This window comes from Dyadobacter sp. CY323, assembly GCF_021390245.1.
Lineage (GTDB): Bacteria > Bacteroidota > Bacteroidia > Cytophagales > Spirosomataceae > Dyadobacter.
Window position 1 is genome coordinate 1 of the sequence record NZ_JAJUXH010000022.1, and the last position, 57,671, is coordinate 57,671.

Sequence of the window (57,671 nt, forward strand, 5' to 3'; positions counted from 1 at the left end):
GCCCAGTTTTTCATATAAAAAAAGCTCCGAACCCGGAATTCCTCCCGCTACTTCCTCAGCCATCCAAACCGGCGTAAAAATGTCCTCTTTACCTCCTATTACCAGCGTCGGAATATTGATTTTACCCAAATCCTGCAATGCATTGTGATTGATACAAGCCGCCGCCTGGCCTTCCAAACCATGTAAGGGTTGCGGATAAGGGTTTACAGCATCCTGATTTCTACCTAATGCAAGTTGCTCGTGCTGCTCGGCATCATCCCAGGATGATTTTGAAAAAATCAGTAATTGAATGTACAGGCTGAACTCTTCCGGCCGGAACCTGGCCTTACTGTTCATAATATGCTGAAACAATCCTTTTGCATAATTATCGCATCTTGCCCACGGGCACATTAAAACCAGCGACTTAACCTTCTCCGGGTGACGTATCGCCAATTGCTGCGCGATCGTACTTCCCATCGAGCACCCAACTACGCTCACGTTTTCAAGCCCCAGAAAATCCAGCAAACCGGCATAGTCGTCCGCCATTTGTTCGGATGAATACAGTCCGGCAGGTTTATCCGTCTGCCCCACCCCACGATTATCCCCAATAATGCACCGAAAATGATGCTTCCAATCCGCCACATGCACATTCCAAACCGAACCCGGCGCAGTGATACCCATAATCAAAAGAAGCGGCTCCCCAGAACCACGTTCTTCGTAATACATGTTTATTCCGTTGGTCTTTATTGTAGGCATGGGAAAATGGCTGTTAGCTGTTAGCTGTTAGCTGTTAGTTAGCGATAAGGTTTTTAGCCGTGGCTGAGTTTGTTATTTAGATATATTTTTTCGTATCAGATAAAAATAAAAAAAGGCTAAAAGCTAATAGCTAAAGGCTAACAGCCAATAGCTAACAGCCAAGAAAGCTATCTCAATCCCGGAATCAAATCATCCTGAATCCATTTCCCATCATGCAATGTCACAAAATCCGGATCTTCCAATGCTTCCTGGCCTTCGTCTTCACAAATGATCCACCCGCTGTAATTGATATCTTTCAGCCACTGCGTTACTCCCAAAAGATCCACCTTGCCTTTTCCCATCAATGTAAACTCGGGATTTCCGTCCCAGTCTTTGTAATGCACGTGGTTGATGAGTGATTGGTACTCTTTCATTTTTGAAAGCGGGTCCATGCCGCCGTTGATGATATGTCCCACATCGGGAGTCCAGCCGGTGACCGAAGAATCCAATGCTTCGAGTACGATCCTGTAATCTTCTTCGGTACGAATGATGGAAGTATGCGGTGAATTCGGGTGATAGCTGCACGGAACTCCCTTGTCGGCAGCCCGTTTGGAAACGGAATTTACAATGTTCACCAGTCGTTTCTGACGTTCAGCCAGATCGTGCCTGCCGGTGGGAATCTGGACGGTATTTAACACAGCTCCCGGAAAACGCTGCAATACTTTTATCGCATGATCCGCAACCTCGCGTTCTCGTTCCGTTTCTTCGGATTCATTCCAGTCGAGCGCCAATGCAAGTGCGGCGAGCTGGATACCTTGTTCATTCAGCTTTTCTTCCAGTTTATCCGGATCGATGAGATCGCCCATCCAGGTGAAAATCGGCTGAATTCCTGTGAAACCTGCTTTTGAAATAATCTCGATCATGTGACCCAGACGCCCCTGGTGGGTTTGTCCACTGTTACTCATGAACCAGGTATACACTTCTGACCCAAAACGAAAAGGAAGCTGTACTGACATCTAAGATTTATGATTACTAAATTTCAATGATTTATTTACCTTTCTTTTTCACAATTTCTCCCGGCATAATGAGCGAATCCCAGCCAGCAAGATCGGCCGGTTTGACATGTGCTTTATAGCCCGAAAAATTGAAAGTAGTCGGTTTGTAAGGTCCTACAAATGCGATATTATTGGTCGGCTTAATCTGATTTTCCATCTTCAAACCCCAGAACATCGCATTGATCACCATTCTCCGGAAACCTTCATTGAGGATATCTTCGGATGCGCCGTGCGTGGTGGTGAATGCGCGTCCCGTTTTTCCTGAGTCTACTTTGTAATCGCGGATCCAGGCCACGGGCAGTAATTCTTTCGTTTTATCAGGTTCCGATGTTGCCGTCATGCCATTCAAAACTTCTCCACGTGCCAGCACCGTACCTTTCGGCTCGGCGGTATATCCTCCCGATTGCACCCACATATCTTTCACACCGGTCATAATGGGATGCTTTGCTTGTGCAGGTTCAATGATGATTTTAGACGATTGCTTGTGATTGGTGCCATAATGCGAAACCCACGTTTCTCCAAGTACGTATTCCCCGAAACCATCCTTCCAAGCTGTTTCCGGGCCTTTATAGTTCCAGGAATAATGCTCCCATTTCGGGTCATTTTTTATTTCAAAAGCGTGGGTCGAAGTTCTGAAAGCGACAATGGGGCCGCCGCGTTTTACATAGTCATCGATGTGCTGCATTTCTTTGTCTGCGAAATGTGCAAACCGCATGAACATCACCAGCAAATCTGCCTCTTCCAAAACTTCCAATCCTTTTACATTAGAACCTCCCGGCAGAATGTCCCCGTTTTCATCCAGCGCATACACGACCGTGCAGGTAAAGCCATAGGTTTTGGCAAGAATACGCGCCAAAGCAGGCAACGATTCCTCGCCCCGGTATTCGTGATCGGTTGCGATGAAAACAATGTTTTTTCCAACCCCCGGCCCTTTTTCACCTTTATAAACAACCCGGTGTTTACTTACATCATCTTGTTTTGGCAGAATCGCCGCGGCATTGATCCAGGAAAAGAGAAGTAGGATGATGATAATGGCGTTTTTCATATTGGCTCCCGGCGGTCGGCCGAAGTTTTTAAAGTCCATGCTTCAAAGACATCTCCCTAATAAATGTGTACCCCTTTTCAGCAATGTCCCACGGATCGGAGAACTCACGCCACACACCGATGGCATTGGCGAAATCGGGATCGTTCCTTGAAAATGCCTCAATAGTTAGCCAGCCCTGATAGTTGATCGCAGCCAATGAAGAAAATGCATCATCCCAAAGTACTTGTCCGTCACCGGGAGTACCACGGTCGTTTTCACTGATGTGAACGTGTGCCAAAACGGGAGCGATCGTTTGAAGAGCAGTTGCGTATTTCTTTTCTTCGATATTGGAATGGTGCGTATCAAACATCGCACGGACATTTGGATGATCAGCTGCTTTCACCAATTTCAAAAGCTGCTCCATGGTATTGCATAAGTAGCATTCGAAACGGTTGAGTGCTTCCAGGGCAAATGTGATATTTGCTTGTGCCGCATATTCAGCGGCTGCATTGAGGACTTCACCAGCCAGGGCATATTCCCGGTCTTCGGCGGGACGGTTTACAAAAACGGTATGTGCCGAGTGAAATGGCCCGCAAATGATTTTCGAGTTGAGCTCATGCGCACGGTCAACCGCCCATTTTATTTTATCCAAAGCCTTCTGACGCACTTCCACAGATTCACTTACCGGGTTCTCATCTTTGCCGAGCGTCATTACAGCCGTGGTCTCCAGACCAAGGTCTTTGGTATAGTTACCCATTCGTTGATAGGCTACTGCATCCGGCGAACCCAGGTAGAACTCCACTCCATTAAATCCTATTCCTTTCAACCTGTCGATTACGGGGAACAAATCGTCGGAAACCGCCGCCGTCCAGGCAAGGACATTAAATCCAATTTTATTCATTTTTACTGGTTCTTAGCTTTTAGCTTTTAGCTTTTAGCTTTTAGCGATTAGCTTTTAGCGATTAGCTTTTAGCGATTAGCTTTTGGGAAATAGCTTTGATTCTATAAGTTTTTTATTCTCAAATCCTTGTATTCCACTTTCATCGGCGGGCCTACGTGGACCTGCACACCCAGGAGTCCTTTTTTGGACCCATTTACCGTATCGTTGTCGGTTACGTCGCTCATCAGTACGTCGTTGATGTAATGCTGCAGACGGTTTCCTTTTATTACCAGACGGAACGTATTCCAGTCTTCGCTTTTAATGAGTGTTTTGAGTGAATCCGATTTTCCCAGCGATCCTACCACTTCACAGCCTGTCCATGCATTTGCTTTTACATTTGCACGAATCGCTTCCGGTGTTTTTTCGCCGGAATATTCCTTAATTACCGTTTTCTGGCCACGATAAGCCAATGTCGTACGTTTACGTTCCTCGTAATTCTGACCGGTATAATTAATTTTCCCATCGATATCAGCCTGGTAACCTTTCAGTGCAAAAGGGATATCGGTAAGTTGCTCACTTCGGTAATTGATACCCGAATTTCCTGCCTGAGCTATTTTAAATGAACCTTTAAATTCAAAATCCCCGGGTTCGCCACCACGCCAGATAATGAAGGAATTTGTTTTCAGAAGTGTTTCAGGAGTGATCTCGCCAACCAGGTTCCCATTTTCGACTCTCCAGTATTTGGGATCTCCGTCCCAGCCTTTCAGCGTTTTACCATCGAAAATGGATGTAAACCCTTTTTCCTTCTTTTGAGCAAAACTGTTGCCCTGGCTTCCGATGGTCAGTATTGCTGCCAATAAAATGCCGGCCTTGATGAATCTGGAACTCATTTTAGTTGTCTTATGGGTTTAGTGACTAAAAAATATACATGATCCCTTACATCGAAGGGTTTTTCCGCTTCCTTTTTACTCTTAAAAAAGCAGAAATTAATATCCAAAAATTCCTAAAAATATCTAGCCGACTATCCTGTACTGACCTGCTCGATGAAGCTTTGGTAAGAGGTTACTGCGCAGGAAGCGGATCTCCCGGAGCTTTAACTTTCGGATCGTAAATGGCCACCGCTACCCTGGAATCGGCGCATCCGTAATATAGAAGCCATTTCTTTTTGAAATAAACCATTCCTTCGAGAAACACCGTTCCGGCAACATATTGCCCGCTTTTTTCAAAAGACTCCATGGGACGGAAAAACGGCACGTCCAACCTGGCCAGCAACTTAGTGGGATCATTTTTATCAAAAAGCACCTGACCGGCGCAGTAGCTGTTCGGCGTAAAACGTTTGTCCCCGTCCTCGCCTTTGTCATTTTTTCCATTATAAAGCAGCACAATGCCTTTTTCGGTAACAATGGCCGGAGGGCCGCATTCGGTAAGGTTACTGTCAAAATATCCTTTTCTCGGCGAAATCAGGTTGACCAGATTTTGATCTTTATCGACCACCGGCTCCCAGTTGATCAGATCTGTAGACGTAGCGACATTCACATTTGCCTCCCCAAAATACAACCAGTACTTCCCGTTGATTTTTGCAATGACCTGTTTATCACCCACCAGTTTGGTTACAATGGACCCTGACTTTGTCCAGATTTGATTGAACTTGCCATTGTATGCCTTTTTAAAAACCGGCCCATGCTTCTCCCATTTGATCAGGTCTCTCGACGTTGCGACTCCAATTCTGGCTTTATCCTGGTTCCATTGCGTGTAAAAAATCACATACAAACCATCCTCGGTAACCGCCACCCGCGGATCTTCGCAGCCACCGGGCCACTCCATTGCTTTCTGGCCGTCTTCGGCAGGATATAAAACCGGTTCTTTTCTTCTTTTAAATGTAATTCCATCCTCACTTTCGGCATATCCAAGTCGTGATGTACGTTTTCCGATCGCCTTCCCGGCTTTGTCTTCGGCGCGGTACAATACCACAATCTTACCATTTTTAATTGCCGCCGCCGGATTGAACGTATCATTGGATTCCCAGTCGATCTGCCTTTTGTTCATCGGGCAAAAGAACGTGGAAGTGGTATCCGGTGAAATAACGGGATTTACATTCTCCGGACGTTTAAAGCCGCCGAATGTCCAGTCTGGAAGCTTATTTTCTGTTTGCGAAAACGAATGCGTTGAAAATAGAAAAACAGATACCAGTCCGATAATAAAATTTTTCATGGTTTTTCTTTGATTTATCAAATACGATTTCAAATATATGTCTTTTCTCCTCGTATCATTTTCTACTGCTCTTTAAAACAATGCAGTTTGAAATAAAAAATCCGGTCTGAGTGATCAAACCGGATTTTTAATCGGGAACTATAAACTGTTACTTGTTCGCAACCAGATTTACATCCAGTGTAAAATCATTGTCGATTGCCTTGTCGCCAAGGTTTTCGAAGAAATTAGACGAACGGAATTTGATGTCGTATTTGGTACGGTCAACAGTTACTTTTGCAGTCGCAGTTACTTTTTTAGCGTCTGCTTTCACTGTTGCAGGGAATTTAACATCCTGAGTAATCCCTTTGATCGTCAGCTTACCTGTTACGTCATAGGCATCTCCACCTTTTGGAGTTACAGAAGAGATGACCAATTTAGCCTGCGGGTGTTTTTCCACTGAGAAGAAATCATCGCTTTTCAAGTGTCCGGTCAGTTTGCCATTCATTTCTTTGTCGGTAACATCTGTCACTACCAGGGATTTAATATCCGCTACAAATGTTCCGCCTTTCAGTTTGTTGCCATCTACGATCAGAGAACCGCTTTCTACCGGCACGGTACCGGCATGTGTTCCCGTTACTTTTTTGGCGCCCCAGGTAATGGTGCTACTTTTTGTATCAACAGCAAGCGTTTTGTCTGCTGCTTTGGTCTTTCCGGGCCCGGCAAAAGCAGTGGCCCCGAACATCAAACCTGCCATTGCAAATACAAAGATTTTTTTCATAGTCATTGTCATTCGTTTAAGTGTAGAATTGTTGTAAGATAAAAAGAATAAGTTTAATTGATCGGCACTTCGAAACGTTTGTACGAGATTTTTCAATGTCTCGTTGCTTCGTTTTGAAAAAGTTTAAAATCAGCGAGCGATTCCAGGATTTCTTTGCCTTCCGGCCAATCGCTTAATCCCGAAACGGCGTTGATATGGCCTTTTTTACCAAGATTAATAAAATCGCTGCCCCAGTTCCCAGCAAACATTTTTGAGCGGTTGATACTGGCATAAATGTCATTGGTACTGGCGACCACAATGCTTTTAAATGAAAAGGAACGAACCGGTATCGGCGTAAAACCAACCACGAAATTCAGCCTCTTTGACATCTCGGCATCCGCAGGCGCAACCAGTAACGCACCTTTTACGAGCTCCGATGTATGCTCCTGCGCCCAATGCGCTACGGTAATGCAACCCAGGCTATGAGCAACCAAAATCGTTGGCTGCGTTAGCTGGCTGATCTGTCTTTGCAGTTGTGCAACCCAATCTTCTTTCACCGGCCAATCCCAGTTTTCCTGGCGCACGCGGTCGAAAAGGTGCGGATACTGTTCCTCCCAGATGGTTTGCCAATGCTGCGGCCCGGAGCTCGCCAGACCAGGGACATTCAGAAACTGCATGTTATTAATCTTTACTTTAATTATTTTTTTGCCATCACACACCTGAAACCCAGGTTATTACTTCCGCTCGTAACCTCTCCTTTTCCGCGGCTTCCTGCTTTGTACCGAATACAATAATCGTCGCTGCAAAGAAAAGATCCGCCACGCTGCACCCGTTTCACAGCGCCAGGTTCGTCGGGATCGTAACTGTCTGACGGACCTTTTGGATTCGAGTTCGGGCTTTTCTGGTAGTAATCCGGGCGGTACAGGTCCTCGCACCATTCCCACACGTTCCCATCCATATCATATAGTCCGTACGGATTCGCAGGAAACGTTTTTACGGGTGCGGCAGTCAGGAATCCATCTTCTTTTGTGTTCTTGTCCGGAAAGCTCCCCTGATAAATATTGGCGACCCATTTGTTTCCCGGCTTCAATTCGTCGCCCCAGTAATAGGTATGATTTCCTTTACCACCCTGCGCCGCGAATTCCCATTCCGCCTCGGTCGGCAACCTTTTGCCCGCCCATTTGGCATATGCGGAAGCATCTTCGTAAGATATATGTGTTACGGGATAATTCTCGCGGCCCTTGATCGAGCTCGTCGGACCTTCGGGATGGGCCCAGCTCGCTCCCGGAACATACGTCCACCATTGCAATGGGTTTTCCAGTGAAACTCGGGTTGGAGTCGGGGTAAATACTGCGGAGCCCGGTACCAGCTTGTCGGCCGGGACACCCGGGTAATCGGCCGGGTTCAGCGGCCTCTCGGCAATCGTTTTGTACCCAGTTGCTGTCACAAATGCCTCATACTCCGCATTCGTAACTTCATGTTCATCCATATAAAATCCATCGACCGTCACTTCGTGCATTGGCCGCGAATCCGGAAATTCGTCTGCGCCCATGAGAAATTTACCGCCATTGATCCAGACCATACCTTTGGTATCTCCTTTTCCTTCCTCGATGTGGCTTGCATTCTTGATGGCAGCTGCCCGCGATGGAATGCCTTCGGCAATGCAATGAGCCAGGCTATCGGCTGTTTTTTCTTCTGCGGTTTGTTTTTTGTCACAGCTTGTTCCCGTCAAACCGATTAATGCTATTAAAAAACTCCCTAAAAAATTCGTGGCAAATAATTTCATAATCACGCAACCTTATTTCCTGAAATCAACAATCTAATTAAAATAAATCCTTTAAAACCTGCCTGGCTGCATGGTACCCGCACATTCCATGGACGCCGCCGCCCGGAGGTGTCGAGGACGAACACAGGTAAATGTCTTTCGCCGAGGTCCGGTAAGGCGATACACTCAGTACCGGACGGGAATACAATTGAAATACATCCTGAATGCCGCCATTGATGTCGCCGCCAATGTAATTCGGGTTATAGGCTTCCATTTCGGACGTATTCATGGTATGTTTTTCTCTGATCAAATCTTTGAAACCTGGCGCGTAACGTTCAACCTGGCCTTCAATCGCCGCAGTCATATCCTGTTGCGATCCGTGCGGAACGTGGCAATATGCCCACGCCGTGTGTTTTCCTTCCGGGGCGCGGCTATTGTCAAACAGACTTTGCTGGGCAACCAGGACAAATGGCTTATCCGAATGTTTCCCCACCGAAATGCCTTTCTCGTATCGGACAATTTCTTCCAGCGTATTTCCCAGGTGAACCGTCCCGGCACATTTACATTCCTTAGATGTGAATGGTATCGGACCGTCCAGCGCCCAATCCACTTTAAATACGCCCATCCCGTACCGGTAACTCTCCAACTGGCTGCGGTAGGCAGAAGTCAGTTTATTACCAGCGATCTTTACTAACTGCCGGGGCGTAACATCCATGAGTACCACTTTGGCCGGGGGTAACTTATCCAGGTTATCCACATAAAAATCCGTAGTTATCTGCCCACCGAGTGACCGGAAGTAATCCGTTAATGCATTCGCAATCATCTGGCTTCCACCTTTGGGAATGGGCCAGCCATTCACGTGCGCCGCAGCCATTAACATAATCCCAAATGCCGACGTAGCCACATTTTGCAAAGGCTGAATGGCATGTGCGGCCATACCTGCCCACAAACCTCTCGCTTCTTTTGTCTGAAATCTCCGTGCAGTCCAAACCGCCGAGGGTAATGCTTTTAACCCAAACTTAGATAACAAAAACGGATGCTCCGGGAATTTGAATGGCCCCAGTAAAAACGGAAGCAATGCGGGTATGTCGGCAACCAATGGTGCCATAAAATCACGATAGGCGGACGCATCTGCTCCCAACCCCACAGCCGTTTCTTCCACATTCTGTTGCAGAACAGCCACGGAACCATCGTCGAATGGATGTGCCGCCGCATAGGTTGGCTGCACAAATTCCAGCCCGAATTCCTTTAAAGGCATACTTTTGAAAAACGGAGAAAGTAATGCCATCGGGTGAACTGCCGAGCAAACATCATGCACGTACCCCGGAAGTGTCAGTTCCGCCGAACGCATTCCTCCGCCGATCGTCGACTTACCTTCCACGATCAATACGGAAAGTCCCGCCTGTTGCAGCGTAATGCCGGCAGCCAGCCCATTCGGCCCAGACCCTACTATAATCGCATCAAAATCGGTTTTTTGCACCTTATTTTATTTTTTAGCCGAGGCAAGAATTTTCAATGCTTCCTCATCTTTATATTCTGTCATCAACGTCTTCAGCTTTGCTTTCAGATCCACCGTGATTTTTTCGGCACCCTTTGAACCGTAAATATTTGAAACTTCGGTCGGGTCTTTTTCAAGATCAAACAATTCCCAGGAATCAGCCCCGCCGTAAAAATAAGCCAGTTTGTACCTTTTGGTACGGATCCCGAAATGCGGAAAAACGTGATGTGGCTCCGGAAATTCGTAATAATGGTAGTAGGCTTCCTTCCTCCACGGTACCTGCGCAGTTTGCGGTGTTTTTAACAGCGGCAAAAACGATTTCCCCTGCATATCAGCCGGTATTTTAGCTCCGGCAATGTTGAGTACCGTCGGCGCCCAATCGATATTCAGGATCAGGTCTTCTACTTTGGTACCAGGCTTTATCACACCCGGGTAACGGATCACAAATGGCGTTTTGAGCGATTCTTCGTAAATAAAACGCTTGTCGAACCAGCCGTGCTCACCCAGGTAAAATCCCTGATCAGAAGCATATATTACCACGGTATTTTTAGACAAACCACTTTTATCGAGATAGTCGAGCAACTTGCCGATGTTCCGGTCGAGCGAATTGGCAACAGAGAAATAATCGCGCATGTAACGCTGGTATTTCCACTCGGTCAATGCTTTGCCTGTAAGCTTCTTATCGTTGAAATCCTGGGTAACTTTATCATAATACGCCTTGAAAACTTTCTTTTGTTCCGGGTTAAAGCGTTTGTAAGCCCCGTCTTTTGCGTAGTCTACATTCACTTTCAGATCCTGCTTCAGACGCATCGTTTTTTCAATCGTCATATCCTGCTGCAATGCCGCAGACCTTCCTTTATAATCATCGTAAAAATTCGCAGGCAATGGAAATGTCACGTTATCGTATGCCCCCAGATCCTGCAGGTCTGGAAGCCATTCGCGGTGCGTGGCTTTATGTCCCACAATCAGGAAAAACGGTTTCGCATTATCCCGCTTTTCAAGCCATTCGGTAGAAAATCTGGTGATCAGGTCAGAAACATAGCCTGTGTAACGGGTTGTGTCATTGGGCTGACCGATAAAATCCGGGTTGTAGTAACTGCCCTGATCCGGCAATACTTTCCAGAAATCGAATCCGGCCGGGAGACTGTTTAAATGCATTTTCCCGATCCAGGCCGTTTGGTAGCCACTCTGTCTGAGCGTTTGGGACAACAAAGTCTGGTTTGTATCGAACCTTGTCCGGTCATTCCGTTTGTAGCCATTTAAATGACTATATTTTCCTGTCAGCAGCGTTGCCCGGCTCGGCCCGCAGATGGAATTGGTCACGATATTATTCTTCAAAAGCGCCCCTTCCCGGGCAATGCGATCAATGGAAGGTGTTTTAACGATTTTATTCCCATACGCGCCAATACCCTGATAGGCATGATCATCCGAAAATATGAAGATGATATTAGGCCTTTGCTCAGTTTGAGCTGCCGCAGTGGTAACTGACACAACTGAAAGCAGAATAGACCTCAGATAGAAACGGATCGACAGGTTAGTTGTAGAAAAACGAAGCATTTTTAATTACTCTATAAGATTAGTAGACAAATTAAACGAATGTATCCTGAAATAACAAGCTGATCATTTTCATTCGACACCGGCAATGTAAAAACAAAAGCCGGCACCTGCTAGGCAGGTCCGGCTTTGTCAAGTATTCAAACCAATTATTATTATTTTTTCGCGTCTTTAATCGACTCTGCCATTTGCAAATGGTGTTTCAGGACTGGCAGCTTACCTTGTGCCCAGGTTTTCACATCCGGATCCTTCGCTTCATTTACTGCCTCTTCAAACTCCTTGATGTCTTCTTTATGATCATCCACCATGAAGGTAATATAAGCCTTGTCAAAATCTGTCCCTTTTTTTCCAGCCAGATCGTCGTATTTTTTCTGCTTATCGTCACTCAGAGCAGTCGGCAAGGTAATGTTCTTTTGTTGTGCGAGGGCTTTTAATTCTTCTCCGGCTTTCCCGTGGTCGGTGGCCATCATCGTACCGAATTTTTTAACATCCGCACTGGCTGCATTGGTTTGCGCCAGTTCGCCAAGCTGCACCTCCATCATCCCACCGTCCGCGGCAGCTACTGCAAATTCCGAGTCATCTTCCAGTGCAGTGTCATCGAGCTTTGCTTCATTTTGCTCTTCTGCCACGTCTTTAGTGTCTTCGGTCTTAGTGCTGTTGCAAGCAGAAAATGCCATCATTGTTGACAATATCAGCGCACTTAATGTTATCTTTTTCATAACTTTTTTCATTATTTTGTGATTTACAGTATAATGAGATCAAAAAAGCATGCCAACGGTTTTAATGGGTGCGCCACTACCTGGTCTTTCCGATTCCTAGTTTCGAGAAAGAGTAGTAGTTTTGTATTTGCCAGTTACATGACATTCCTCAATATTGCCTATAATGAGTTACGTTAAGCCATTTCGGATTTTGCTTGCAGACGATGACGATGATGACACCTTTTTATTCAGAGAAGCCTTAGGCCAGCTTCCTGCCGAAAGTGAGCTTTTGATCGCAGGTAACGGAATGGAACTGATGCTTCTCCTTCACGCCGAAGAACTCAAACCGGATATCATTTTTCTCGACATGAATATGCCCGTAAAAAATGGCCTGGAATGTTTGACGGAAATCAGAGCAACCCCGGGGTTCGAACAAACTCCCATTGTCATCTTGTCCACCTCTATCGCCCGTTATCTGTGGGAGTCGGCCTATAATAGCGGCGCAAATCTGTATATTCAGAAACCAACCAGCTTCGCCGGTCTGGTAGAGGTACTTCAAAAATGTCTGTCTGAAAGAGTTAACTTAGCCTCGACTCCTGATGTGGAACAATTTTTGATCACCAATTAATTTACAAGTTGTTGAAGATCGGATGCTTATGAATGAAGCGGGTGTTTTAAAGGATCAGGATCTGTTTATCAAAAGTTTAAGGCAGGAAACAGCTGAAAATCATCAGAAATTAGAAGAAAACAGGCTTTCAAAAGCACTACTGGAACCCACTGTAACCCTATCCGATTATCAGGCCTACTTATCCGGACTATACGGTGTGACCGTTTCATGTGAGAACCAGGTTTTCCCTCTTCTGAATCACATTTTTCCTGATCTCAGTGAGAGATACAAATCCGGTTTCATCCTTAACGATCTGAAAACAACCGGGTATTCAGATACGCAAATTGATTCGCTGCCCGTTTATGAATTCGGTTTTTTATCGGTACCGGATGCGCTCGGGGTTATGTACGTGCTGGAAGGTACGACGCTTGGAGGCAGGATCCTTTACAAGCATATCCACGAAACACTGGGACTTACCGAGGACAATGGGGCTCGTTACTTCTGGGGCTATGGGCCGCAGACCGGCGTTTTATGGAAATCTTTCATTTCTGTTTTCGCCCGGTTCTCGGCAGAATCCAATGAAGGCCCGGCAATTATCAGCAATGCAAAAAAAACGTTCACCCTAATTGACAATTGGCTTACAGGAAGTATTTGACAAGCTAAAATGAACATTAAGAATATTGTAAACAGGGACATTGTTAACCTGACTAACTGCGAAAGTGAGCCTATTCACATTCCGGGGAGCATTCAGCCTCATGGTTTTTTGTTGGGCGTTGAAAACGATACTTATCGTGTCGAGTTTTGCAGTGAGAACACACAACCGTACATCGGGCTTTCTCCGGACTGGCTTCTTGGTAAATCCCTGAGCGAAATTTTTCCTGCCGAACAGGCTGATGATTTTGGCGTGTACGCATCAGCAAGTGTTATAGACGCTGCCAAACCGTTTGTTTTTACAATAGACGGAACCTCATTTAATACGACAGTCCACAAAAGCGGCCAGACCATTATCCTTGAACTGGAACCATTTCCGGACGGAACACTTAACCTTCCCAATCTGTATAACCAGACCAGGACCTTTGTTTCGATTATGGAGAAAGCCACTTTTCTCACCGGGTTATGTCAGGAAATTGCGCATGAAACGCGTATTATCACCGGGTATGACCGGGTGATGATCTATAAATTTGATGAAGATTACAACGGAGAGGTCATCGCTGAAAGCAAACGGGAAGATCTGGGATCATTCTCGGGCCAGAAATATCCGCATACCGATATTCCGGCCCAGGCGCGGGAGCTTTACATCCGCAATCCGTTGCGGATGATCGCGGACATCAACTACACGCCCGTACCGATCCTGACCATCGATAAATCGGAAGATAAGTCGAATAAATCCCTTGACCTGAGTCTGTCGATCCTGAGAAGCGTTTCGCCGATGCATATTGAATATTGCAAAAACATGGGGGTAGGCGCGACACTTACGATCTCATTACTGCAGAATGGAAAGTTGTGGGGACTGATCGCATGCCATCATTACTCCCCGAAAATCCTCCCGCATTATACCAGGCTCTCCGCATTACTTCAGGGACATTTTCTCACGTCGCAAATCGCAGTGCGCGAAGTTGCCGAAGAATTTGAATTGGGCCAGCAGGTTGAAAAATCACTTTCGGATTCGTTGTCGTTGCTCCATGAAAATGAGAATTTCATCGGGGCTCAGCACCAGTCGGAATCACTGCTGAACCTGGCAAATGCTACCGGGGTTGTGATTTTTTATAATGGGGTTTTGTATAAAAGCGGCCTCGTACCTCCGGATGACGAATTGATCAGGTTGCTCAAATTCCTTTCCGAAAAACATTTGGCTCACGGCATCCACACCAGCAGTCTGCCGGCCATTTATCCGGAGGGTAAATCCATGACCAATTATGGGGCCGGCATTATTTACTATTCCATGTCTTCCGGAAATCATGACGGGATTCTTTGGCTGAGGCAGGAACGCATTGAAATGGTTGGCTGGGCTGGAGACCCGAATAAAGCGATGCTCCCAAACAAGGACGGATTGCACCTGACTCCCCGAAAATCGTTTGAGTTGTGGATGGAAGAGGTTAAAGATAAGAGCAAACCGTGGAGAGAGTCGGAGCTGAATGCAGCTTCGCGTTTTTCCTATGCATTGCAGAAACACATCAATTTCCAACTCATCCGCGCACAAGAAGATAAAAACCGCATACTGAATGAGGAGCTCAAAACGGCCAATAAGGAGCTCGCAAACCTCAATTGGATCAGTACCCATGATTTGAAAGAGCCATTGAGGAAGATCCAGATCTTCGCGTCCAAAGTACTCGACCGGGAAGACCCGGATTTATCGTCACAGGTAAAGGATTCGGTGGAGCGGATGAGGTTTGCGGCGGAAAAAATGCAGCTGTTGATCGAGGATATCCTGGCTTATTCCAAAGCCGGAAGTATGGAAAAGGTTTTTGAGCAAGTAGATCTGAATCTGGTGGTAAAAGATATTTTGTCCGAACTCCAAGACGCGATTAATGAGAAAAATGCGGTTATTGAATCCGATCCGTTACCTGTGCTCGACGCGGTCCCTTTTCAGGTAAGGCAGCTGTTTATCAATCTGATTAGTAATGCGATTAAGTTTACAAATCCGGAATCTGCACCGGAAATCCATATTTCGGCTTGCTTGGTAAAAGGCATCGAGATCGCGGATGAGAAGGCTAGGATGAACCAGTCTTACCACCGGATTTCGTTTCGGGATAATGGGTCTGGGTTCGAACAAGAATATACCACCCGGATTTTTGACATTTTTCAAAGACTTCACCCGGCACATAAATACCCCGGAACGGGCATCGGACTGGCGATTTGTAAGAAGATCATGGAGAATCACAGAGGATTTATCATTGCCCGGTCCGAACCAGGAAATGGCTCTGTATTCCATGTTTATTTTCCAGTCGACTAGATGTAATCCGGTTTTCAGCACAAACTGAGTACATACTTCCTCAGCAACTTTCCGCAAGGAATCCGCTGGGGTTTTTTTATGCCTTTTTCAATGTGGTATCACTTTATTATCACTGCCCGTACACCGTTTAAAAGTAAGCCGCATGTCAGTAGCCGTAGCAGTAGGGACGTTAACAGCAGAACCTATCATTTCAGCCAAACAAATCAAAAAAATCCGTAAAGATCCTGCATTAACCGCCGCAGCCGCAGGGTTGAACTATATACAATCCAATAATGCACCCGGCTACCTGCGTAAAGGAAAAGCGCCCAAATTTTATTATGTGGACAGAGAGGGAAACAGGTGCAAGGACAAAGCAGCGATCAAACGGATCAAATCTCTGGTATTGCCTCCCGCATGGACAAACGTATGGATCAGTTCAGATGCGGATGCGCATTTACAGGCTACCGGAACGGACGTTGCCGGACGAAAACAATATCGTTACCATCCGCATTGGAACCTCATCCGGAACCAGACCAAATACTACCGGCTCCTAACTTTCTCAGAAGCACTGCCGAATTTGCGCGAGCAGGTGGAGCATGATCTGAGACGAAAGGATTTTGATCTGCCAAAGTCGATTGCATTGGTAATAAAGTTAATGGACAAAACCTGCATTCGCGTCGGTAACCAGCGGTATAAAGTAAAACACGGTTCTTCGGGTATAACCACCCTGGATTCCCGCTGTGCGACAGTGACGGGAACGAAGATCCGGTTTATGTTTACCGGTAAAAAAGGCATCAAACAGGATATCACACTTCGCGACACGCAGCTTGCCCGGCTTGTCAAACAATGCAAGGAAATGCCCGGGAAGCGCCTTTTTCAATATTCTACGGAAAACGGCAGGTGTTCCTTAAATGCCGGCCAGGTAAACGACTACATCCGGACGCATACCGGATCGAACTTTTCTGCGAAAGATTTCCGCACCTGGATGGGCACGGTCACTGCATTCGAATATCTGAGTACGCAGGAAAAACCGGAGTCTCAAAGACAAAATACAAGGATCGTGAATACCTGCCTGGATGTCGTGGCTGCGCACCTGGGCAACACCCGGACGGTTTGTAAGAAATATTACGTGCATCCCGCAGTTTTCAGGGCATTCGAGAATGGCAAGATTCAGCGGATCCTGAACAAGCCAATCGAGGAAGCGAAACTCTTTTCCTCGAACGAGCAGCGCGTTAAATCACTTTTAGCAAGTCAGGCCTGAAAGACGGGGGATTTCGGAATGTATCGGCTGGCATGTTGTAACCTCGGGTAAAAACGGCAACACATACCGGCCCGCCAGCTTAGGAAACGGTGTATTTAAGGTCTGTTCAGCATGGCACAGGATTTTTAAGTATCGAGTAAAAAAGACAATTTATCAACACTAAAAAATAAGTAGTTATGGAAACCAATGAAAGTCTTGTGGAGGTATTGAATGACCTCATCAGAATTAATAATGACCGGATTGACGGGTACGAAAAAGCGATCAGCGAAGTGGAAGATATCGACGTTGATCTGAGAGGAATATTTCAGAAAATGGCCAATGAAAGCCGTGAAAATATAAATGAACTTAGCAGCGAAATAAGAAACCTAGGAGGTGAAGTAGCAACCGGCACGACAAGCTCAGGTAAAATCTACCGCGTATGGATGGATATTAAAGCAACTTTCACAGGCCACGACAGAACCTCGGTACTGGAAAGCTGCGAATATGGAGAAGACGCTGCACAAGAAGCATACGACGATGCATTGGCAACAGACGCCGAACTTCCGGTAGGCATCAGGCAGATCATCGCAAACCAAAAAGCGGAATTGCTTGAATCCCACAATCTGATCAAAAAGTACCGCGACTTGCACGAAGCAGTTAAGTAATTTCGAATATAAATAAGTGCTAAAAGCAAAAAGGTGAAATCATCGCGATTTCACCTTTTTTATGCTTCATACTTTCACATTGCCATTATCGCAGATCGACTACTTCCACGCCGGGATACTGCTTCGAGTTGAATGCGAAATAACTGTCGGCGACTGTCACATCCGGCTGAAACTGCTCCACGGTATAAGTAACTTCCTGTCCGTTTTTCTGGAAAATCTTCCAGCTGTTAATCGATTTATCTGCCTTGTTTACTTCTATCTGGACTTTATCAACCTGACTGTTTTTATTGGTTGAAGTCAGCTCAACCACTTCCAACAATTTTGCACCTTCTTTCTTTTCTTTTAAGAAAGCATATTTGAAACCCTTTTTATAAGCAGAATAAATCCGGGTCGGATCCAGGTCCCCGCTTGATGTCGGATCGAAATCCTGCAGGTTGACCTCGTTTGTTTCTTTAATGTAAGTAGCCATCAGTTTGCCATCATTGAATATTTCCTGGCCGGCCATTTTCAACCTGAATTTCAACCCCTTAACAGTTGCTTCACCTTTCAGCGGCTTTTCACCTTTTGGGGTATATGTAAATGTAGCTTTAAAGGATTTGATCTTCTGATACCGGTTGCTCATCGCGTCCAGAATGGCCGAAGACTTCTTGTCACCCTGAGCATGAACAGCCGATGTACCAAGAACGACGAGCACTGCTACCGCGACTGAGAAGAGATTATTTTTGAAGATTTTCATATTAAACATTTTGGTTCCTAGTGAGTTATATTAAACGGGTTAAATAGAAGATAGGTATACTGCAAAATTTAGACCAACTTATTTCATGATGGTTTAATGCTTTCAATTCGCAAATGAAGATTAGATGACGCCCATCACACGAAGGTGTTCTTCGAGCATGTTCAAATCGTGAAACATGACGTCACGGGCTTTGCTTCCCGTAAATGGCCCCACGACACCCAGCATTTCGAGCTGGTCCATTATCCGGCCGGCACGGTTATAACCAAGTTTCATTTTACGCTGGATCAATGAAGTACTTCCCTGCTGGTGCGTGATAATGAGACGGGCTGCATCCGGCAACAATCCATCAAAGTCATCGGGATTCAATTCAGCTTTTCCTTCAGAGGCATCTTCTCCCTCGTATTCCGGCAACGCATAAGCCTCATCGTATCCGCGCTGATTTCCAATGTATTCGCAGACGTCTTCGATCTCCCGTGTATCTATAAACGGACATTGTAAACGGATCACTTCGGAGTTGATCGCCAGCAACATATCTCCTTGACCTACAAGTTGTTCGGCCCCACCCATATCTAAAATCGTCCGGGAATCGATGCTTGAAGTCACACGGAATGATAGCCTCGCCGGGAAGTTGGCTTTGATCAAACCGGTAATCACTTTTACCGACGGTCGTTGCGTGGCGACAACCAGGTGAATTCCAACCGCACGTGCCAGCTGCGCCAAACGGGCGATCGGTGTCTCAACTTCTTTGCCGGCCGTCATCATCAAATCCGCGAGCTCATCGATAACCAGAACGATGTATGGAAGGAAACGGTGGCCTTTTTCAGGATTGAGCCTTCTCTGGGCAAACTTCGCATTGTACTCTTTCAGGTTACGGACCGATGCTTCTTTGAGCAGATCGTAACGCGAGTCCATTTCAATACACAATGAATTTAAAGTAAAAATCACCTTTTTGGTATCGGTAATAATTGCTTCTTCTGCATTCGGGAGTTTCGCAAGAAAATGCCTTTCCAGCTTATTGAACAGGGTTAACTCCACTTTCTTAGGATCCACCAGCACGAATTTCAACTCTGCCGGATGTTTTTTATAGATCAGAGAAGCAAGGATCACATTCAGCCCGACCGACTTACCTTGTCCGGTTGCTCCCGCCATCAGTAAGTGAGGCATTTTGGCCAGATCTACAATGTGAATGTCGTTCGAAATGGTTTTTCCGAGGACAATGGGCAGGTCGTAATTCGATTTCTGAAAACGCTCATTGGCGAGAACGGAACGCACGAAAACCGTCTCTCTGTTCTTATTTGGCACCTCAATACCAATCGTTCCGCGACCCGGCATCGGCGCGATGATCCGTATCCCCAGCGCCGCAAGACTTAATGCAATATCACCTTCGAGGTTTTTGATCTTAGAAATCCTAACCCCGGCTTCCGGGATAATTTCATACAAGGTTACTGTCGGCCCGATCGTCGCCTTGATCTTGGATATGTTGATCCCGTAGCTTCCCAGGGTATCCACGATCTTGGTTTTATTGCTTTCCAACTCTTCCTGACTAACCTTTTCATGCTGGTTCTCGATCACTTCATTCAGCAGATCAATTCCAGGAAACTGGTAGGTGGGTAAGTCGAGCATCGGATCATACTGACCGAACTCCCGCAAAATGGAAGTGTTCAGGTCCTCATCCTCAAATTCTTCCGCGACAGGTTCAGGCTGTCTGGTATCTTCCACTTCCAATTCAAGCCGGGCATCGGAGTGTACGATTGGCGGTGTTACCGGAATAACGGGTGTTAAAGGCACCGAATGCCCATTAAGTTCTTCTTTATGCGGCTGCTGAACCTCCATTATCGGCTCCATGGTTTCAACAGCAGGCACAAGTTCGTCGTCATCGTCGTCATACGTATCATCGACAACCGATTCAAAATCACTTTTCTTACTCTCTTTAGGTACTTCGACTGGCTCGGCAGATTCCTTGGTTTCAAGCATTTCGTCGGCTCGCGCCTGCTGTTTGATTTGCCACGCTTCATATGCAGATCTGGCATCATAAAAGAAAACGGCGAATACGAACAATGCAAAAATAATGGGGATAACGCTACCCCATTTCAACCAATCGAACAAAACGACATTGACCAGATAGCCCACCCCGCCCGAAACGAAGCTAAGGTTGTTTTCCGTGCTGCTCATGAGGATGATATACCCCATCAGGATGCTGATCCACAAGGAAAAAAAGATAACTTCTTTGGTAGTTCTGTTTAATGGGAGAATTTCTTTGCCGAAAGCCATTTTCCAGCCGGCAACGATGGGCACTAACGGTAACAACAATGCGCCCACACCGAACCATCGATAGACAAAGAAGTGTGAAACCACCGCACCGAGCACACCGAAAAAGTTACGTGTCTGACGCCCGGCATCGCGGACCGATTCCTGTCCCAGCCCATCGATCACACTTTGATCGGAAAGACCTGTTACGATATAGGATATGAAGGAAATTTCGAGGACAACCCCGAGAAGAATAAAAAAGGTGCCCCAGGCCAAAGTGTTTTTGGGACTGGAGAAGAGTTGTTCCCAATCGAATGATAAACTAAAACGGGAACCTGTCGCTTCTTCTGCTTTCGGGCGCGTTGTGTTTCCTCTTGGCTTATTTACTGACATTTATTTCAACTCTGGGGATGCGTGAAATGCTATTTTCAAAATCACTTTTTAACCAATGCTTTACAGATCCTTTTCGCCAGGCCCGGGCCTTCATAAATAAATCCGGTGTACACCTGGACCAGCCCGGCACCTGCATTTCGTTTTTCCAAAGCTTGTTCCGGTGAAGAAATACCTCCAACACCAATTACTGGAAACGCATGATTCGATTTGTCGCAAAGGTAACGAATTACCTCCGTCGACCTGTGTGTGAGCGGTGCGCCACTGAGGCCACCTGCCCCGATTTTTTCAATTTCACTTTTACTGGTTCGCAGGTTATCGCGGCTGATCGTAGTATTGGTAGCGATAACGCCGGCAATGCCTGTTTCTTTTACGATTTCAATGATATCGTCCAGTTGGCTAAACGTCAGGTCCGGAGCAATCTTTAAAAATATGGGTTTTGGATTAAATTTTTCTTTATTCTTTTTCTGAAGTTCGCGGAGTAATGCAGTAAGTGGTTCTTTTTCCTGCAAATCTCTCAATCCCGGAGTATTTGGCGAGCTTACATTTACCACGAAGTAGTCGACGACATCGAATAACTCCCGAAAACAGATCAGGTAATCGTCGAGCGCACGCTCGTTTGGCGTGTCTTTATTTTTCCCAATATTCCCTCCCACCAATATTTTCGATTTTCGGCTGGCGAGTTTCGCAGCTGCAACCTGAGCTCCTTTGTTGTTGAAACCCATGCGGTTAATCAACGCTTTGTCACTTTTGAGACGAAACAACCTGGGTTTATCATTACCCGGTTGAGGACGTGGCGTGACCGTCCCGATCTCAATAAAGCCAAAGCCTAACGCTTCCAGCTGATCGACCATTTCAGCATTTTTATCAAACCCCGCCGCAAGCCCGACGGGATTCCGGAAACGTAAACCAGCTACTTCCTGAACAAGGCCCGGGTGCTCGAACGTATACATACTCCTCAGTAGCTGAGGAACAAACGGGATTTTGAAGGCAATGTGTAATACTTCGGCAACAAAGTAATGAATCCGCTCGGCGTCAAACAGAAAGAGTAAAGGGGAGATCAGAATCTTGTACATGCTGCAAAGGTATCACCTTTGGCAGGAAGCGGCAGAAGGGGAAGGGATTTTATTTTTTCGCAGCTTTTACGAAATTCAAAAACCCGTTATTCTCTAAATCCATGTTGGTTTATATAGTATAATCGTTTTTCGTTTGGCTGTCATCCAGGGATTCTGACGCTGGTGCTGGGAACACCTCCTCATGAAACTTCCTCAATTTCCAGAAGGCATTCCACCGCTCTTCAAGTGACATTTCGACGCCAGCCCTGATCTGATCCAATTCCAGTTCTTGAAAAGATTGATATATTTTCAATTCTTTTTTTTTCATTTTAACTCAATTAGTCTAATACAAAAATACAAAACCAAAGGCGCTGGTTAAGATAGTGTACTAACTAATGAAAAATCATATCCAACCAAAAGATACGCAATCTTATTTTTTTAATACTTTTATGTAATGGTTTCGTTAACGTACACGTTAGCAATATTCAGGTAATGCAATTCCTATGAGGTCTTGCGAATGGATTAAGGTCCATTTTTGGTTGCGCCTGATTTCGGAATCTCAACTTAACTCCTAATAAAAATCAAAAATTTATACTCGTGAAAAACATTCGTTTCCTGAACGTTACCGCACTCATTCTACTGGTTTACACTTTTCCTACGCTCTCAACAATTTCGATTGCCTCTGCAACTAGCGCCAAAACGCCCCATGCCGATGGTGGCAAACTGGTGGGAAAAATAGTGGAATCACCAACGCATGCTGCTGTCAGCTTTGCGACGATTGCCTTGCTAATGTCCAAAGACTCGGCACTGGTCAATGGCGTGGTATCGGACGAGAACGGGATTTTCACCTTGGCCAACGTAACGCCGGGCAAGTACATATTAAGGGTTACGAACATGGGTTATCAGACTCTTTTTGTGCCAAATGTAAGTGTTGCTACCGAAGCGAACCTGGTGGACCTCGGAACAATCACCATTACTCCCGAAGCTCAAAAACTGAATGAGGTTATCGTACGGGGCGAAAAAAGTATGATCGTCGACGACATTGACAAGAAGATCGTCAACATTGGAAAGGATATGCTTGCGACCAGCAACAATGTGAGCGACCTGCTCGAAAAAGTCCCTGCTGTGTCCCTCGACGAAAATGGAAATCCTCAGGTGCGAGGAAAAGGCAATGTGGTGGTACTTATCGACGGAAAGCCATCCAACTTGTACGGCAGCGATTTGCCTACCATTTTACAATCCTTCCCCGCCAACCTCATCGAGCGCATCGACGTGATGACTACTCCATCCGCAAAGTACGAAGGCGAAGGCGCGTCGGGTGTGATTGATATCATTACTAAAAAGTCGAAGATACGGGGTACGAATGGCGGAATGCGACTGAGTCTTGGAAATAAAAACAACCACAATGCTTCCGGAAATGTCAGTTACCGCGCAGGCAAATTTGGAGTAAATGCATCGCTCAGTGGAAATACCCGCGGCATGACCTGGAAAAGAACGCTCAGCCGCGACAACTTCATTTCTGAAAGTACATCGCATCTGGAACAATCAGGTGAGGGGGCGAACAAAGGAAAAAATGCATTTGGGCGCGTGGGGATGAATTACGATTTGAACGAAAAGAATTCAATCGAGGCAGGGGTGAATTATTCGATGGATAATAACCGCACGAATAGTAATCTGCTCAACGAAACCAGCCTTACTCCGGGCGTTGTTTCGGAACGCTTTCGCCGGCTCAACAACGGCTCCGGAAATGGCCACAACCTCAACTTCAATTTTGATTATCGAAAGAAATTTGATGACAAAGATCATCAGCTCACCTTCACCAGCAGCTACTCTCTGGGCGGCTCCGACGGAGAATCATATTATGTGCAGGAAAGCGTAATTGACAGCCTGATGAGAAATCAGCAAAATCTGCGTGACAACAATCGCAAATCGCTTTTTCTGAATACGGATTATACCTGGCCCATCACCCCGAAAGCTACTCTGGAAGTTGGTCTTCGGTCAAGAATGAGCTCGAATGACAATACCAATTCGTTTTACAACAAAAACAGAGAAACTGGCGGCTACGAATTTGACCAGAATATCAGTAATGTGTTCGGATACAATGATGCGACTTACACGGGTTTCATGACTTTTTCTCAAAAAACAGATCTGTGGGGAATGCGCGCCGGATTGAGAGTTACGGATTACAATCAGAGCATCGATCAGATCAGCATTAACCGCGAGTTCAAAGTTCATTTCCTTACGCTGGTACCCTCACTGGCAGTTACCCGTAAACTAGGTGAATCGTCGCAATTGAAATTGAATTACAGCCGCCGGGTACAACGTCCCGAGGCCGACTGGCTCAATCCTTTCACCGATGTTTCCGATCCGCGAAACGTGCGGGCAGGGAATCCCAACCTCCGTCCCGAATTCACTCACAAGGCTGAAATGGGTTATTCAAACTATGAAGCATCGGGTGGCTGGGGACCTTCCCTGTTTATGGATTACTCCAACAATGCAATCACACAGATCAGAACGATCGATGCAAGTGGCATTTCATTATCACGATATGACAATGTGGGCAGAGAATTCTCTTATGGATTTGAAACTGATTTTTCACAAAAGATCGGCGACATCCTGAAACTGAATGGTAGCGGCAGGGTTTTCCGCAGCGAGGTGGTTTCCACAGTTGCGCAGATTGATAACCGCACGTGGAGCTACTCAGGTAACCTGAATGCATTCATTACTCTTCCGGCAGACTTCCGGGCTTCGGCTTATGTCAATTATGAAGGGCCCAGGGCCATTGCACAAGGAACGAGAGAGGGTGTTTTTATCGCCAATATGGGTATCCGGAAAGATCTGCTGGAAAAAAAAGCAACAATTTCATTTAATGTCCAGGACATTTTCCTGTCGAGATCTTACAAAAGCCAGCTGAATACCGCTACTTATGCACAGAATTCATATTGGCAGCAGACAAACAGACTGGTAAACCTCACATTTCAATACCGTTTCGGTAAAATATCGGCGAGCGGAGATGACGCATAGTAGATGCCGTTAACAAATATTAAGAAAAAGGAAAGGTCGGTCATTCGCCTTTCCTTTTTCAATTTTATGCCCCAAATTCCACAAATACGGGCAATATTGAGTATTTGTTGACGACAGGAATGGTTTTTGCAACTAATCTGAAAGCAGTAGTCGCCATTTTACTTACATTAAACCACGATGAGATATAATGCTCTAAGATATGGGATAGAATTATTCCTCTCAGATAGTAAACAAAGGTTTTCGGGCCATAACAATCAATTAAAATGAAAAAATCATTGAATTTATGGGCATTACTGCTGCTCATTTCCAGTTCATCATTCGGTCAGAAATTATCTCCGGATTCGATTTTCGCCAACTACTACAATGCTACCGGAGGAAAAACCCTGTGGAGCGGCGTCAAAACTTATAATGTAAAAAGAAGCTACACCGCGGCTGCGGCGACGCCATACGATGCCGTTATCACTGCGTCGCTTCCGGACCAGTCCATTTACAAATCCAAAACCATCATGAAACGTAGTTTTGTGTATACCGTAAAAGGAAATCAGGGATGGATTAAGGTGCTTATCGGCCAAAAACTGGACGTGAAAGATCTGAGCCAGGCTGAACAGACAAACATGCGTTTTGAAATGTATGAAAACCTGGCGCCTTTTATCGATTACAAAACGAGGGGTTTGATAGCTACAACCGTAGGAACCGAAACGTTGAATGGCGTGCAGGTCAACAATGTGGAGCTTCAGGGAAACGGGATCCGGTATAATCTCTATTTTGATGCAAAAACCGGATTGCTGGTCCGGCAGAAAGATACGTTGGCCGGAGTTGAAACCACGACCGATATGTCTGATTACGCCAAGTCTGCCTATGGAATTTCGTATCCGACCAAATTGGTTGAGGTGAATTCGGTAGACAAAAAGCCGGTTACGATCAAGTCTTCGGTGACGGTCAATGACCAGGTGAATGTTGAGTTGTTTAAACGATAGGCGACTTAAAACCAAACAGATACCCAATAATCAAGAACTGGATAGTTAGTTTCAAAACTCAGCTATCCAGATTTTTTATCAGGCACACAAATTAAAAATCACCTGTTTTCGGACGAAACGGGACTAACAGTTAGGAATGAAGAAAGCACTAAAAGTATTGGCAATTGTAATACTGACCTTATTGATTTTGGTAGGCGTATTGATTTGGGGAATACAGACACCTTTCGGACAGAATTTTTTAACAACACAGGCTAATTCATTTCTACGCAAGAAACTTAAAACCAATGTAAACATCGAGAAGGTAAGGTTCGATATTCCGGACTGGATCCTGCTCGAAGGCGTTTATTTTGAGGATACACACGGCGACACGCTCGTTGCCGGAAAGAGATTGTATGTTGATCTTGACATGTACAGCCTTATTAAAGGAAATATTGGCATTAACAAGATCGAGCTCGAAGGGATTAATGCGAATATTAACCGCGTGCTCCCGGACACCGTTTTCAACTTCCAGTTTATCATCGATGCATTTGCTGGTTCGGACACCGCAGCTGTTGAAACCGATACAAGTTCAGCGCCGATGGAAATGCGCCTGGATCAGATCGCATTGAAAAATGTCCGGCTTTCTTACCGCGACGCCGTAACCGGGATGGACGCACTTGCGAATATTGATTCGGCAACGGTGAAGTTCGATAAGTTCAATCCATCCTTATCCCAATATCACCCGACAGCCGTAGCGCTGATGAACAGCCAGGCAAAGTTGCGGATGTATCCTGCATTAAAAACAGCTTCTGCCAGTCCCCCGCCCGACCCGGCCGATTCGCTGGATCTGAAACTCGGGGATATTGATATTACCCAATTTAAATGGCAGTTTGACGACGAGGTTTCCGGTTTGAAAAACGGTGTGACGGTTGGAAAATTCTCGGGTCATGTGAACAAGATCTTCATGGGAAGCCAGCAGGTAGATGTGAGGAATGTCTCACTGGAAAACATGTCAGTATTTGCTGAATTCGCGAAAAAAGCAAAAGCAGAAGCCATAAAAGATACGATTGCCACCGCAGCCAATGCTCCCGCCGCCGAATCGCCAGGCTGGAATGTTAAAGTGGGTGACATTAAGCTGGTTAATAACGACATCCGTTACGACGACAACAATACTCCTGCCCAGCCGAAAGGTTTGGATTTCGCGCATTTAAACATCAAAGATCTGAATATCGATCTGCAGAACTTTATTTTCTCCCCCGAAGTCATTTCCGGCGCATTGAAATCAGGTTCTTTTAATGAGAAAAGCGGATTTAAATTACAGGAATTCCATACCGATTTTGCTTACGGAGCGCAGGAAACCTATTTAAGAAACATGCTCGTTCGAACACCGAACACCACATTGCGGGACGAACTTACGCTTCGCTACCAAAACCTGGATCAGCTGACAAAAGACATTGCCAAAGTAAAGTTGAAGCTAAGCCTAAAAGACAGCCGTATTGCATTCGCTGACATTCTGTTACTGGTTCCTGATTTGGCAAAAACACCTCCATTCGACTCAGAACCAAATGGCGTGGTAAAAGGCTCCGGCCAAATCACAGGTTCTGTGGACGATATGCTGATTTCGGAAGCAAAATTCAGCATGTTAAATGGAACAGTTTTGAATGCGACGGGACGTATCCAAGGTTTGCCAAATGCAGATAAGCTGGCGATGGATTTGAATATCAATGAGATTTCTTCTACAAAACAGGATCTGCTCAAAATGCTGCCGGATAGCGCAGTTCCAGCTTCGATCGAACTTCCTGAGAATATCAAAATCTCCGGAAAAGTAAAAGGATCAATGGAAAACCTCACATTGACCACTACCATTAATACTTCATTTGGTACCGGTACATTTTCGGGAACACTGGTAAACATTACGGACAGCATTCGCGCCCGGTATAACGGTACGCTTGCATTTAATGAATTTGACCTGGGCAAGCTCATGAAACAGCCGCCGCAGGAAATGGGCAAACTTACATTGCGCACCGATCTGGAAGGTGTGGGTTACGCTCCGAAAACGATGGTTGCACGGTTGGATGGTAACATTCAGAGTGCGGACATTAAAGGATATGTGTATACCAATCTGAGTTTGCGTGGCGATGTCGATCACGGTATGGCGAATATTTCAGCCGATATGGAAGACCGCAACATTGATGTAAACCTCACTGCCCAGGCCGATTTGTCGAAAGAATTTCCTTCTGTCAAAGCCGATGTTCATATAGATCACGTGGATCTGACTGCGTTAAACCTATATGCCGATTCGATGCAGGTAAAAGGCAATATCAAAGTGGATATGCCTTCGACAAACCCTGAAAATCCACTCGGAACGGTCAATATCGATGACCTTGTGCTGACGCATCACCGCCGGCCCATCGCCATGGACAGTATCAGCTTGGCACTGACTGATTCGAGCGGTGAAAGGCAGGCTACTGTGGATTCGCCTTTCCTAAAAGTGAAAATGGCGGGCAATTATGTTTATACCGAGTTGGCCGATGTGCTTTTGACCGAAGTAGGTAAGCATTTCAAAGCTCCGAGCATTACCTATAAAGAAGTTACCAGGCCGGTCAATTTTACAGTGGATGCGACTGTCATTAACCACCCGGTTATCAAAACATTTGTCCCGCAATTGAGGGAAATGAACCCGGTTCAGTTTCACGCGCAGGTGGACAATCAGAAAGACTCTTCTATTGTCGCCAGGCTAAGCATTCCAATGGTGGATTACGACAGCATCCGGACGGAACGCGTTACAGTTGACGTGATAGCCCTGGAACAAAATGCGGCTTTGAATGCGGATGTCGGCATTGTGAATGCAGGTAGTTTCAGAATCCAGAATGCATCGCTACGCAGCGACATTGAGGATAACGATGTGAAATTTGACTTTGTCGTTAAAGATTCCCTGGCAGCCGAAAGGCATATTGTGAAAGGTAATCTGGCAATTGCGAACAACCAGTACCGGTTGAATCTTCGAGATAATTTGATGCTGAATTACGCTAACTGGGCGACAGACACATCCGGTTACATCCAGTATGCGACAGATAGTTTGTATGTTAAAGACTTCGTGATCAGCAATCAGGGTCAGTCTTTAAAAATCAACAGTACGTCGGCGGAGCCAAATAGTCCGCTGGACATTGCGATGACCAACATTTCAATCGGCCCGCTCATTGAAATCGCGACCCGCGATTCGACCATGGCAAGTGGGATTTTGAATGGACAGATTTTGCTGCGTGATTATATGAAAGCCCCGGTTTATACCGGAAAGCTAACGATTGACAGTCTTGCAGTAACAAAAATTCCCGTAGGAAATCTTTCCATTGAATCAACCAACGAAACGGAGAACCTGATCAGAGTGGCGATGACTTTGATTAATGGGGAAAATGATCTGGGATTGACTGGCAGCTATAATCTGAAGTCCGACAGTCCGATGGATTTCAACCTCAACCTTAAAAAACTGACCGCAAAAACCATCGAGGCATTCAGCTTTGGTCAACTGAAACGGGCCGAGGGTAATATGACCGGCGACATTAAGATCACCGGATCTACGGATAGCCCGAAATTAAATGGTGCAGTAAATTTCAATGAGTTTGCATTTACACCTACCCAACTAGGTTCACGGTATTCACTGGCAAACCAAAAAATCTCATTCAACAACCAGAACGTCAATTTCAACAATTTCATCATTGCCGATTCCTTGAACCAGCAAATGAAGATCGATGGAAATGTGAGTCTGGCGAATATTCCGGATGTAGGGTACAATCTGACCATTTCAGGCAAGAACTTCAATGTTCTTAATTCAACCCAAAAGGAAAACGAGCTGTTTTTTGGGAAAGCGAATATTGACGCGAACCTGAGTGTGAAAGGTCAGGGTTCAAAATCGGTTATCGACGGTAGTATTAAGGTTGATCCTGGAAGCAATGTGACCTTCGTCATGCCAAATGACGCGACTGAGGCCGGCGACGCTTCAAAAGGAATTATTGAATTCGTAGATATGAGCGATTCTACGCAAGTCGCTAAACTTGATTCGGTACCAACGAATATAATGGTTGATTTTGCTTCCCAGATCGACTTGGAAATCTCGGTAGATGACAAGTCCGAATTTAAGGTAGTGATCGACGAGCTGAATGGAGATAATATCCGCCTGAAAGGAAATGCCCAGCTGAATACGGGAATCGCCCCGAATGGTCAGCTGTTTCTTCTGGGATCCTATGACGTAACCGAGGGTTCATACGATTTGACATTGCAAATCCTGAAAAGGCAATTTGAAATACAAAAAGGCAGTACGTTGCTCTGGACAGGTGATGTAATGAAAGCGGACCTGAACATTACCGCTTCATATCCGGTCATGGTCGATCCAGGTTCCATTGCGGAGAAATTTCAGGGTGCCAGCAAAATACCGGTGGAAGTGCAGATCGTGATCACGGGTAACCTTACTACACCTAACATTACTTTCAACGTTGTATTGCCTGAAACCCAGATCGACGAACAGGTGCGCAGTGACATTTCTAACCAGACTTTCTGGAGCGATATGCAGAACAATCCGTCGGAAATGAACAAACAGGCGTTTGCGCTGTTGATCACCAATAAATTTATCACTGATCAATCCTCACCTGGTTTCAATCTTGGTTCAAGCGCGGAAGCTGTCGCCCGCCAGAGTGTGAGCCAGTTGCTCAGCGATCAATTGAACAACCTTGCCTCCGACCTGATCAAAGGCGTAGACCTGGACATTGGCCTCAATTCAACCGCTGATCAAACAACCGGTGCAAGAACGGACTTGAATCTTGGTTTGAGTAAAGCATTCTTAAACAACCGATTGAAAGTTTCGGTGGGTAAGAACTTTGAACTGGAAAGTCAAAGCAACTCGGCCAGTTCAACGGAAGTGTTTGACAACATCGCGCTCGATTACTCCATTACCAAAGACGGCCGGTATCTTTTCCGGGGTTATCGTAAAAATCAATATCAATCCATTTTGGAAGGTTTCATCATTGAAACCGGGGTAAGTTTTATTATAACGGCAGACTACGATCTGTTCCGTGAAATCTTTCAAAAGCAGAGAAATGAAGAATAGTTTATTAGTAATACTGATTTCATGCATTGTATTGTCGGGCTGCTCCGTCAATAAATATATCCCCGCCGGGCAAAGTCTCTATGTAGGCAGCTCAGTGAAAGCTACCGCCGACACGATCACAAAACCGAATATTTCGGGTCTGGAAAGTCAGCTGGAAAGCATTATCAAGCCACCGCCGAATAAGACACTTTTCGGCTTTCCATACAAAGTGTGGTTTTACTATTGGATTGGAGAACCTAAAAACGAAGGTGGCTTAAAAAGCTGGTTTCGCAATAAATTGGGTGAAGCCCCACGCTTTGCTACGCAGCGCATTGTGGATATTAATGCAAAGAATATGGTTTCCTTTCTGGACAATGAAGGGTACTACCGTTCTTCGGCATCTGGCAAACTTGTACCGAGCAAAAAAGAAAAGCGAAGGACCGCTACCGCTGAGTATGAGGCTTACATAATGCCGAGATATGTGATCAATGAAATCAGCTACGTGGTACCCGACAGCTCATTGTTCAACCGAGACCTCGTTTTATCCAAAAAGGACACGTATCTGAAAAAAGGGGACCCTGTGAGACTAGACGTGATTTCGTCCGAGCGTAATCGCATTGATCTTGAATTAAAGGGAAAAGGATATTACTATTTCAACCCCGACTATCTGATCATTAAAGTTGATTCCACCATTGGAAGGGCCGATTCTACGCTGGCCCCTCAGCAGGTCAACCTCTTTCTGGAAGTCAAAAAAGAGACAGCGCAAAATTATCTGAAACAGTATTTCATCAACCGGATCTTTGTAAATACCGGCACGGACGCAAATAAGGCAACGGCGGATTCGGTTGTAAACCAGGGACCTGTACGTCGGGGGCTTACGATCAATGACCCGGGCAAACTCTACAAAAGGCGGATCTTCTATGATGCCATCGGTTTCAGAAGGGGAAATATGTACACCAATACCATGCACGACGTATCGCTGCAACGACTGGTTAACCTTCAAAATTTTAAGTTTGTAAGAAACCGTTTTGATCTGGTACCGAGATCTGACTCAGCTTTACTGGACGTACATTATGATCTCTCGCCTTTAAAGAAAAAGTCCATTCAGACTACGATTGCTGCCAGTACCAAGTCCAATAACCTGGGTGGTTCGCAGCTCAATCTGACGTGGCGCAACAAGAATACATTTAAAGGCGCCGAAATGCTTTCAATAAGTCCCTATTTTGGATTTGATGTGCAGTTGGGAGGTAACCGGGCGCAATCCACCACGAATCGTGCAGGAAATGAATATATCCGTTATGGAGTTACCGCAGATCTTTCATTTCCAAGGTTTGTGATTCCCTTTGCACGGATCCGTCCTGAGAAGAGTCAGGTATTGCCTAAAACGATTCTTTCTTTGGCTTTCGAAAACAGAATTCAACGTAATTTCTACACCACGAGATCGATCCGCGGGGATTGGTCATACGTATGGAGGAGAAACAAAGAAGTTGAGCACACTTTGACACCTATTTCAATCAACTATGTTGAACCCAGGAAGGTTAATACCGAACTTTTAGGAGACATCGGTGATGATCCAAACGTGAATCCATTAGATATTTTAAGACTTTTCCGATTAGTTGACCAGAAGTACTTTATCGCTGGATCAAACTATTCTGTTTCATACCGCCCGACACCGAAACCATTCAGCAGAAACCAGTTCGCATTGTCAGGCGGAATTGATTATGGCGGAAATCTTCTGAGTCTGTTTGCAAAACGGCCACCGGCCCCGAACGATACTTTACCAAAAGAGTTTTTGCGCGTTCCGGTATTTCAATACATTAAACTGGACGGGGATGTAAGGTATTACAGAACCATTACCCCGTCGATCAAATGGGCAAACCGTCTTATTTTGGGAGCGATTCGGCCGTACGGGAACTCCAAAACCATGCAGACTCCGCTATTCAAGCAGTACTTTGGCGGTGGCAGTACCGGAATTCGGGCCTTTAGAGCCAGATCGCTCGGCCCGGGATCTTACCCCCCTGATACGCAACAGATTAACTTGTTTGGTTATCAGTCGTTTGCGGATATCCGAATGGAATTCAATAGCGAGGTCCGGATGGCATTTACAAAAATTATAAATGGTGCAGTCTTTGTTGACACCGGAAACATCTGGGCATTCGGGGACAGTCTGCGGGCAAACTACGATTCGCGGGGGCTAATCAGCAAAGGATTTCTTCGACAGTTGGCAGTCGGCGGCGGTATAGGTCTGCGACTCGACTTCTCATTCCTGATTTTCCGGCTCGATCTTGCAACTCCATTCCGCAAGCCGTGGTACAAAGGACTGGCTGACCCTGACAACCCCGACGATCCGACCAAAAACAAAAATCCCTGGGTGTTCAACGAAGTCAATTTTGGAAGCAAGGCTTGGCGGAAGGAGAATCTGATCTTAAATATTGCTGTTGGGCTGCCGTTCTAAAATGTTAATGCACCCTGTTCCAATTATTTCTGACAACAGAGAAGGTTTTACCTATTACAGTAACCGTAGCTTTTAAGGTGATTTTTCCCTGCTCATTTACTGACAGCTGGGATCGAAAGTAAATCCCATCCAAAGCCCTCGCGCGCTTAGAGCGATGATTAACGGTCGGTCAACCCAGGCTCCGCTGTGGTAAACCCAATCAGGTCAGCATCTGAACTGTTAGATTGAGATATTGAAGTGACTTCTGCCTCGGCAACTGCTAAAAGTCCACTTATTGGAAGGCTAAAACAACCTTACTTAATCTCCTGGCACAACTCGATCAACATCCCATTCGTACTTTTGGGATGCAGGAAACAGACCAGTTTATTGTCGGCACCTTTCTTCGGAGCTTTATTTAGCAGTATAAAACCTTCGGATTGCAACCGTGCCATTTCGGCAACGATGTCATCCACTTCAAAGGCGATATGGTGAAAACCTTCGCCTTTTTTATCTAAAAATCCGGCGATAACACTATCGGGAGAAGTGGCTTCCAGGAGCTCGATTTTGGTTTGATTAATTTTAAAAAAGGAAGTAGCAACCTGTTCGGAATCAACAACTTCCCGCTTATATGGCGAAACCTGAAACAGAGCGGAGAAAAGCTTCTCAGCACTTTCAAGCTGTTTGACAGCAATACCGATATGTTCTACATTAAGCATAGATCCTGATCTTTTTTAACGGCGATTATCCTGGTCGCCAACCATACTCAGGTAGCTTTCGTAACGACTCAATGCGATCTCTCCCTGCTCCACCCCACTTTTTACAGCACACCCGGGCTCATTGATATGCTGACAGTTATTGAAGCGGCATTGATTTAAAAGATCGCGCATTTCCGGAAAATAGTGACTGATCTCCTCCGCTTTCGTATCAGCCAGACCAAGCTCTTTTATCCCCGGCGAATCGATGATGTAAGTATCCGGTTCCAGTTCAAACATTTCCGCAAAAGTCGTTGTATGAACGCCTTTGTTGGCAAATGTGGAAACTTCCTGCGTTTTGATATCCAGGTCCGGCGCAATCGCATTGACCAATGTAGATTTACCCACACCCGAGTGCCCGGAAAGTAAGGTTACCTTTCCTTTGAGCAAGGATGCGAATTCGCCCAGGCCATCCTCCTCCAAGGCTGTTACGGCCATGCACGTATAACCAAGACTGGTATAAAGGTCCATCAGCTCGGACTGAAATTCCTTCATGTCGTCGTTCAGCAGATCCTGTTTGTTGAACACCAACACCCCGGGAATGCGGAAAGACTCGATCGCGACGAGAAACCGGTCGATAAAGCCAAGAGAAGTTCTTGGAAAAACAAGCGTTGCAATCAAAACCGCCTGGTCGACGTTTGCAGCGATAAGGTGTGCGTGGGCTGTTTTGTGTACCGATTTCCGGATTACATAATTTTCACGCGGTTGTATTTCATGGATGATCCCAAAGTTCTGCACCTCGTCTTCCACCTCGAAATGGACGTAGTCACCGACCGCAATCGGGTTCGTGACTTTCAGTCCTAATGCCTTAAATTTTCCTTTCAGTCTGCATTGCCAGATGTGACCGTCGCGACTGTCCCGCACCTCATACCACGAACCGGTAGAACGAAGTACCAATCCTTTAATCAAGCTCATTCTTCCTATTTTTCCTGCAAGTAGCGAATTTTAAGGGAGTTTCGAAGAAACAAGCAAAATTAAACCACTAAAGGTTAAAATATGATCAATATGCTAAGTAGTTTTTTGGTCAGTTGTGTTTTTACCCCTGGCGCTTTATTCCAGAATACCTGGCCAGGCGCATCTTAATGAGGATAATTGATTTGGGGAACCACACTTTTAATCACGTTTATCAGTCAAAAATAAAATAGTAATATTTTTTAATATAGCAAGTAAATTAAAGGCTTTATTCATACATTAGTGCGTTTAGATCATAAGGAATCTTAAAAACAAACACCACAGAATACTCACTCCCCACAATGGACCTAGTTGCAGAAGAACCCAATTCCGTCATTGATATTCGCAAAAACCGCATTCGAAGTAACCTTTTACTACATTTATATCAGTCAGGCGACACGTCGATCAATAAGATGGCGAGGCTGTTTCATGCGAGTATTCCGTCTGCAACAGGTATTGTAAATGACCTCATGCGTGAAGGCTGGATTACGGAAACGGGCACTGGCCCTGCGCGAGCCGGGAGACCGCCGGTTTTGTACGGTCTTAGTGCAAAAAAGTACCTGACCCTGATCATGGATATCAACCGCCATGACACGCAGCTGGTAATATTTGATTTACACAACCAACTGATCGTCAAGCGAAAAGTAGATATCCGACTCGATGATTCCATTACTTTTCTTGAGGAGCTTTTTGCAGCTACCGACGACTTTCTGGAATCTAACAACATTAGTTTCAGCAAACTTTGGGGCATCGGCGTATCCATGCCAGGACTGATCAATACATCAAAAGGCATTAACCTTACCTACCCCAACCTTACACCTTCGGGCGTACCCCTGGTGGCCCATTTGAAGAAACATTTCAAGCTGCCGGTCTGCCTTTTCAACGATACCAAAGCAACTACGATCGGTGAGCACCGGTTTGGTTTTGCGGTCGAGAAATCGCAGGTTTTAACGATCAATATTGACTGGGGCGTCGGTTTGGGGATTGTTATTAATGGCGAAGTTTTCAACGGAGCTTCCGGTTTCGCCGGAGAACTTGGCCACATTCAGGTTAAGCCAGATGGAATGCTCTGCCATTGCGGAAAAGTTGGCTGCCTGGACACCATTACTTCTGCCATTGCGCTGATCCGTCAGGCGAAAGAAGGCATTCAGAAGGGGAGAGCTACGATACTGACGCAAATCGTTAATAATGATCTGGATCTTCTGGAAACTTCACATATCATCGAAGCCGTTCACGCAGGTGACGAATTTTCGATTGATCTTTTGAGCAAGGTAGGAACGGAACTTGGTAAAGGACTGGCAACGGCCGTGCATTTGTTCAATCCCGAAGTGATTATTGTAGGAGGTCTTTTAGCTGAGGCGGGACCATTTATTTCCAACCCTATCGAGCAGGCGATCAACAAATACTGTTTATCCGATTTCAAAAATCCTTTATCGATCCACATTTCCAAACTTGGCGCCAAAGCTCGTTTGCTTGGCACGCAGGCTCATTTATTTGAGCATTTAATCGCAAAAGAATTTCCTTGATACGTATGGGTTGATGCGGACGCCGCATCAACCCATTAATTCCTCTACTTTTCTCATAATCCTTTCGGTAGCACCGATTTTGCTCAGAACATAATTACGGCTGATCTTTCCTGCTTCCAGCCTTTTCTCCGAATCCTGTATCCATGAGCTGACAATCTGTTTCACCTCATTACTATCCCGAACCACAAAAGCACCACCTTCCTGAATCAGGTCGGCAGCTTCCTGAAAACGATGGTAACTTTTGTTTCCGAAAACAACCGGTAAACCAAACGTCGCCGCTTCCAGCACGTTATGCAACCCCGCACCGAATGAGCCGCCTATAAATGCCGCATCGCCGTAGCGGTACAAAGAAGAAAGCATTCCGATGTTGTCAATAATCAGATAATCAAAGCTTTCAGGCTGCCCGTCTGTCATTTCGGAATACAAAATGGACGTTCCTCCCAGCTTGGCACGCCACCCTTCAATCTCTTCCCTTTTTATTTCATGTGGCGCGATAATTGCTTTAAACTTTCCTTTCAATGCATTTAGTGCCGGAATCAAAACCTGCATATCTGCATCCCAGACGGAGCCTGCAACGATACAAAATGCCTGGTTTCTGAAGCTGGCAATCTCAGGTAATTCCCTCGCTTGCGATGCAATGGTCTTAACACGGTCGAAACGGGTGTCGCCGGCCATACTGATTTCTGAAATCCCGATCTCGGTTAAAAGCCTGACCGACTCCTGGTTCTGAACGAAAATGTGACTGTACCTTCGCAGCATTTTTTGAAAAAATCCGCCAAATGGGCCAAAGAAAGATTGATTCTTTGAAAAAATAGCCGAGAAAGAAACGATGGATGTTCCTGTTTTTTCCAGCTCCCGCAGATAATTGAACCAGAATTCATACTTGATAAAGAACGCGATCCGGGGTTGGACAATGCGGATAAAACGTCGCGCATTTGCCCGGGTATCTACCGGCAAATAACAAATGTAATCCGCTACTTTGTAGTCTTTTCGGATCTCATAACCAGACGGAGAAAAAAAGGTGATCAGGATAAAATGATCCGGATAACGGTTCCGATAAGCTTCGATGACGGGCCTGCCCTGCTCAAATTCCCCTAGAGAAGCTGCGTGAAACCACGCAACCGGCCTGTTACCGGCTAGCGCGGCAAACGAATGTTCCAGCTTTTCGAGTAACCCTTTTCGTCCTTCAACCCCGAGTTTTATTTTAGCATTAAATGGGGCAAGAAATTTAATAAGAAAGGCAAAAAGACTAATTGCAAGTTGATAGGTGAATTCGAGCAAAGGAATCTGAGTAAAAGGAGATTATGTTTAAAAAATGTTTCGAAAAATCACGCTGATCCGTAATTTTTGGCAGGCTTTTTTCTGTCTTTTTTCGTTTAAAGAACATAAAAGTACAAAAAACCGTTAAAGTGATGTTGGTATGGAAACGCTTACACGATTATTTTGTACTTTCACTATTTGTAAAACACATACCTACTCGAAGATAAATTAGCATGATGCGTGTAAAACTTTTACTATCAGTATCTATCCTGTTTGTACTATCGACAGATATATACGCTCAAAGGAGGGCAGCGAAGAATGAGGACAGTGAGGAGAGCTATAAATCTTTCACCTCAGTAGGTATCAGCACCAATACGAACTCCGGCATACTTGGCGGGGCCGTTTTTCGTCAGTCATCTGCTCTTTCTTCTAAACTGTTCGGAAAAAACCAATATCGCTACCTGGCGGTGGAGGTTGTCAATGTGAAGCATCCGAAGGAGCTTTCAACACAGGATTTCGTTACCGGCGCGAGGCTAGTTTACGGAAAGCAAAATTATCTGTTCGTTATCCGGCCGGAGTACGGTCGTGAACTGACGTTATTCAACAGGCACGAGGATGAAGGCATTTCGATCAGCGGAATCCTGGCTGCCGGACCTTCCCTGGGACTTGAAAAACCGTATATGGTTCAGTTCCAATCATCCGACGGTCGCGTGGTGACTGAACCTTTTGATCCTGTGAAGCATGCAGGAAGTACTCAGACAACTGGTATCGTTGGCGCTGGTAGTTTTTTCCAGGGTTTTGGTAAAAGCAAGATCGTCCCCGGCTTACATATAAAAACGGCTATGAGCTTCGAACTCAGCGCATTCAGAGAGAATGTAACCGGCATAGAGATTGGTTTTATTGCCGAGGCATTTACGAGACAAGTACAAATTATGGCTTTTGCTGAAAACAGAAGCTTTTACACTTCCGGCTACCTTACGCTCTATTTTGGTAGCAAAAAAAGATAGTTTATTATGATTGAATTACCCGTTATTCCGTCGGAGCGAAAAAAACGTCCCGATTGGCTCAGAGTAAAACTTCCCGCCGGACCAGAGTTTCGAAAAGTGAGACAGCTGGTTGATAACTACAAACTGCATACGATTTGTGAAAGTGGGAATTGTCCTAATATGGGAGAATGCTGGGGCGCAGGCACTGCCACTTTTATGATTCTTGGAAATGTGTGTACCCGGAGCTGCAGCTTTTGCGCAGTGGCTACCGGAAGACCAAACGAATATGATACGGACGAACCGAGACGAGTGGCAGAAGCCATTAAACTAATGCAGGTTAAACACGCGGTTCTTACCTCTGTAAACCGTGATGAGCTGAAAGACCGCGGTGCCGAAATCTGGTACCAGACTGTGAGACAGGTGAAAGAAAATACACCTGAAACGACGATTGAGACATTGATCCCGGACGTGAAAAACAATTGGGACGCATTAATACGCATGATCGAAGCCGGCCAGGAAGTGGTTTCTCACAACATGGAAACGGTGGAACGTTTATACCGTGCGGTACGTCCGCAAGCCAAGTATAGCCGCAGTCTCGAACAAATCAAACGGACAAAGGAATTCGGACAACGTACCAAATCGGGTATTATGCTCGGGCTGGGCGAAACGGTGGAAGAAGTTTACAAAGCAATGGACGATCTTGCAGAAAACGGACTGGACATCCTGACGCTGGGACAATATCTGCAGCCCACCAAAATGCATCATGAAGTAATTGAATGGATTACCCCCGAAATGTTTGAAAATTATAGAGAGGAAGGTTTGAAAAGAGGACTGAAATATGTTGAGTCAGGCCCGCTCGTCCGTTCCAGCTATCACGCCGAACGACACGTGAATGTTCCGATCTGATTTCATGTAGATAATTAAGAAACCCTGCTTGTAACAAAACGAGCAGGGTTTCTTATTGATACGGTTTTTAGCCAGTGCATAATTTCTATCTGCCAGGTGTACTTTTCAATGCGTTTTTATTTGGTTAATGCCTTAAAAAAATTCAATTTTGTTTTTCATTTCATACACTTATTACACAATTCCCGGAAGGAATCAAATTCAAACAATTTCAATTTATGCCATACTTATTCACCTCGGAGTCTGTTTCTGAAGGACATCCGGACAAGGTAGCAGATCAGATATCAGATGCACTCATTGATAATTTCCTGGCTTGGGACACCGATAGTAAAGTAGCCTGCGAAACATTGGTAACAACGGGACAAGTTGTACTTGCCGGAGAAGTGAAGACCAACACGTATCTGGATGTACAGAAAATCACTCGCGAGGTAATCAGGAAAATCGGGTATACGAAAAGCGAGTATATGTTTGAAGCAAATTCCTGCGGGATTTTGTCTGCCATCCACGATCAGAGTGCGGATATTAACCAGGGAGTTGACCGTGCAGTTGCGACGACCAGTTTCGAGGAGAAAGCCAATGCACAGGGAGCAGGAGATCAGGGAATGATGTTTGGTTACGCAACCCGCGAAACAGAAAATTACATGCCGCTGGCTCTGGATCTCGCTCACAAGATCCTTCAGGAAATGTCGTTGATCCGGAATACCGAGTCAAACCTGATCCCATACCTTCGTCCCGACGCCAAATCGCAGGTAACGATTGAATATAGCGACGAAAATGTCCCATTGCGTATTGACACCATCGTTGTCTCGACACAACACGATGACTTCGATTCGGAAGAAGCTATGCTGGCGAAAATCAAAAGCGATGTTATCAATCTTGTGATTCCACGCGTGCAGGCAAAACTTACTCCGGAATTACAAAAGTTGTTTACCGGCGACATTACTTTCCACATCAATCCTACCGGCAAGTTTGTGATCGGCGGACCACACGGAGATACCGGTCTTACCGGCCGTAAGATCATCGTCGATACCTACGGTGGAAAAGGTGCACACGGCGGTGGTGCATTCTCCGGAAAAGATCCTTCCAAAGTAGACCGTTCCGCTGCCTACGCGACCCGTCATATCGCGAAAAACATGGTCGCATCCGGCCTTTGTGATGAAGTACTGGTTCAGGTATCGTACGCCATTGGGGTTGCAACACCTTGCGGGCTTTACGTAAATACCTACGGAACTTCGAAAGTATCAGACAATGACGGTACTATCGCTGAGAAAATCGGTGAGATCTTTGATCTGCGCCCATATGCCATCGAGCAACGTTTGAAACTTCGCAACCCGATCTACTCTGAAACCGCTGCTTACGGCCATATGGGACGCAAAAATGAGATCGTCAGTAAGTCATTTAAAGGAGCAAACGGAGAAGAGAAACAAGTTGAAGTAGAACTGTTTACCTGGGAAAAGCTTGATTTCGTAGACGCGATTAAAGAGAAATTCGCGATTTGACCTAACATATCATTAAGGTGTAAAAGGCTGTCCCGCACATATGTGAGACAGCCTTTTTTGTTGCAACATTCGAAATTCAGAACGCTACAATTATCTCGAAAATTCCGGTTTTTTGATACTCAAAAGGGTAACTCTCTTCTTGGCCAGATACTGTTCATAAAATGAGTTTTTCATTGCCATATATTGCTGGGCCTCCTCCAAACTACCCGTCTTTCGAAGCGTTTTATACAAGTCGCCGTGCGCATTATATGGCGTTGCTACAAATGCTTTATCTGTCACCGCACTCACCACAACGTTTGACTGTAACGGCTGCATCAGGATCAAAAATTGGTGGGAAAAATTCAGACATAAAACGAGCGCAAGCGTGAGCGACAATCCCCAGTGGCTGGGTTTCCATTCTTTGTTGGTCCATCGAGTATGCAATAATCTTAAAATGCAGATCAGGAAAATAACCAGGAAGCTGATATTCATTTTTGTAAGCCAGTCATTCCATTTTCCAACAACAAATGAGGAAAGGCAGAAAAACAGAATGAACAAGGCCGTCATAAGATTTCTTGACAACAATGCTGTACGGTCTGCGAGCAAACGATAGATGACATAAACGATGACCGCGTCCAGGAAAACGCCCGTTAAATACCGGATAATAAAAGGCCCGTCGCCAGCAAATTCCCAAACAAAACCGTGCACAGGCAGTTTTTCTCCCGCCGCAAAATAGGCCAGGGTTGGCGCCAGACATACAAATGGCAAAATGTAAAGCGGAATGATCCGAAACGTCAGCAAATCGCTCCGTTTAACGTTGAACAGGAAATTCACAGCGAATATCGTGCAGAGGCTCACAAATGGAAAAATGGCCCAGGTTAGCGATAAAGTTATCGGGAAGACACTTTCCTGAAATCTCTTCGAAACCGATGTGTCGTAAAGAATAATGCACCCCACAATTAAACTGGGAATGAGTTGATTAGGGACCCATCTGGACTGATCGAATATCGATCCAATATTGATGTTGAAAGTATTTACCTGGGATTCAAACAAATACATTTTTGATAAAATCCTGAACAAGATCGTCCCAATCCCGCCAATCAGAAGAAAGACGACCACAAATGTTTTGTTCTTCAAAAGAAGTATGTAAACCCACGAAATTCCCAGAAGAAAACCCAAAAACGTCCACGCAAAAATGACCGAAGGATATACTTGCCCGAACATTTTGAATATCAGTGCCGGCACGAGGTAATACCCAAAGTAGTAGCGAATAAGACGGTTGACACCTGGAAAATAATAGGGCCATTCGTGTGCCGCCAAATCATAAAATTTGGAGTTGTGTCCATATGAATCGGAAATCTGGAAACTGTACCCGCCATTTCCGGAAAGGAATGTCCAGACAGCCGCAATACCTACTAAAAAACCCAGATCAGCTAAGGTAAATCCTAGCTGGTCCCGATCGGCCTTCTTTCCGAGTTCTCTTATGTACAGCAAGAGAAGCATGAAAATCACAAGGAAGGAAATCGATGGAATGAACCAACCCCAGGCAAAAATTAAATTGGGCATCAGCAAATAGCCAACACTGATTTTACGCAGAGTAGAAACGGTCATATAGAGGAGAGTAAGTAGTAACTTTCGGTAACTAATTTAAAAAGAGAAAGGAGCTGCCTTTTTTGAAGACAGCTCCTTTCTTAATAAAAGAAACAAAAGATCAGAAATGCGCTTCTTCTTCAAGTTCGCTATCATGAGCAATCCGTTCAATCATTTTCATTTTCTCAAAATTCTTAGGTCTTGAGAAGAAAGTATAAATGGCCGGGATCACATATAATGTGAGCACCAGCGAGAATAATAGTCCTCCCATAATCACAATCCCCATCGACATCCGGCTTTTACCCGCCGAACCTAAAGCCATCGCAATGGGTAATGCACCGAGGATCGTAGCAAGACTTGTCATTAAAATGGGCCGGAAACGTAATGTGGCTGCTTCCAAAGCGGCTTCCTGAATGCTTCTCCCCTGCTCACGCAACTGGTTTGCGAATTCCACAATCAGGATCCCGTTTTTAGTTACAAGCCCAATGAGCATGATCATCCCGATCTGGCTAAAAATGTTCAGGGTCTGGTCGAAGAACCAGAGTGAGAACACGGCCCCGCCAATCGCCAGCGGCACGGTGAACATGATGATGAACGGATCGACGAAACTTTCGAACTGGCCAGCAAGAATGAAGTAAATCAATATCAATGCAAGGAAAAAAGAGAACATCGTATTGGAAGAACTTTCCGCATAATCTCTGGACGATCCGCTCAATGAAGTCTGAATGGATTCATCTTTCAACTTATCCCTGATCCTGTCCATAGCCGCGATTCCATCACCGATCGTTTTTCCGGGTGCCAATGCAGCCTGCACAGTTGCGCTCATGTAACGGTTGTAGTGAAAAAGCTGCGGCGGGCTGCTTTCTTCTTCCGCTTTCACAATGTTATCGAGCTGAACCAGACTTCCATTACTCGTTTTTACAAACATACTTTTCAAATCCAATGGCTCATCGCGGTTCGTGCGGTCGTATTGCCCGATCACCTGATATTGTCTTCCATTCATGGTGAAATAGCCGAAACGCTGGCCTGCAAATGCAAGCTGCATGGTTTGTGCCACATCCTGAACCGAAACACCAAGCGACTTCGCTTTTTCACGGTCAATTGCGATCTGGATTTCCGGTTTGCTGAATTTCAGGTTGACATCTGTGATCGCGAACGTAGGATCTTCGGAAGCTTCTTCCATGAATTTTGGCAGATACTCGCGCAGCTTCTCAAAGTCAGGCGCCTGGATCACGTATTGGATCGGTAACCCGCCACGCGAGTCCACCGAAATGGTCTGCTGCTGCACGACGAACGACTTGGCATCGGGCATTTGTTTCAGTTGCTGGTTGATATAATCTGCAATTTCCTGCTGCGTTTGCGTCCTGAATTTTTTATCAACCAATGCGATCCTTCCGCTGCCCGTATTTGCGGCGCCCAAACCTGAGTTTCCGGGTGAAGTGATCAGCATTAACCCTTTTCTCCCTGGCATAGAATCCATCAGCATTTGTCCCACATTCTGCACATAACGGTCGGTAAATTCGTAAGACGAACCTTCGGGGGCGGTCATGGTGATACGGAACCAGTTCCTGTCGTCGAGTGGGGCCAGTTCGGATTGGAGGTCTTTCCCAAAAAACCAGATCATCCCTAATGTGATCACAACCAGCGGAATAGCAACCCAGCGCATTTTGAGAAATTTGGCTAATGCGGTACCATAATTATCTGTGATCTTCTCAAAAAACGGCTCTGTCTTTTCATAGAACCAGCTCTTCTTATGCGTTTTACGAACCAGATATGCATTCAGCATTGGTGTGAGTGTCAGCGAAACAAAAGCAGAAATCAAAACTGCTGCGGAGATCACTATCCCGAATTCTCTGAAAAGCTTCCCGACAAACCCTTCCATAAAAATAACCGGGAGGAATACCGAAGCAAGTGTGATCGAAGTAGATAAAACCGCAAAAATGATCTCATTAGCACCTTTAATCGCGGCCTCAATGGGCCCCATTCCCTGCTCGATCTTTTTGAAAATGTTTTCCGTGACGACAATTCCATCATCCACAACCAGTCCGGTAGCCAAAACGATTGCAAGAAGTGTCAGTACATTAATGGAAAAACCCATGATGTACATCACAAAAAATGTCCCGATCAGAGATACCGGAATGTCAATCAGCGGACGGAATGCAATGAGCCAGTCGCGGAAAAACAGGTAAATGATCAGTACCACCAGAATGATCGCGATGAGCAGCGTTTCTCCCACTTCTTCGATAGATCTTTCAACAAATATTGTGTTGTCGATCAGTGTGTCGAGCTCGTAATCTTTTGGAAGTTCCTTTTTAATGTCGGCCATCCGCTTGTTTACTTCCTGGGCGATATCGAGGTAATTGGCCCCCGGCATCGGTGAAATCGCCAGACCGATCATCGGAACGTTATCGAGCCTTAAAACCGTTTCTTCATTTTCCGGGCCCAGCGCTGCATAGCCAATGTCTTTTAAATGGATCGTTTGAGTGGCCGAATTTTTGACGATCATTTCATTAAAATCATCTTCTGTCCGGAAACGTCCGATCGTTTTCACGGTTAATTCCGTATTGTCGCCGGCGAGTTTTCCGCTGGGCAATTCGACGTTTTCTTTGTCCAGGGCAATCTTTACATCTTGCGTAGTAATACCAAGAGACGCCATTTTAATGGGATCCATCCAGATCCGCATCGCGTATTTTTTCTGCCCGAAAATCCGGATCTCACTCACACCTTCAATCGTTTGAAGACGCTGTGCAATCACATTTTCGGCATAATCACTTACTTCAAGGTGAGAACGTGTATCGCTTTTGAAAGTAAGTACGATAATGGGTTCCGAGTTGGCATCGGCTTTTGCAACAACCGGCGGCCCATCGATATCCAGAGGTAATGTCCGGGAAGCAGAACCTACCTTATCACGCACGTCGTTTGCAGCACGTTCCATATTCACACCAATGTCGAATTCGACTGTGATCTGGCTCGTACCCTGACTGCTGATCGAATTGATCGACTTGATCCCTTCAATACTATTCAGCTGTTTTTCAAGAGGCTCCGTGATCTGTGATTCGATAATATCCGCATTTGCCCCGGTATAGCTCGTCCGAATGGAGACCACCGGCGGATCAATGGACGGGAATTCCCTCATTCCCAGGAATTTATATCCAAGAAATCCGAAAAGAATGATCAGCAGGTTCATCACAATTGCGAGAACCGGTCGCTTTATTGAGAGTGTTGAGATACTCATAGCACGAATTTACAATGGGTTCACGGCCGTATTTGGCTTTATAGCAATAATTCCGGAGGTGATCAGCGAATCACCGACTTGCAGACCGTCCATTACCTGGATTTTCTTGTCCGTACGCAATCCGGTGGTTACCATCACTTCCTGCGCTTTTCCATTTTTCACTACAAAAACCTTCTTACCTTTTAAAACAGGCACAATTGCCTCGGTCGGGATCATCATTGCATTTTTATCGGCATCCAGGTCCGCCAGGATTTTTACGAACATCCCCGGAAAAAAACGCCCGTCCGGATTTTGCGCGATTGCCCGCACCCGCAAGGTTCTCAGGTTCTCATCCACCTTTGGATCCACTGCCACGATTCTTGCATTAAAGGTTGAAGGATCACCATCCAGGTTGAATTTCACCACATTTCCGATCCGGATATTCGGCGTATACTTTTCAGGAACTGTAAAATCGATTTTCACGGGATTGCTTTGTACCACCGTAACGATGGGCGTACCCGGCGCCATGTATGCGCCTTCGCTAATGTATTTCAATCCGATCCGTCCATTAAATGGCGCGCGCACTTCCGTCCTGGCGAGTTGGGCTTCCAGAATCTCCTGTTCAGCTTCCAGTACCTTGATATTGTTGGAAGTAATGTCATATTCTTCCAGATTGATCGCCTCTACATTCAACAGTTTCTTTTGGCGGGCCTCGATTTTTTTGCTGAGTTCCTGGTTGTAAATCACCTTTTGCAGCTGAGCCTGTAATTCCCGGTCATTAATCTTCGCGATAAGCTGGCCTTTGGTCACATACGCACCTTCCTGAATGTCCAGCTTGACTAGTTTACCCGTAGCTTCCGACATGAGATTTACCTCCTCGTTCGGCAAGACCGTACCTGACGCAAAAATTTGATTTTCAATGGATTCCCTGCCGACTACATACACATTCACTGGTACCGCGCCGCCGCCGGACGATTTCACATTCTTTCCGTCACCTCCTTTTTTTCCATTAGTGCCGCCATCTTTTCCTGGTTTCGAGAAAACAAATAGTTTACCGAGCACCAGTACGATTATCACGACTCCAACCAGCATTATTGTACGCATAGTTCAGCTAAAAATAAATTTCGTTCAAAAAGTATTGTAATTAATTATATTTTCAAGATTGACTATTTTAAAGATACTTCATATTGTACAAAGCGTCAATTGGTAACTTTTATACTTTTCTCCAAATAAAAGTTACCACGTCCTTTCGATAATCCATTTAAGAATCGCAACTCTACTCCGCTATATTTATTTTTTACTAAAACAGGCATTTATATCCTCCAAATGAAAATACGATCCGTCTTGTTTTATCACTTTCTCACACTGTTTGTCTTTTCAATCACTATGCACACACAAGGTCAGGGTCGCGTAAAAAATTATGATGCTGAATGGAAAACCGTTGAAGAATTCCAAAAGAAGGCACTTTCCAAATCTGCTTTGGAGGAGGTTAAAAAGATTTACCAGCTCGCCAAAAAAGAAAAGCAGGATGCGCAGCTGGTGAAGGCGGCTATTTATATGGTAATACTTCAGTCCGAGACCCGTGAAAACAATGAGGTTGCTTCCATTCGAGATCTGGAGGCCGATTTGGCAGGGAGCAGCGAGCCTGTAAAATCGATCCTCAGCAGTCTGGTCGCTGATCAATATTATTTCTATTATCAATCCATCCGGTGGCAGCTTTACCAGCGAACCGCTACCGCGAATTACTTAAAAGAGGATATAAGAACCTGGGGAACAGCGGATTTTCATAGCAAAATCACTGAGTTATATCTGGCTTCCATCCAACATGCAAGTTTGCTTAAACAAACAAAACTTGACCCTTTCGAAGCCATAATTACCAAAGGAAATACCAGGAAGTTACGACCGACTTTATACGATCTGCTGACACACAGTGCATTAAAGTATTTTTCTTCGGACGAGAGAGACCTCAAAAAACCAGCCTACGCATTTGAGATTGATACTGCTTCCGCATTTGATCCCGCTGCTGTCTTTATCCACCGAAAATTCGAAACCCGGGATTCCACTTCCATGGAATTCTTCGCGCTTCAACTGTACCAGAAATTAATTGCTTTTCATATCAATGATCCGGAACCCGACGCATTCATTGACGTTGACCTGCAAAGGCTTCAATATGTGAAATCGAAATCGGTTCATCCCGACGCCGATCAGCTTTACTTTATGGCCATTAACCATGTCGCAGAGCAATATCAGCAAGCGCCGGCTGCCGCCCAGGCCTGGTACCTCGTGGCCAGTTACTACCAGAAACGTGGCGATCGCTTTGAGATCGACAGAGACTCTACCTATCGCTTTGAAAAGGTAAAAGCGGTTCAAATATGTGAAAAAGTAATCCATGAAAATGCGGAAACGGAAGGTGGAATTAATGCATATAACTTGTTGCATACCATCCGGGCGAAAGAACTACAGTTTGAAGTTGAACATGTTAACATTCCCCAAAAGCCGTTTCTCGTTTTTGTGAAGTTTAAAAATTTTCCCCGACTGTATCTGAGACTTGTTAAAACAACGGGCGAAATCAATCTTAATAATCGAAATAACGGGCTTCCCCAGACATGGAAAACTTTGTTGCGCGCTCCATTGGTGCGAGCCTGGGAACAGCCGTTACCCGACACAAAAGACTATCAGGACCATGGAATAGAGATAAAAGTGGAAGGTCTCCCAGTCGGACAATATATGCTGCTAGCCAGTTCGAATTCCGACTTTAACGAAAACAAAGCGCTCGTTGGAGCGCGAATGATCCATATTAGCAACATCAGCTACGTTCAAAACGAGGCTGATTTTTTTGTTTTAAACAGAGATACCGGCCAGCCGTTGCCGGGTGCGAACGTCCGGATGTGGTACCAGTCATACGATTATTCATTCCGGACTTACAAAAAAGTAAAAGGGGCGTTATACACAACTGACAAGAATGGCTATTTCGGAGTTAAGGAAGAGATTGCCCGCAAAAAAGCAGAAGCCCAATCCTTGGAAATCACCTATGAACAAGACAAATTGTTTATCGAAGAACCGATAGGCACTTACTATAATCCGCCCAATATCGACGAGCAAGATGCAGAAATTGAGGAAGATACAACAATTTATCTCTTCACGGACCGCAGCTTGTACCGCCCCGGGCAAACGGTTTATTACAAAGGAATTGCGCGCGCAGGCAATGCTGTTTTAAAAGATCATAAGCAAGAAATTGATATTGTTCTGCAAAATGCAAACGGGGAATCGGTTGCAGAATCGACGAAAACTGTAAATGAATACGGAAGCTTTTCGGGCTCATTTGTACTTCCGCAAGGCACATTAAACGGCGCGTTTTCACTCTGGGCAAACAATGAACATTCGGTTCATTTTCGGGTGGAAGAATACAAAAGGCCAAAATTCTCCGTGCAATTTGACACGTTAACAAATTCCTATAAACTGAACGATGCCATAAAAGTCGCGGGCACGGCTACTGCCTACGCCGGAAACCAGATTGACGGCGCGAAAGTATCATATCGTGTCGTGCGGAATGCTAGGTTTCCTTATTACGGGCGTTCATATAGATGGTGGAACCGGCCTTCTATGAGTGAAAGTCAGGAATTGACGCATGGCGAAACCACCACGGATGTGTCCGGCCGCTTTACGGTCAACTTTAAAGCATTGCCTGACAAACAAATCGATAAGGAACTCGACCCGGTTTTCGATTACGCCATTTATGCTGATGTGACCGATTCAAATGGCGAAACCAGAAGCTCGGAAACGATCGTATCGGCTGGATATAAATCGATTGTTCTGAAATCTGATATCGCTGAAATACTCGCCGCAGATAGCCTTAAAAACCTTTCGGTTCGCGCGGAAAATATGAATGGAAAACTTGTCTCGGTAGATGTTACGGTAAAAATCACCAGCCTGATTCCGGAAAAAAGGTTGATCCGTGCGCGTTACTGGGAGCGCCCGGATTTGTTTATAATGTCTAAACCGGAATTCCTGGCAAACTTTCCGCATGATGAATATGATGATGAAACAGAAATGGAAACCTGGCCGGAGCTGACAGTAATGGCTCAACAAACCGCCCGTCTTGCGGAAAATCAAAAATTCTCATTGCCAGGCACCAAATTCGCCCCGGGTTTTTATAAAATCGAAATCAGTGCCGAGGATGAAAACAAGGAAAAAGTAAAGGACATTAAATACATCGAACTTACCGATCCCAAAAGCGATAAGCTTCTTCGTCCCGATTATCTCCAGGCAGAAAGCAGTTCCCCCATTGAGCCGGGCGAAGCCACGTCGATCAAGCTGGCGACATCGGCCGATGAGCTCTTTGTGATCACCAATTCCAGTAAAAAGCCGGTTTCAAGAGAATACAAGTTTTTTAGTTTAAATGATCAAAAAAAGACACTGAATTTCTCTGCGACCGAAGCCGACCGTGGCGGATATGGAGTTTCCTATCTGTTTGTTAAACACAATCGCATTCATCAGCATCAGGAAGTAATCCAGGTTCCAGGAACGAATAAAGACTTGAAAATCAACTATGAAACATTCCGCGATAAAACATTGCCCGGAAGTAAGGAAGCATGGAAGATCAGGATTTCGGGTTATAAACAAGACAAAGTTGCAGCGGAAATGCTGGCGGGTATGTATGACGCATCGCTGGACCAGTTTTACATGCATCAATGGACCAAGCCGGATCCCTGGCCGGTCTCATCGGGGATAACATCCTGGAATGCGAATGAAAACTTTTCGTCCAAAAATGCAGACATACTTGACCTGCCCCTCAGTTCTTACAAAAGTTTTGACAAAGAATATGATGAGCTGCTGCGAGCATATGCCTTGATGAATAGCAGACCTGGTGGTGGTGGTGGTGGGAGAAATGTACGTCGTCGAATGATGAGCATAACGGAAAATTCCGTCACTAAAAAACGCGGCCAGATCGAAGATGATCTGTCTTTCGCCGCGCCAGCGTCACCCCCGATGGAGGAAAAAATGGAAGCACCAGCTGACAAAATTTCTCGAGAAAAACCAGAACAAGCCCCCCCAAATGCAGGTAAAGAGATAGCAATCCGCAAAAATTTCAACGAAACCGCATTCTTTTATCCTGACCTGAAAACAGATGAAGACGGATCGATCTCATTTTCCTTTACCCTGCCCGAGGCACTCACGCGATGGAAATTCCAGGCGCTGGCACATACCAAAGAACTTGCATTTGGGTATAGTTTAAAGGAAATCATCACTCAGAAAGAAATCATGGTGCAGCCCAATGCGCCCCGTTTTCTCCGGGAAGGCGACCGCATTACTTTTCCAGCCAAAGTAGTAAATCTCTCGGACCGTGCATTAACCGGAAAGGTATCATTCCAATTATTTGATACAGAAACAAATCAGCGCGTCGATGACATTTTTAAAAATGATCAGGCAGAACGTCCATTTGACATTCCAGCCGGACAAAGCATAACGGTAGGATTCCCCATTGAAGTCCCGAAAGAGTTTACCAAAATGCTCACCTGGCGGATTGTGGCTAAATCGGCAGACTTATCGGATGGGGAAGAGGATCATTTGCCGGTTTTATCCAACCGAATGCTCGTGACGGAAAGCATGCCCATTTCTATGCGTGGAACGGGAAGCAAAAATTTCAAATTTGAGAAATTGCTCCGTTCCGAAGGCTCCAAGACACTGAAAAATCATTCATTAACGATCGAATATACCAGTAATCCTGCCTGGTATGCCATCCAATCTCTGCCTTATCTGATGGAATATCCATACGAGTGCGCGGAACAAACCTGGAACCGGTATTATGCCAATTCACTTGGTGCGCACATTGCCGGAAGTTCGCCGCGCATTGCCAAAATCTTCGATACCTGGCGGACCGCCGATACAACTGCATTGCTGAGTAATCTGGAGAAGAATCAGGAATTAAAGTCGGTATTGCTTGAAGAAACGCCGTGGGTACTTGCCGCAAAAACGGAAGCCCGGCAAAAACAGAATATTGCATTGCTTTTTGATCTGGTCCGGATGGGTAAGGAGTTGAATGCCGATCTGGACAAGCTAATTCAATTACAAAGCGAGAATGGCGGTTTTGTGTGGTTCAAAGGCGGGCCCGATGACCGCTATATGACGCAATATATTGTTGCTGCAATCGGCCATTTGAAAAAGACGAATGCGATTGAAAAGACTCAGGAGGATAGGATAAACCAAATGCTGCTGGCTGCTATTACCTATCTCGACAAACGAATGAAAGAGGATTATGACCGGTTGAAAAACGGCGATGCGTACCTTAAAGGCCCAATTTCCTCACCTATTGAAGTACATTACCTATACGCAAGAAGCTTTTTCCCGGAACTTCGCATATCAGCCGCTTCCCAGAAAGCCTACACCCACTTCCGCAACCGTGCAAAAGCAACCTGGGCAAAGCAATCCCAATACTTGCAGGGCATGACCGCATTGGTATTGCACCGGACGGGCGACCCGTCTACTCCAAAAGCCATCCTGAAATCATTAAAAGAAACCGCCGTGTATGACGCAGAATTGGGCATGTACTGGAAAAGTAATCGAAGCGGCTGGTGGCATGAGGCGCCGGTGGAGCAACAGGCATTATTCATCGAAGTTTTTCAGGAAATCAGCGGAGACAATGAAGTGTTAAGTAATCTCAAAACATGGCTCCTCAAAAACAAACAAACCAATAGCTGGGAAAGTACAAAAGCAACTGCCGAGGCATGTTATGCATTGCTGTTGGGCGGCAGCAACTGGTTATCCGATCAGAAAACAGTTTCCGTAAAGTTGGGGGAAGCAATTCTTACGCCGGCACAGGATGATGCCGAAGCAGGTACCGGGTATTTCAAAAAGGCAATCGAATCGGATAAGATTACTGCCGAGGCGGGTAACATTCGAATGGATGTCACTGATAAAGATAAGTCATCGTCCCAGCCTTCCTGGGGAGCTGTTTACTGGCAATATTTTGAAGATCTCGACCACATCAGCTTCGCTGAAACACCGTTTAAGCTCTCAAAAAAGCTTTTCATCGAAAAAAATACAGACAATGGCCCGGTGCTTTCAATGGTAAATGAGGGCGACACATTGCACATTGGCGACAAAATCAAAGTCCGCATCGAGCTGCGCGCAGACAGGGGTATGGAATATGTGCATATGAAGGACATGCGCGCATCCGCGCTCGAACCTGTACATGTTTTGAGCAGCTACAAATGGCAGAACGGCCTGGGTTACTACGAAACCACCAAAGATGCCAGCACAAACTTCTTTTTCAGCTACGTCAGAAAAGGTACCCATGTGTTTGAATACCCGCTTTTTGTAACGCATGAGGGGAATTTCAGCAATGGAATTACGAGCGTTCAATGCATGTACGCGCCGGAGTTTTCAGCTCATAGCGAGGGAGTACGCATAAAGGTCGTCCGGGATTAATTTCGTTTTCAATTCACACTATACCAAAATGAAGAATACCCTGTCCGATTACGAAAAAATAGCCTCGAGTTTCAAGGACCTGGCTGCCGACGAGATTGCTTTCAACCAGTTGAACAAGCTCGAATGGGTTGCGACGGAAAAAATCCACGGCGCCCATTTCAGATTTATCTATCAGGACAAAAAACTCCTTTATGGGAAAAGGCGAGAGCTTTTAGAATGGCATAGCGATTTTTTTGGTTTCCAAATGTTTGCCGTTATGTTAGAAACACAAGTCACCGAATTATTGGAAGCGATAAGCCGCGATTTTGCAGCCACAAAAATTATCATTTATGGGGAGCTTTTCGGGGGAATCTACCCGCACCCCGACATTCAGGTTATCATGGAAGTGAGTGCCATTCAAACAGGTATTTTCTATTCACCAGATATCCGTTTCTATGCGTACGATATCGCAACGGAAGACCAGGAATCCTCCATTAAAAAATATCTGAGCTACGAAACTGCCATTGCCTATTTTCAAAAATTCGATATTCCATTTGCTGTGCCATTGAAAAAAGGGAAGCTTTCGGAAGTACTGAATTTTGACCTGAGAATGGAAAGCCCGATCCCCTTTCAACTTGGATTACCTCCGATACCCGCGAATTTTATCGAAGGCATTGTGATAAAACCTTTTGGGGATATCCCGCCGGGGACATTCAATAGTAGACCGATACTTAAAATAAAAAACCCTGAATTCCAGGAGAACGAAAGATTCCACCAGGCACAAAAATGGTCACACGTGCCCCAAATCAGCACTTTCTCCGAGGAGCTGGATTTTATATTGCCCGAGTTAAGGAAATACATAACCCTAAACAGATTGAATAGTGCAATCTCAAAAATTGGAAGTTTGAGCTCGGAAAACAATACAACAAACATTGTAAACGAATTTCTGGAAGATGTGTTCACCGATTTCAACCACATCAATGATAATCTTCTTCATGAGTTTGGCGACCAGCAAATTCAGTGGCTCAATGGCCGGATCAAAAACGATATTTTACATTTGATCGCTACCGTCATTAACAAGACTAGCTTTTAACCACTCCCTGAATCTTCAGAATCGCCCTCACAAAACCTTCCATATCTTCCGTTTCCCCCAACATCGCATGTTGTAAAATCCACACGGCATCTGTATGGCAAGCCTGCTCGGCGACCGGGCAGTATACATTGCTGTAATCTGCGGTTTCGGGGATGGCGTAGCACATGAAGTTTTTGTTTTGAAACAAGGGCTGCTTGTACAAGGGATGTGGATACCCTTTGAAACAAGGCACGCCTTCTGCTGCCAGCGTTTCGGCAAATTCGTTTTTTGTTAATCCGCCGAATTTGGATGCGTCGTATTTGAAAATATAAATGTGATAGCCATGCATCGTAATCTCCTCGCCTCGCCGCAAAGGCGTAATACCCTCGACATCAGCCAACAATTGGTTCAGATACAATCCATTTTCATTCCGTTTCTGCGTCTGGCCTTCCAATCTTTTCAATTGTTCCGAAAGCAGAACCGCCTGCATTTGTGTGATCCGGTAATTGCAGCCCGGATTGTAGTGATCATACCATTGTCCACTCTCGATCCGGCCCACATTACGGAGTGAATGCATCATCGCGTACAATTCGTCGTCGTCCGTAATAACAATACCGCCTTCACCAGACGTCAGGTTTTTGGAGGATTGAAAACTAAAACTGCCGACATCTCCGATTGAGCCTAGTTTTTTGCCCTTATATTCTGCGCCATGCGCATGCGCCGCATCTTCAATAACTCTCAAACCATACCGTCGGGCGATCTCCATAATCGCGTCCATGTCACAGGCAAGTCCACCAAAATGCACCGGGATAATCACTTTTGTCCGCTCCGTGATCGCCGCTTCGATGGCGGCCGGACTGATATTAAAAGTTTCAGGGTCAATATCGACAAAAACGGGAACACAGTTACATTCAATCACCGAAGAAGCAGTGGTAATGAACGTATAGGGTGGAACGATTACCTCGTCGCCGGGTTTCACGCCACAAGCGATCAATGCCAGACGCAGTGAAACGGATCCATTTACGCAGGTAATGGCGTACTTGCTGCCGCAGTAGGCTGCAAATGCATTTTCGAACCTGGCAACTTCGTCGGCACAATCCGGGTTTCCCCATTTTCCGCTTTGGACAATTGAGGCAACCGCATTGACTTCATTTTCATCAAATATAGGCCAATCGAACGCTTTTGTGATGGTTTTGTCGCCGCCGTTTATCGCCAGGTTTTCTTTCATATCCGTGTTTTAAATCCTGCTTTTCATACTCAAAATTTTGCGTTTCAGGCTACTACCGACGCCCGTTGAACTACGCATAGTCCATTTTCTTCATGTTTCAGTATTGTCTCAAAGCGATTGATTCTAAAAATGAACAACAGACAACTGCTGTATATACTTCTGATTTCAGGAATGTCACTTGGAACTGCCTGGGCTATACGCGGACAATTCGGTCACGAACAAGGCGCAGCCTGGGCCGGCGGCATCGGCGGGTTATGCATTGTGCTTCTTTCCAAAAGACCGGATTGGTACGCCAAAGCATTCCAGCTTTCGGTTGCATCCGCAGCCGGCTGGGGAATCGGCGGGATCATTAGTTATGGTAAAGTGGTGGGCTATGCCCGTGGGCTCGACTTCGGAAATGTGTATTATGGTTTGTTGATGTTGTTCGTCATCGGCGGCTTATTTGGATTGATCGGCGGTGGATTGTTTGGACTTACCATGGCTTCGAATCGCGAAAAGCCGGTAAAATGGCCGCAGCTGATCGTTCAAATGACGGCGGGAGCGATCATCTTTTACTATTTCCTGATCGAGCAGCTGGGCTGGCTGATGACTCCGCCGCGCTCTGAGGCCTGGGCAGCCGCATTCGGAATGTGTATCGCATTGTTCTGGTATATGATCAGGAACAAACAATATTCCGCAATACGCGTCGCGATTTTCGCAGGGTTAGGTGGCGGTTTCGGTTTTGCATTTGGCAATTTCCTGCAGGTAATGGGCAGTGTTTCGGGGATTAAATTCAATTTCTGGAACGTAATGGAATACTCAATCGGCTTTTTTGGAGGCATTGGAATGGCTTATGGCACCTTCACAAGTCATTGGGACAAATCGGATGAAACCGTTTCAAAAACCAATCTCATTGGCCCTATCGTCATTCTCACACTGATCATCCCTTTCGTAGTTTGGGACCAGTCATTTGAAACGGATCGGCTTGTAGGAATAATCAGTTCGTTTGACCCATTTACAAATGCTGAATCCATCGCACGGAATGTACAATGGATCGCCTTTTTACTGATCCCAGCATTCGCCGGTTACAGTCTCTATCGATTTTATTTCAAAAGTGAATGGCAATCAGCTCAGCTGGTCAGAAAGCATTTACAGCAATTCTTCCTTATCAATCTGGGCTTATATGCCATTTTCAGCGTGCTGATTACCGGCGCATTCATGAGCCTTTACCGCAGTGAACAATATCTATACATTGCCAATCTGGTGGTCGTCGGGCTGTTAATCAACAAGTTAGAGCCTTCATTCACAAACCGCGGACTAAACCTGGGTCGCTGGACGTTAAATTTTATTTTTATCCTGGCATTCTTAGCCATTCTTACAGCAGTGGCAGTAAGTTCTCACGGCGAATTGAAAGGGGCGAATCTCCGGTTCGAGTAGTGCTTATTTTTTGATCACCAACTGATCTTTTACATTTCCGTCCGGATCATAACATGTGTAATTCAGTGTATTTCCATTGATCGAAATGTGCTGGTACAGAGGCCCATCCTTATACCTCGCGACCGCATAATCCTCTTCCGGCCAGCGCACCTGCTTGCCCGGAATGCTGATCGACATCGTGTATATCGTCCCTTTCGAAGGTGAACCGACAGGTTTTTTATTAAACATCGGTTTGGTACGCAGGTAATAATGCATATGCCCGTTCATGACCATATCCACGTGGTATTTATCAAAAAGTGAGCACCATTCCCGCATAATTTCATCATAAGGTTCCTCGAAGTTATAAGGTGGAAAATGGAACATTGCAAACTTCCATTTCGCGTTACT

At 45.5% G+C, this 57,671-nt stretch carries 40 protein-coding genes (1 of these 40 running past the window's edge); 16 read left to right on the top strand and 24 right to left on the bottom strand.

Annotated features, from left to right (window positions below):
• The 12 genes from LZG72_RS24200 to LZG72_RS24255 form a co-directional block, all read right to left on the bottom strand.
• A partial coding sequence (locus LZG72_RS24200; RefSeq protein ID WP_233877715.1) for an alpha/beta fold hydrolase occupies positions 1-735 on the bottom strand: 735 nt, incomplete at its 3' end.
• A 167-nt stretch (positions 736-902) separates the two neighbouring features.
• Complete coding sequence (locus LZG72_RS24205) at positions 903-1,730, bottom strand: sugar phosphate isomerase/epimerase (protein WP_233877716.1); 828 nt, start codon at positions 1,728-1,730, stop codon at positions 903-905.
• Positions 1,731-1,761: 31 nt separating this feature from the next.
• Positions 1,762-2,814, bottom strand: a complete 1,053-nt coding sequence (locus LZG72_RS24210) for a ThuA domain-containing protein (protein ID WP_233877717.1) — start codon at positions 2,812-2,814, stop codon at positions 1,762-1,764.
• A gap of 28 nt (positions 2,815-2,842) precedes the next feature.
• Positions 2,843-3,694, bottom strand: coding sequence for a sugar phosphate isomerase/epimerase (locus tag LZG72_RS24215; RefSeq protein WP_233877718.1), 852 nt, complete (start codon positions 3,692-3,694; stop codon positions 2,843-2,845).
• A 101-nt stretch (positions 3,695-3,795) separates the two neighbouring features.
• Positions 3,796-4,563: a DUF1080 domain-containing protein gene (locus LZG72_RS24220; RefSeq protein WP_233877719.1), complete on the bottom strand. Its 768-nt coding sequence runs from the start codon at positions 4,561-4,563 to the stop codon at positions 3,796-3,798.
• A gap of 172 nt (positions 4,564-4,735) precedes the next feature.
• Positions 4,736-5,884 carry a glycoside hydrolase family 130 protein gene (locus tag LZG72_RS24225; protein ID WP_233877720.1) on the bottom strand — a complete coding sequence of 383 codons (1,149 nt, stop codon included), beginning with the start codon at positions 5,882-5,884 and terminating at the stop codon, positions 4,736-4,738.
• 148 nt (positions 5,885-6,032) lie between these two features.
• Positions 6,033-6,632: a YceI family protein gene (locus LZG72_RS24230; protein ID WP_409017742.1), complete on the bottom strand. Its 600-nt coding sequence runs from the start codon at positions 6,630-6,632 to the stop codon at positions 6,033-6,035.
• Positions 6,633-6,733: 101 nt separating this feature from the next.
• Positions 6,734-7,297, bottom strand: a complete 564-nt coding sequence (locus LZG72_RS24235; RefSeq protein WP_233877722.1) for an alpha/beta hydrolase — start codon at positions 7,295-7,297, stop codon at positions 6,734-6,736.
• 20 nt (positions 7,298-7,317) lie between these two features.
• Entirely contained in the window at positions 7,318-8,406 is a 1,089-nt protein-coding gene (locus tag LZG72_RS24240) for a formylglycine-generating enzyme family protein (RefSeq protein WP_233877723.1), read from the bottom strand.
• Positions 8,407-8,443: 37 nt separating this feature from the next.
• Positions 8,444-9,865 carry an NAD(P)/FAD-dependent oxidoreductase gene (locus LZG72_RS24245; protein ID WP_233877724.1) on the bottom strand — a complete coding sequence of 474 codons (1,422 nt, stop codon included), beginning with the start codon at positions 9,863-9,865 and terminating at the stop codon, positions 8,444-8,446.
• 6 nt (positions 9,866-9,871) lie between these two features.
• Positions 9,872-11,440, bottom strand: a complete 1,569-nt coding sequence (locus LZG72_RS24250; protein ID WP_233877725.1) for a sulfatase — start codon at positions 11,438-11,440, stop codon at positions 9,872-9,874.
• A 152-nt stretch (positions 11,441-11,592) separates the two neighbouring features.
• A complete protein-coding gene (locus LZG72_RS24255; RefSeq protein ID WP_233877726.1) occupies positions 11,593-12,156 on the bottom strand; it encodes a DUF4142 domain-containing protein in 564 nt (187 codons plus the stop codon).
• A 163-nt stretch (positions 12,157-12,319) separates the two neighbouring features.
• On the opposite strand from LZG72_RS24255, the gene LZG72_RS24260 reads away from it, so the two are divergent.
• From LZG72_RS24260 to LZG72_RS24280, 5 genes are all read left to right on the top strand, one after another.
• Positions 12,320-12,763: a response regulator gene (locus LZG72_RS24260; RefSeq protein WP_233877727.1), complete on the top strand. Its 444-nt coding sequence runs from the start codon at positions 12,320-12,322 to the stop codon at positions 12,761-12,763.
• A 28-nt stretch (positions 12,764-12,791) separates the two neighbouring features.
• Complete coding sequence (locus LZG72_RS24265; protein WP_233877728.1) at positions 12,792-13,397, top strand: biliverdin-producing heme oxygenase; 606 nt, start codon at positions 12,792-12,794, stop codon at positions 13,395-13,397.
• A gap of 9 nt (positions 13,398-13,406) precedes the next feature.
• Positions 13,407-15,695 carry an ATP-binding protein gene (locus tag LZG72_RS24270; protein WP_233877729.1) on the top strand — a complete coding sequence of 763 codons (2,289 nt, stop codon included), beginning with the start codon at positions 13,407-13,409 and terminating at the stop codon, positions 15,693-15,695.
• 142 nt (positions 15,696-15,837) lie between these two features.
• Positions 15,838-16,935, top strand: a complete 1,098-nt coding sequence (locus tag LZG72_RS24275) for a DNA topoisomerase IB (RefSeq protein ID WP_233877730.1) — start codon at positions 15,838-15,840, stop codon at positions 16,933-16,935.
• A 176-nt stretch (positions 16,936-17,111) separates the two neighbouring features.
• Entirely contained in the window at positions 17,112-17,579 is a 468-nt protein-coding gene (locus LZG72_RS24280; RefSeq protein WP_233877731.1) for a PA2169 family four-helix-bundle protein, read from the top strand.
• 85 nt (positions 17,580-17,664) lie between these two features.
• On the opposite strand, the gene LZG72_RS24285 is transcribed toward LZG72_RS24280, so the two are convergent.
• From LZG72_RS24285 to LZG72_RS24300, 4 genes are all read right to left on the bottom strand, one after another.
• Positions 17,665-18,315, bottom strand: a complete 651-nt coding sequence (locus tag LZG72_RS24285; protein WP_233877732.1) for an outer membrane lipoprotein carrier protein LolA — start codon at positions 18,313-18,315, stop codon at positions 17,665-17,667.
• Positions 18,316-18,435: 120 nt separating this feature from the next.
• Entirely contained in the window at positions 18,436-20,955 is a 2,520-nt protein-coding gene (locus tag LZG72_RS24290; RefSeq protein ID WP_233877733.1) for a DNA translocase FtsK, read from the bottom strand.
• Between the two features lie 41 nt (positions 20,956-20,996).
• The gene (locus tag LZG72_RS24295; RefSeq protein ID WP_233877734.1) at positions 20,997-22,028 is read right to left on the bottom strand and encodes a quinone-dependent dihydroorotate dehydrogenase; all 1,032 of its coding nucleotides are present in this window, start codon (positions 22,026-22,028) and stop codon (positions 20,997-20,999) included.
• Positions 22,029-22,137: 109 nt separating this feature from the next.
• Positions 22,138-22,335 (bottom strand): hypothetical protein, encoded by a 198-nt coding sequence (locus tag LZG72_RS24300; protein ID WP_233877735.1) that lies wholly within the window; start codon positions 22,333-22,335, stop codon positions 22,138-22,140.
• Between the two features lie 269 nt (positions 22,336-22,604).
• Here LZG72_RS24300 and LZG72_RS24305 point away from each other — a divergent pair, with 269 nt between their 5' ends.
• The 4 genes from LZG72_RS24305 (at position 22,605) to LZG72_RS24320 (ending at position 33,522) form a co-directional block, all read left to right on the top strand.
• The gene (locus LZG72_RS24305) at positions 22,605-25,031 is read left to right on the top strand and encodes a TonB-dependent receptor domain-containing protein (protein ID WP_233877736.1); all 2,427 of its coding nucleotides are present in this window, start codon (positions 22,605-22,607) and stop codon (positions 25,029-25,031) included.
• 263 nt (positions 25,032-25,294) lie between these two features.
• Positions 25,295-26,008 (top strand): hypothetical protein, encoded by a 714-nt coding sequence (locus tag LZG72_RS24310; protein WP_233877737.1) that lies wholly within the window; start codon positions 25,295-25,297, stop codon positions 26,006-26,008.
• Positions 26,009-26,144: 136 nt separating this feature from the next.
• The gene (locus LZG72_RS24315; protein ID WP_233877738.1) at positions 26,145-31,088 is read left to right on the top strand and encodes a translocation/assembly module TamB; all 4,944 of its coding nucleotides are present in this window, start codon (positions 26,145-26,147) and stop codon (positions 31,086-31,088) included.
• Positions 31,078-33,522 (top strand): BamA/TamA family outer membrane protein, encoded by a 2,445-nt coding sequence (locus LZG72_RS24320; RefSeq protein ID WP_233877739.1) that lies wholly within the window; start codon positions 31,078-31,080, stop codon positions 33,520-33,522. The genes LZG72_RS24315 and LZG72_RS24320 overlap by 11 nt, the downstream gene beginning before the upstream one ends.
• A 293-nt stretch (positions 33,523-33,815) precedes the next feature.
• Here LZG72_RS24320 and mce read toward each other — a convergent pair whose 3' ends face one another.
• Positions 33,816-34,217: a methylmalonyl-CoA epimerase gene (gene mce, locus LZG72_RS24325; protein WP_233877740.1), complete on the bottom strand. Its 402-nt coding sequence runs from the start codon at positions 34,215-34,217 to the stop codon at positions 33,816-33,818.
• 15 nt (positions 34,218-34,232) lie between these two features.
• Complete coding sequence (gene rsgA, locus LZG72_RS24330; RefSeq protein WP_233877741.1) at positions 34,233-35,168, bottom strand: ribosome small subunit-dependent GTPase A; 936 nt, start codon at positions 35,166-35,168, stop codon at positions 34,233-34,235.
• Positions 35,169-35,506: 338 nt separating this feature from the next.
• On the opposite strand from rsgA, the gene LZG72_RS24335 reads away from it, so the two are divergent.
• Positions 35,507-36,730: an ROK family transcriptional regulator gene (locus LZG72_RS24335; protein ID WP_233877742.1), complete on the top strand. Its 1,224-nt coding sequence runs from the start codon at positions 35,507-35,509 to the stop codon at positions 36,728-36,730.
• A gap of 27 nt (positions 36,731-36,757) precedes the next feature.
• Here the strand turns inward: LZG72_RS24335 and LZG72_RS24340 are convergent, their stop codons facing one another.
• Positions 36,758-38,011, bottom strand: a complete 1,254-nt coding sequence (locus tag LZG72_RS24340) for a 3-deoxy-D-manno-octulosonic acid transferase (protein WP_233877743.1) — start codon at positions 38,009-38,011, stop codon at positions 36,758-36,760.
• A 212-nt stretch (positions 38,012-38,223) separates the two neighbouring features.
• Between LZG72_RS24340 and LZG72_RS24345 the strand changes: the two genes are divergently transcribed.
• The 3 genes from LZG72_RS24345 (at position 38,224) to metK (ending at position 41,378) form a co-directional block, all read left to right on the top strand.
• Positions 38,224-38,997 (top strand): hypothetical protein, encoded by a 774-nt coding sequence (locus tag LZG72_RS24345; RefSeq protein WP_233877744.1) that lies wholly within the window; start codon positions 38,224-38,226, stop codon positions 38,995-38,997.
• A 6-nt stretch (positions 38,998-39,003) separates the two neighbouring features.
• The gene (gene lipA, locus LZG72_RS24350; RefSeq protein WP_233877745.1) at positions 39,004-39,882 is read left to right on the top strand and encodes a lipoyl synthase; all 879 of its coding nucleotides are present in this window, start codon (positions 39,004-39,006) and stop codon (positions 39,880-39,882) included.
• 215 nt (positions 39,883-40,097) lie between these two features.
• Complete coding sequence (gene metK / locus LZG72_RS24355; RefSeq protein ID WP_233877746.1) at positions 40,098-41,378, top strand: methionine adenosyltransferase; 1,281 nt, start codon at positions 40,098-40,100, stop codon at positions 41,376-41,378.
• Positions 41,379-41,468: 90 nt separating this feature from the next.
• Here the strand turns inward: metK and LZG72_RS24360 are convergent, their stop codons facing one another.
• The 3 genes from LZG72_RS24360 to LZG72_RS24370 all read right to left on the bottom strand — a co-directional run bounded on the left by LZG72_RS24360 (position 41,469) and on the right by LZG72_RS24370 (position 47,265).
• Positions 41,469-42,968 (bottom strand): hypothetical protein, encoded by a 1,500-nt coding sequence (locus LZG72_RS24360; RefSeq protein WP_233877747.1) that lies wholly within the window; start codon positions 42,966-42,968, stop codon positions 41,469-41,471.
• Between the two features lie 100 nt (positions 42,969-43,068).
• Complete coding sequence (locus tag LZG72_RS24365) at positions 43,069-46,182, bottom strand: efflux RND transporter permease subunit (RefSeq protein WP_233877748.1); 3,114 nt, start codon at positions 46,180-46,182, stop codon at positions 43,069-43,071.
• A 9-nt stretch (positions 46,183-46,191) separates the two neighbouring features.
• Positions 46,192-47,265 (bottom strand): efflux RND transporter periplasmic adaptor subunit, encoded by a 1,074-nt coding sequence (locus LZG72_RS24370; protein ID WP_233877749.1) that lies wholly within the window; start codon positions 47,263-47,265, stop codon positions 46,192-46,194.
• 222 nt (positions 47,266-47,487) lie between these two features.
• Between LZG72_RS24370 and LZG72_RS24375 the strand changes: the two genes are divergently transcribed.
• Positions 47,488-53,589 (top strand): alpha-2-macroglobulin, encoded by a 6,102-nt coding sequence (locus tag LZG72_RS24375; RefSeq protein ID WP_233877750.1) that lies wholly within the window; start codon positions 47,488-47,490, stop codon positions 53,587-53,589.
• A gap of 28 nt (positions 53,590-53,617) precedes the next feature.
• Positions 53,618-54,661 (top strand): RNA ligase family protein, encoded by a 1,044-nt coding sequence (locus LZG72_RS24380; protein WP_233877751.1) that lies wholly within the window; start codon positions 53,618-53,620, stop codon positions 54,659-54,661.
• Here the strand turns inward: LZG72_RS24380 and LZG72_RS24385 are convergent.
• Positions 54,651-55,868 carry a DegT/DnrJ/EryC1/StrS aminotransferase family protein gene (locus tag LZG72_RS24385; RefSeq protein ID WP_233877752.1) on the bottom strand — a complete coding sequence of 406 codons (1,218 nt, stop codon included), beginning with the start codon at positions 55,866-55,868 and terminating at the stop codon, positions 54,651-54,653. The two genes, LZG72_RS24380 and LZG72_RS24385, sit on opposite strands and share 11 nt — an antisense overlap.
• 129 nt (positions 55,869-55,997) lie before the next feature.
• Here LZG72_RS24385 and LZG72_RS24390 point away from each other — a divergent pair, with 129 nt between their 5' ends.
• Positions 55,998-57,284 (top strand): hypothetical protein, encoded by a 1,287-nt coding sequence (locus LZG72_RS24390; RefSeq protein WP_233877753.1) that lies wholly within the window; start codon positions 55,998-56,000, stop codon positions 57,282-57,284.
• Positions 57,285-57,287: 3 nt separating this feature from the next.
• On the opposite strand, the gene LZG72_RS24395 is transcribed toward LZG72_RS24390, so the two are convergent.
• Positions 57,288-57,671: the 3' portion of a metallophosphoesterase family protein gene (locus LZG72_RS24395; RefSeq protein ID WP_233877754.1), read on the bottom strand. The gene runs 1,386 nt beyond the window's last position; the window shows 384 of its 1,770 coding nt (coding positions 1,387-1,770); the start codon falls outside the window, past its right edge; the stop codon is at positions 57,288-57,290.

Bases quoted from the DNA above. Each gene is read 5' to 3' on its own strand.
- LZG72_RS24285 (WP_233877732.1), bottom strand. From the start codon at position 18,315: ATGAAAATCTTCAAAAATAATCTCTTCTCAGTCGCGGTAGCAGTGCTC.
- LZG72_RS24310 (WP_233877737.1), top strand. From the start codon at position 25,295: ATGAAAAAATCATTGAATTTATGGGCATTACTGCTGCTCATTTCCAGT.
- mce (WP_233877740.1), bottom strand. From the start codon at position 34,217: ATGCTTAATGTAGAACATATCGGTATTGCTGTCAAACAGCTTGAAAGT.
- LZG72_RS24250 (WP_233877725.1), bottom strand. From the start codon at position 11,440: ATGCTTCGTTTTTCTACAACTAACCTGTCGATCCGTTTCTATCTGAGG.
- LZG72_RS24235 (WP_233877722.1), bottom strand. From the start codon at position 7,297: ATGCAGTTTCTGAATGTCCCTGGTCTGGCGAGCTCCGGGCCGCAGCAT.
- LZG72_RS24375 (WP_233877750.1), top strand. From the start codon at position 47,488: ATGAAAATACGATCCGTCTTGTTTTATCACTTTCTCACACTGTTTGTC.
- LZG72_RS24240 (WP_233877723.1), bottom strand. From the start codon at position 8,406: ATGAAATTATTTGCCACGAATTTTTTAGGGAGTTTTTTAATAGCATTA.
- LZG72_RS24260 (WP_233877727.1), top strand. From the start codon at position 12,320: ATGAGTTACGTTAAGCCATTTCGGATTTTGCTTGCAGACGATGACGAT.
- LZG72_RS24265 (WP_233877728.1), top strand. From the start codon at position 12,792: ATGAATGAAGCGGGTGTTTTAAAGGATCAGGATCTGTTTATCAAAAGT.
- LZG72_RS24345 (WP_233877744.1), top strand. From the start codon at position 38,224: ATGATGCGTGTAAAACTTTTACTATCAGTATCTATCCTGTTTGTACTA.
- LZG72_RS24320 (WP_233877739.1), top strand. From the start codon at position 31,078: ATGAAGAATAGTTTATTAGTAATACTGATTTCATGCATTGTATTGTCG.
- metK (WP_233877746.1), top strand. From the start codon at position 40,098: ATGCCATACTTATTCACCTCGGAGTCTGTTTCTGAAGGACATCCGGAC.
- LZG72_RS24210 (WP_233877717.1), bottom strand. From the start codon at position 2,814: ATGAAAAACGCCATTATCATCATCCTACTTCTCTTTTCCTGGATCAAT.
- LZG72_RS24360 (WP_233877747.1), bottom strand. From the start codon at position 42,968: ATGACCGTTTCTACTCTGCGTAAAATCAGTGTTGGCTATTTGCTGATG.
- LZG72_RS24215 (WP_233877718.1), bottom strand. From the start codon at position 3,694: ATGAATAAAATTGGATTTAATGTCCTTGCCTGGACGGCGGCGGTTTCC.
- LZG72_RS24315 (WP_233877738.1), top strand. From the start codon at position 26,145: ATGAAGAAAGCACTAAAAGTATTGGCAATTGTAATACTGACCTTATTG.
- LZG72_RS24290 (WP_233877733.1), bottom strand. From the start codon at position 20,955: ATGTCAGTAAATAAGCCAAGAGGAAACACAACGCGCCCGAAAGCAGAA.
- LZG72_RS24205 (WP_233877716.1), bottom strand. From the start codon at position 1,730: ATGTCAGTACAGCTTCCTTTTCGTTTTGGGTCAGAAGTGTATACCTGG.
- LZG72_RS24370 (WP_233877749.1), bottom strand. From the start codon at position 47,265: ATGCGTACAATAATGCTGGTTGGAGTCGTGATAATCGTACTGGTGCTC.
- LZG72_RS24225 (WP_233877720.1), bottom strand. From the start codon at position 5,884: ATGAAAAATTTTATTATCGGACTGGTATCTGTTTTTCTATTTTCAACG.
- LZG72_RS24295 (WP_233877734.1), bottom strand. From the start codon at position 22,028: ATGTACAAGATTCTGATCTCCCCTTTACTCTTTCTGTTTGACGCCGAG.
- LZG72_RS24335 (WP_233877742.1), top strand. From the start codon at position 35,507: ATGGACCTAGTTGCAGAAGAACCCAATTCCGTCATTGATATTCGCAAA.
- rsgA (WP_233877741.1), bottom strand. From the start codon at position 35,168: ATGAGCTTGATTAAAGGATTGGTACTTCGTTCTACCGGTTCGTGGTAT.
- LZG72_RS24380 (WP_233877751.1), top strand. From the start codon at position 53,618: ATGAAGAATACCCTGTCCGATTACGAAAAAATAGCCTCGAGTTTCAAG.
- LZG72_RS24220 (WP_233877719.1), bottom strand. From the start codon at position 4,563: ATGAGTTCCAGATTCATCAAGGCCGGCATTTTATTGGCAGCAATACTG.
- LZG72_RS24300 (WP_233877735.1), bottom strand. From the start codon at position 22,335: ATGAAAAAAAAAGAATTGAAAATATATCAATCTTTTCAAGAACTGGAA.
- LZG72_RS24390 (WP_233877753.1), top strand. From the start codon at position 55,998: ATGAACAACAGACAACTGCTGTATATACTTCTGATTTCAGGAATGTCA.
- LZG72_RS24270 (WP_233877729.1), top strand. From the start codon at position 13,407: ATGAACATTAAGAATATTGTAAACAGGGACATTGTTAACCTGACTAAC.
- LZG72_RS24275 (WP_233877730.1), top strand. From the start codon at position 15,838: ATGTCAGTAGCCGTAGCAGTAGGGACGTTAACAGCAGAACCTATCATT.
- LZG72_RS24255 (WP_233877726.1), bottom strand. From the start codon at position 12,156: ATGAAAAAGATAACATTAAGTGCGCTGATATTGTCAACAATGATGGCA.
- LZG72_RS24365 (WP_233877748.1), bottom strand. From the start codon at position 46,182: ATGAGTATCTCAACACTCTCAATAAAGCGACCGGTTCTCGCAATTGTG.
- lipA (WP_233877745.1), top strand. From the start codon at position 39,004: ATGATTGAATTACCCGTTATTCCGTCGGAGCGAAAAAAACGTCCCGAT.
- LZG72_RS24385 (WP_233877752.1), bottom strand. From the start codon at position 55,868: ATGAAAGAAAACCTGGCGATAAACGGCGGCGACAAAACCATCACAAAA.
- LZG72_RS24280 (WP_233877731.1), top strand. From the start codon at position 17,112: ATGGAAACCAATGAAAGTCTTGTGGAGGTATTGAATGACCTCATCAGA.